At 36.9% G+C, this 57,671-nt stretch carries 56 protein-coding genes and 5 pseudogenes (2 of these 61 only partly in view); 46 read left to right on the forward strand and 15 right to left on the reverse strand.

The features are described from left to right. The 11 genes from cobU to LPC09_RS11575 all read left to right on the forward strand — a co-directional run. On the forward strand, window positions 1–152 hold the 3' end of the coding sequence (gene cobU, locus LPC09_RS11525; RefSeq protein ID WP_098796943.1) for a bifunctional adenosylcobinamide kinase/adenosylcobinamide-phosphate guanylyltransferase. 382 nt of this gene lie to the left of the window's left edge; the window shows 152 of its 534 coding nt (coding positions 383–534); its start codon lies beyond the left edge, outside the window; it ends in the stop codon at window positions 150–152. Further along, a complete protein-coding gene (gene cobS / locus LPC09_RS11530; RefSeq protein WP_231309544.1) occupies window positions 149–892 on the forward strand; it encodes an adenosylcobinamide-GDP ribazoletransferase in 744 nt (247 codons plus the stop codon). The genes cobU and cobS overlap by 4 nt, the downstream gene beginning before the upstream one ends. A gap of 7 nt (window positions 893–899) precedes the next feature. Next, on the forward strand, window positions 900–1,505 hold the full coding sequence (locus LPC09_RS11535) for a histidine phosphatase family protein (RefSeq protein ID WP_231309748.1): 606 nt from the start codon (window positions 900–902) through the stop codon (window positions 1,503–1,505). Window positions 1,506–1,515: 10 nt separating this feature from the next. After that, on the forward strand, window positions 1,516–2,235 hold the full coding sequence (locus LPC09_RS11540) for an adenosylcobinamide amidohydrolase (RefSeq protein ID WP_231309545.1): 720 nt from the start codon (window positions 1,516–1,518) through the stop codon (window positions 2,233–2,235). Beyond that, window positions 2,229–3,197: an adenosylcobinamide-phosphate synthase CbiB gene (cbiB, locus tag LPC09_RS11545; protein WP_121661714.1), complete on the forward strand. Its 969-nt coding sequence runs from the start codon at window positions 2,229–2,231 to the stop codon at window positions 3,195–3,197. The genes LPC09_RS11540 and cbiB overlap by 7 nt, the downstream gene beginning before the upstream one ends. Window positions 3,198–3,223: 26 nt before the next feature. Next, on the forward strand, window positions 3,224–4,111 hold the full coding sequence (locus LPC09_RS11550) for a GHMP family kinase ATP-binding protein (protein WP_231309546.1): 888 nt from the start codon (window positions 3,224–3,226) through the stop codon (window positions 4,109–4,111). Between the two features lie 7 nt (window positions 4,112–4,118). Continuing rightward, complete coding sequence (gene bluB / locus LPC09_RS11555; protein WP_098796938.1) at window positions 4,119–4,766, forward strand: 5,6-dimethylbenzimidazole synthase; 648 nt, start codon at window positions 4,119–4,121, stop codon at window positions 4,764–4,766. Between the two features lie 143 nt (window positions 4,767–4,909). Next, window positions 4,910–5,668, forward strand: coding sequence for an energy-coupling factor ABC transporter permease (locus LPC09_RS11560; RefSeq protein ID WP_231309547.1), 759 nt, complete (start codon window positions 4,910–4,912; stop codon window positions 5,666–5,668). Between the two features lie 2 nt (window positions 5,669–5,670). Further along, on the forward strand, window positions 5,671–5,949 hold the full coding sequence (locus LPC09_RS11565) for an energy-coupling factor ABC transporter substrate-binding protein (protein WP_098796936.1): 279 nt from the start codon (window positions 5,671–5,673) through the stop codon (window positions 5,947–5,949). Window positions 5,950–5,959: 10 nt separating this feature from the next. Further along, complete coding sequence (gene cbiQ, locus LPC09_RS11570; protein WP_098796935.1) at window positions 5,960–6,736, forward strand: cobalt ECF transporter T component CbiQ; 777 nt, start codon at window positions 5,960–5,962, stop codon at window positions 6,734–6,736. A 28-nt stretch (window positions 6,737–6,764) separates the two neighbouring features. Beyond that, window positions 6,765–7,622 carry an energy-coupling factor ABC transporter ATP-binding protein gene (locus tag LPC09_RS11575; protein ID WP_098796934.1) on the forward strand — a complete coding sequence of 286 codons (858 nt, stop codon included), beginning with the start codon at window positions 6,765–6,767 and terminating at the stop codon, window positions 7,620–7,622. A gap of 13 nt (window positions 7,623–7,635) precedes the next feature. Here LPC09_RS11575 and LPC09_RS11580 read toward each other — a convergent pair whose 3' ends face one another. Further along, window positions 7,636–7,824, reverse strand: coding sequence for a hypothetical protein (locus LPC09_RS11580; RefSeq protein WP_098796933.1), 189 nt, complete (start codon window positions 7,822–7,824; stop codon window positions 7,636–7,638). 357 nt (window positions 7,825–8,181) lie between these two features. Between LPC09_RS11580 and LPC09_RS11585 the strand changes: the two genes are divergently transcribed. The 8 genes from LPC09_RS11585 to LPC09_RS11620 all read left to right on the forward strand — a co-directional run bounded on the left by LPC09_RS11585 (window position 8,182) and on the right by LPC09_RS11620 (window position 15,143). Further along, the gene (locus LPC09_RS11585) at window positions 8,182–9,753 is read left to right on the forward strand and encodes a spore germination protein (RefSeq protein ID WP_442920023.1); all 1,572 of its coding nucleotides are present in this window, start codon (window positions 8,182–8,184) and stop codon (window positions 9,751–9,753) included. Beyond that, on the forward strand, window positions 9,750–10,820 hold the full coding sequence (locus LPC09_RS11590; protein WP_098796932.1) for a GerAB/ArcD/ProY family transporter: 1,071 nt from the start codon (window positions 9,750–9,752) through the stop codon (window positions 10,818–10,820). Before LPC09_RS11585 ends, LPC09_RS11590 begins: the two co-directional genes overlap by 4 nt. A gap of 24 nt (window positions 10,821–10,844) precedes the next feature. After that, window positions 10,845–11,996 (forward strand): Ger(x)C family spore germination protein, encoded by a 1,152-nt coding sequence (locus tag LPC09_RS11595; RefSeq protein WP_098796931.1) that lies wholly within the window; start codon window positions 10,845–10,847, stop codon window positions 11,994–11,996. A 10-nt stretch (window positions 11,997–12,006) separates the two neighbouring features. Then, window positions 12,007–12,159: a hypothetical protein gene (locus tag LPC09_RS11600; protein ID WP_176551043.1), complete on the forward strand. Its 153-nt coding sequence runs from the start codon at window positions 12,007–12,009 to the stop codon at window positions 12,157–12,159. 148 nt (window positions 12,160–12,307) lie between these two features. After that, complete coding sequence (locus tag LPC09_RS11605) at window positions 12,308–12,592, forward strand: DUF3219 family protein (protein WP_098796930.1); 285 nt, start codon at window positions 12,308–12,310, stop codon at window positions 12,590–12,592. 2 nt (window positions 12,593–12,594) lie between these two features. Next, window positions 12,595–13,584, forward strand: a complete 990-nt coding sequence (locus LPC09_RS11610; RefSeq protein WP_098796929.1) for an LLM class flavin-dependent oxidoreductase — start codon at window positions 12,595–12,597, stop codon at window positions 13,582–13,584. A gap of 149 nt (window positions 13,585–13,733) precedes the next feature. Then, complete coding sequence (locus LPC09_RS11615) at window positions 13,734–14,843, forward strand: acyltransferase family protein (RefSeq protein ID WP_098796928.1); 1,110 nt, start codon at window positions 13,734–13,736, stop codon at window positions 14,841–14,843. A 72-nt stretch (window positions 14,844–14,915) separates the two neighbouring features. Continuing rightward, window positions 14,916–15,143 (forward strand): hypothetical protein, encoded by a 228-nt coding sequence (locus LPC09_RS11620; RefSeq protein ID WP_098796927.1) that lies wholly within the window; start codon window positions 14,916–14,918, stop codon window positions 15,141–15,143. A gap of 598 nt (window positions 15,144–15,741) precedes the next feature. Here the strand turns inward: LPC09_RS11620 and LPC09_RS11625 are convergent. The 3 genes from LPC09_RS11625 to LPC09_RS11635 form a co-directional block, all read right to left on the reverse strand. Beyond that, window positions 15,742–16,314 carry an NUDIX domain-containing protein gene (locus LPC09_RS11625; protein WP_331275799.1) on the reverse strand — a complete coding sequence of 191 codons (573 nt, stop codon included), beginning with the start codon at window positions 16,312–16,314 and terminating at the stop codon, window positions 15,742–15,744. A 110-nt stretch (window positions 16,315–16,424) separates the two neighbouring features. Then, complete coding sequence (locus LPC09_RS11630; RefSeq protein WP_098796925.1) at window positions 16,425–17,678, reverse strand: L-lactate MFS transporter; 1,254 nt, start codon at window positions 17,676–17,678, stop codon at window positions 16,425–16,427. Window positions 17,679–18,025: 347 nt separating this feature from the next. After that, window positions 18,026–18,718: a DsbA family oxidoreductase gene (locus tag LPC09_RS11635; RefSeq protein ID WP_098796924.1), complete on the reverse strand. Its 693-nt coding sequence runs from the start codon at window positions 18,716–18,718 to the stop codon at window positions 18,026–18,028. Between the two features lie 166 nt (window positions 18,719–18,884). On the opposite strand from LPC09_RS11635, the gene LPC09_RS11640 reads away from it, so the two are divergent. Both LPC09_RS11640 and LPC09_RS11645 read left to right on the forward strand, forming a co-directional pair. Continuing rightward, a complete protein-coding gene (locus tag LPC09_RS11640; RefSeq protein WP_231309549.1) occupies window positions 18,885–22,052 on the forward strand; it encodes a DEAD/DEAH box helicase in 3,168 nt (1,055 codons plus the stop codon). A 217-nt stretch (window positions 22,053–22,269) separates the two neighbouring features. Continuing rightward, window positions 22,270–23,427: an alpha/beta hydrolase gene (locus LPC09_RS11645; protein WP_098796922.1), complete on the forward strand. Its 1,158-nt coding sequence runs from the start codon at window positions 22,270–22,272 to the stop codon at window positions 23,425–23,427. A gap of 37 nt (window positions 23,428–23,464) precedes the next feature. On the opposite strand, the gene LPC09_RS11650 is transcribed toward LPC09_RS11645, so the two are convergent. Further along, window positions 23,465–23,758 carry a Dabb family protein gene (locus tag LPC09_RS11650; RefSeq protein ID WP_098796921.1) on the reverse strand — a complete coding sequence of 98 codons (294 nt, stop codon included), beginning with the start codon at window positions 23,756–23,758 and terminating at the stop codon, window positions 23,465–23,467. Window positions 23,759–23,950: 192 nt separating this feature from the next. Between LPC09_RS11650 and LPC09_RS11655 the strand changes: the two genes are divergently transcribed. From LPC09_RS11655 to glpK, 8 genes and pseudogenes are all read left to right on the forward strand, one after another. Beyond that, window positions 23,951–25,990, forward strand: a complete 2,040-nt coding sequence (locus LPC09_RS11655; protein ID WP_231309550.1) for a sigma 54-interacting transcriptional regulator — start codon at window positions 23,951–23,953, stop codon at window positions 25,988–25,990. 116 nt (window positions 25,991–26,106) lie between these two features. Then, window positions 26,107–27,102 (forward strand): dihydroxyacetone kinase subunit DhaK, encoded by a 996-nt coding sequence (dhaK, locus tag LPC09_RS11660; RefSeq protein ID WP_098796919.1) that lies wholly within the window; start codon window positions 26,107–26,109, stop codon window positions 27,100–27,102. 37 nt (window positions 27,103–27,139) lie between these two features. Continuing rightward, window positions 27,140–27,772, forward strand: coding sequence for a dihydroxyacetone kinase subunit DhaL (dhaL, locus tag LPC09_RS11665; protein ID WP_098796918.1), 633 nt, complete (start codon window positions 27,140–27,142; stop codon window positions 27,770–27,772). After that, window positions 27,765–28,160, forward strand: a complete 396-nt coding sequence (gene dhaM / locus LPC09_RS11670) for a dihydroxyacetone kinase phosphoryl donor subunit DhaM (RefSeq protein WP_098796917.1) — start codon at window positions 27,765–27,767, stop codon at window positions 28,158–28,160. Before dhaL ends, dhaM begins: the two co-directional genes overlap by 8 nt. 26 nt (window positions 28,161–28,186) lie before the next feature. Further along, window positions 28,187–28,447, forward strand: coding sequence for an HPr family phosphocarrier protein (locus LPC09_RS11675; protein ID WP_098796916.1), 261 nt, complete (start codon window positions 28,187–28,189; stop codon window positions 28,445–28,447). Between the two features lie 75 nt (window positions 28,448–28,522). Then, a complete protein-coding gene (locus LPC09_RS11680; RefSeq protein ID WP_098796915.1) occupies window positions 28,523–29,095 on the forward strand; it encodes a glycerol-3-phosphate responsive antiterminator in 573 nt (190 codons plus the stop codon). Window positions 29,096–29,292: 197 nt separating this feature from the next. Then, window positions 29,293–30,119 (forward strand): annotated as a pseudogene (locus tag LPC09_RS11685) (MIP/aquaporin family protein). Between the two features lie 42 nt (window positions 30,120–30,161). Continuing rightward, window positions 30,162–31,070 (forward strand): annotated as a pseudogene (glpK, locus tag LPC09_RS11690) (glycerol kinase GlpK); the annotation flags it as partial. 95 nt (window positions 31,071–31,165) lie between these two features. Here the strand turns inward: glpK and LPC09_RS11695 are convergent. Both LPC09_RS11695 and LPC09_RS11700 read right to left on the reverse strand, forming a co-directional pair. After that, the gene (locus tag LPC09_RS11695) at window positions 31,166–34,117 is read right to left on the reverse strand and encodes a Tn3 family transposase (RefSeq protein WP_231309551.1); all 2,952 of its coding nucleotides are present in this window, start codon (window positions 34,115–34,117) and stop codon (window positions 31,166–31,168) included. Window positions 34,118–34,131: 14 nt separating this feature from the next. Further along, the gene (locus LPC09_RS11700) at window positions 34,132–34,689 is read right to left on the reverse strand and encodes a recombinase family protein (protein WP_029343401.1); all 558 of its coding nucleotides are present in this window, start codon (window positions 34,687–34,689) and stop codon (window positions 34,132–34,134) included. 1,032 nt (window positions 34,690–35,721) lie between these two features. Here LPC09_RS11700 and LPC09_RS11705 point away from each other — a divergent pair. The 15 genes and pseudogenes from LPC09_RS11705 to LPC09_RS11770 form a co-directional block, all read left to right on the forward strand. Further along, window positions 35,722–36,525, forward strand: a pseudogene (locus LPC09_RS11705) (reverse transcriptase domain-containing protein); the annotation flags it as partial. Between the two features lie 549 nt (window positions 36,526–37,074). Next, a complete protein-coding gene (ltrA, locus tag LPC09_RS11710; RefSeq protein WP_231309552.1) occupies window positions 37,075–38,319 on the forward strand; it encodes a group II intron reverse transcriptase/maturase in 1,245 nt (414 codons plus the stop codon). 72 nt (window positions 38,320–38,391) lie between these two features. Continuing rightward, window positions 38,392–39,366, forward strand: a complete 975-nt coding sequence (locus LPC09_RS11715) for an HNH endonuclease signature motif containing protein (protein ID WP_231309553.1) — start codon at window positions 38,392–38,394, stop codon at window positions 39,364–39,366. Between the two features lie 342 nt (window positions 39,367–39,708). Then, a complete protein-coding gene (locus LPC09_RS11720; RefSeq protein ID WP_001073002.1) occupies window positions 39,709–40,437 on the forward strand; it encodes an organomercurial lyase MerB3 in 729 nt (242 codons plus the stop codon). Between the two features lie 77 nt (window positions 40,438–40,514). Beyond that, window positions 40,515–40,913: a mercury resistance transcriptional regulator MerR1 gene (merR1, locus tag LPC09_RS11725; protein ID WP_000672080.1), complete on the forward strand. Its 399-nt coding sequence runs from the start codon at window positions 40,515–40,517 to the stop codon at window positions 40,911–40,913. Further along, the gene (gene merE / locus LPC09_RS11730) at window positions 40,910–41,197 is read left to right on the forward strand and encodes a mercury resistance MerE (RefSeq protein WP_254912385.1); all 288 of its coding nucleotides are present in this window, start codon (window positions 40,910–40,912) and stop codon (window positions 41,195–41,197) included. Before merR1 ends, merE begins: the two co-directional genes overlap by 4 nt. Further along, entirely contained in the window at window positions 41,194–41,490 is a 297-nt protein-coding gene (gene merT, locus LPC09_RS27605) for a mercuric transport protein MerT (RefSeq protein ID WP_000660891.1), read from the forward strand. The genes merE and merT overlap by 4 nt, the downstream gene beginning before the upstream one ends. A gap of 23 nt (window positions 41,491–41,513) precedes the next feature. After that, the gene (gene merP, locus LPC09_RS11735) at window positions 41,514–41,888 is read left to right on the forward strand and encodes a mercury resistance system substrate-binding protein MerP (RefSeq protein ID WP_000867937.1); all 375 of its coding nucleotides are present in this window, start codon (window positions 41,514–41,516) and stop codon (window positions 41,886–41,888) included. 18 nt (window positions 41,889–41,906) lie between these two features. Beyond that, window positions 41,907–43,802: a mercury(II) reductase gene (gene merA / locus LPC09_RS11740; RefSeq protein ID WP_032489320.1), complete on the forward strand. Its 1,896-nt coding sequence runs from the start codon at window positions 41,907–41,909 to the stop codon at window positions 43,800–43,802. Between the two features lie 900 nt (window positions 43,803–44,702). Beyond that, window positions 44,703–45,092, forward strand: a complete 390-nt coding sequence (gene merR2, locus LPC09_RS11745; protein ID WP_000389892.1) for a mercury resistance transcriptional regulator MerR2 — start codon at window positions 44,703–44,705, stop codon at window positions 45,090–45,092. After that, entirely contained in the window at window positions 45,089–45,718 is a 630-nt protein-coding gene (gene merB2 / locus LPC09_RS11750) for an organomercurial lyase MerB2 (protein WP_000792368.1), read from the forward strand. The genes merR2 and merB2 overlap by 4 nt, the downstream gene beginning before the upstream one ends. Window positions 45,719–45,867: 149 nt before the next feature. Beyond that, complete coding sequence (locus LPC09_RS11755; protein ID WP_000845541.1) at window positions 45,868–46,524, forward strand: organomercurial lyase MerB1; 657 nt, start codon at window positions 45,868–45,870, stop codon at window positions 46,522–46,524. A 326-nt stretch (window positions 46,525–46,850) separates the two neighbouring features. Next, entirely contained in the window at window positions 46,851–46,991 is a 141-nt protein-coding gene (locus LPC09_RS11760; RefSeq protein ID WP_162493026.1) for a hypothetical protein, read from the forward strand. Next, window positions 46,939–47,064: pseudogene (locus LPC09_RS11765) on the forward strand (Tn3 family transposase); the annotation flags it as partial. The gene LPC09_RS11760 and the pseudogene LPC09_RS11765, both read left to right, overlap by 53 nt. A gap of 96 nt (window positions 47,065–47,160) precedes the next feature. Continuing rightward, a pseudogene (locus tag LPC09_RS11770) lies at window positions 47,161–47,751 on the forward strand (FGGY-family carbohydrate kinase); the annotation flags it as partial. A gap of 92 nt (window positions 47,752–47,843) precedes the next feature. Here the strand turns inward: LPC09_RS11770 and LPC09_RS11775 are convergent. Continuing rightward, a complete protein-coding gene (locus LPC09_RS11775) occupies window positions 47,844–49,610 on the reverse strand; it encodes a sigma-54-dependent Fis family transcriptional regulator (protein ID WP_098796913.1) in 1,767 nt (588 codons plus the stop codon). Between the two features lie 246 nt (window positions 49,611–49,856). On the opposite strand from LPC09_RS11775, the gene fdhA reads away from it, so the two are divergent. Next, on the forward strand, window positions 49,857–51,074 hold the full coding sequence (fdhA, locus tag LPC09_RS11780) for a formaldehyde dehydrogenase, glutathione-independent (RefSeq protein WP_098796912.1): 1,218 nt from the start codon (window positions 49,857–49,859) through the stop codon (window positions 51,072–51,074). A gap of 106 nt (window positions 51,075–51,180) precedes the next feature. Here the strand turns inward: fdhA and LPC09_RS11785 are convergent, their stop codons facing one another. Then, window positions 51,181–51,396: a hypothetical protein gene (locus LPC09_RS11785; protein ID WP_098796911.1), complete on the reverse strand. Its 216-nt coding sequence runs from the start codon at window positions 51,394–51,396 to the stop codon at window positions 51,181–51,183. Between the two features lie 192 nt (window positions 51,397–51,588). Here LPC09_RS11785 and xerS point away from each other — a divergent pair, with 192 nt between their 5' ends. Continuing rightward, window positions 51,589–52,671: a tyrosine recombinase XerS gene (xerS, locus tag LPC09_RS11790; protein WP_098796910.1), complete on the forward strand. Its 1,083-nt coding sequence runs from the start codon at window positions 51,589–51,591 to the stop codon at window positions 52,669–52,671. A gap of 3 nt (window positions 52,672–52,674) precedes the next feature. On the opposite strand, the gene LPC09_RS11795 is transcribed toward xerS, so the two are convergent. The 6 genes from LPC09_RS11795 to mdcA form a co-directional block, all read right to left on the reverse strand. Continuing rightward, entirely contained in the window at window positions 52,675–52,845 is a 171-nt protein-coding gene (locus LPC09_RS11795; RefSeq protein ID WP_231309554.1) for a hypothetical protein, read from the reverse strand. 477 nt (window positions 52,846–53,322) lie between these two features. Then, window positions 53,323–53,940 (reverse strand): malonate decarboxylase holo-ACP synthase, encoded by a 618-nt coding sequence (locus tag LPC09_RS11800; RefSeq protein WP_231309555.1) that lies wholly within the window; start codon window positions 53,938–53,940, stop codon window positions 53,323–53,325. Continuing rightward, complete coding sequence (mdcD, locus tag LPC09_RS11805) at window positions 53,931–55,619, reverse strand: biotin-independent malonate decarboxylase subunit beta (protein ID WP_231309556.1); 1,689 nt, start codon at window positions 55,617–55,619, stop codon at window positions 53,931–53,933. Before mdcD ends, LPC09_RS11800 begins: the two co-directional genes overlap by 10 nt. Next, a complete protein-coding gene (locus LPC09_RS11810; protein ID WP_231309557.1) occupies window positions 55,597–55,908 on the reverse strand; it encodes a malonate decarboxylase subunit delta in 312 nt (103 codons plus the stop codon). Before LPC09_RS11810 ends, mdcD begins: the two co-directional genes overlap by 23 nt. A gap of 14 nt (window positions 55,909–55,922) precedes the next feature. Continuing rightward, complete coding sequence (locus tag LPC09_RS11815) at window positions 55,923–56,777, reverse strand: triphosphoribosyl-dephospho-CoA synthase (protein WP_231309558.1); 855 nt, start codon at window positions 56,775–56,777, stop codon at window positions 55,923–55,925. Window positions 56,778–56,793: 16 nt separating this feature from the next. Then, window positions 56,794–57,671 carry the 3' portion of a malonate decarboxylase subunit alpha gene (gene mdcA, locus LPC09_RS11820; protein WP_231309559.1) on the reverse strand. The gene runs 784 nt beyond the window's last position, so only the last 878 of its 1,662 coding nucleotides appear in the window; the start codon falls outside the window, past its right edge; the stop codon is at window positions 56,794–56,796.

A 57,671-nucleotide genomic window follows, 5' to 3' on the forward strand; every position in this document is an offset into this window, starting at 1 on the left:
TTGTTTCAAGTGAAGTAGGATTAGGAGGAGTGGCCTTGTATCGCTTAGGAAGGTTTTATCAAGATGTGCTCGGTAAAATGAATCAATTAACAGCCGAAGCAGCTGATGAAGTATTTGCCGTCATGTCAGGGTTGCCATTGCGCTTGAAATGATTAAGGCCTTTTTATCTGCTCTCTCATTTTTAACAAGAATACCAGCTCCATCTTCCCAATTATCGAGTAAAGATTGGCAAAAAAGTGTGATTTTTTATCCGCTGGTTGGACTTCTGATCGGTATGATTATCGCTTTAGGTTCCGTATTACTCGTCGAGGTTTTTCCACTCACAATTACAGCTTTTTTCCTCTTAGTGTTATGGGTCTGGATTACAGGAGGTCTTCATCTAGATGGGTGGATGGATTTGGCTGATGGCTTGGGAAGCAATCGTTCTCGTGAGCAAATGCTTGAGATTATGAAAGACAGTCGGGTCGGTGCAATGGGTGTGATTGCAGCTATTTTATTAATGATAGGAAAAGGAATGGCGATCTACGAATTGCTTTCTATGAATCTTACCTTCCTACTCATTTTTTCACCTTTGTTTGCTCGTTTTGTGCTCATTTTTTCTATAAAGGCTTTTCCTTATAAAAAGGAAGGTGGATTAGGTGAAGGTCTTCACCGTTATTTATCAATTCCTGTTATCGTCTTAAACCTGGCGTTTGTTTTAGCTATAACATTCTTTTTACTTAGCTTTCATGGTCTCATTTTAATTATCTTATCTGTTATTGTTAGTACGATTTTTGTTTTGTATGTTTTTAAAAAGCTTGGGATGTTAACGGGAGATTGCTACGGGGCCATCATCGAATGGAGTGAATGTGTATCATTATTCTTGGCGATTGCGATTTGGAGGTTGTTTTAAGGTGGAAATGATCCTTATTAGACATGGTGAAACAAACGAAAATGCAGCTGGACGCTATTTAGGTCACTATGATGCACCTTTAAACAATTTAGGTCAGCAACAAATTCAAAGCTTAGCAAATAATCTCCTCAATACGCTTAAAAAAGAAAGCATCTCAGCACTCTACACAAGTGACCTTTTGCGTGCAAAGGAGAGTGCGCAAATAATCGGTGAAATGCTTCAAATGAAACCAGCTACAGATGCTGCACTAAGAGAGCTTTCATTTGGTAAGTGGGAATGTAAAACCTATGACGAAATCATGTCTGAAGCACCTAGGCTTGTGACAAATTGGATCAATGATCCTTTTAAACTCGCTCCTCCTAATGGAGAAACGCTTAATGAGCTTGGGTATCGTGTTCATGTTTGGTTCAAACAAGTACTTTGTCAGCACACCCCTAACGACACCATTTTAATCGTTAGTCATCAAGGTCCTATCCGCTGGCTTTTAAGCCATTATTATTTAGGGAATTCAACAAAGTTTTGGGATGTAGAAGGAATAAAGCATGGTAGCGGGGTTTTACTGGAATTTGATCAACAAACAGAAAAAATACGATCAGTACAAAAAATAGGATGAAGTGAAAAACATGGTACAACCTTTTAAAAATCAACTACATTACCACTCAAAAGTGTGGCCTGAACTCTCATTAAAACGTAGAGATGATCATTTAATTTTTGAATCAACTCTTCCATTAGAATCTTTTAGCAGTGCCGTCTATGGTGGTGGATTTCAAATGGCTACTCATTATTTCAACTGGCAAGTACCTCTCCGATATGATTCAAAGAATCCAGTGAAACAAATTGAGGAAAAAGTTAATATTTGGGGATATCCCAAACAACAAACAATTGGTCTTCAAACTGCAGCAAAAATTGAATTAGGATCTGTTCAAGAAATACACGGAGATGAATTCAAAATGGTTGTTTGTGTCACAGCGGGTGTAGGAAACAAGGCGAGAGCTGGTAAAAAGCGAAAAACATACTCTGCCTATCAATATGGGACAATCAATACATTTATATTTATAGATGGAAGCTTAACTCATTCTGCTATGATCAATTGCATTATTACGGCAACTGAAGCAAAGGCTGCAGCTTTACAGGATTTACATATTGTTGATGAAGCTGGAGAGGATGCTACAGGTACCACAACTGATTCGGTCGTAATTGCTGCTACACAAGAACCTGCCTATCCTACCCATCAGTTTGCTGGAACAGCAACAACCATCGGCAATTCAATTGGATGTTTAGTTTACGATGCATTAACTGAAGTTGTAACAAATTGGAGAGAGGAAGAAAAGCTTCGATGTTAACTCATTCAATTATGCTTGTTTTCTCTTATCTTATTGATCGATTCGTTGGAGATCCAAGAAGCTTACCTCATCCTGTTATTTATATAGGAAAAGGTATTAGCTTACTAGAAAAACTCATTAGAAAATTCTTTCATGATGAAAGGAAACTAAAGGTTGTTGGGTTACTTTTTCCGATTGTTATTGTTGGATTAACCTACTTACTGACTGTGATCATTCTTATCATTGCTCATCAAATCAATAATTGGCTTGCAATATGTATAGAGATTTGGCTTATTTCCACAACAATTGCGACAAAAGGTTTAGCAGACGCTGGAAGAGAAGTTTACAAGCCTTTACAAGAAAAAGATCTTCCTAAAGCAAGAAAAAGCCTAGGCATGATTGTTGGAAGGGACACCGATTTCCTTGATGAAAACGAGATTAGCAGGGGAACAATTGAAACGGTTGCTGAAAATATTGTAGATGCAATTATCTCACCGCTTTTTTTTGCATTAATCGGCGGTGCTCCTTTAGCTATGGCATATCGAGCCGTTAATACACTAGATTCAATGGTAGGCTATAAAAATGAGAAATATCAAAATTTAGGATGGGCCTCAGCTCGATTAGATGATATTTGCAACTATATTCCGGCTCGAATAACAGCTGTCCTTATTCTAGCTGCTTGCTGGATTGTACGTCTTGATATTCGCGCGGCATGGAGTAGCATCAAAAATGATGCAAAACTACATCCTAGTCCGAATAGTGGAATACCAGAAGCAGCAGTCGCCGGAGCATTGGGTATTCAACTGGGAGGGACGAATTATTACAATGGAATGGTCTCTCATCGAGCCAAAATGGGTGTACCCAAAAGAAATATTGAAGCAAATGATATTCTTCACACGATAAAGATTATGCATATCTCTTCGATGATAGGCTTAATTATTTTCTTCATTTTGTCGATTTTTATGACTGCGTACGTATACTAGATTAAGAGGAAACAGGGGTTATCAACATGCGAATTGGTTATGGCATAGGTAATGGTACATTTGGAGAGCTAGTACAGGGAGTATACAACAAGCAGCCCTTTTTAATTACAATGCCGATTCCGGTACTAACGAGCAAAGCCGTATTTATTCCAAATGAAACAAAAACCATTATTGGTCATTCCTCCTATTCAAAAGCTGTTTTGGCCTGTAATAAGTTAATTTCCTTGTTTAATAGAAATGTCGGAGGAACGATATATCTTGCTTCAAACATTCCTAGAGGAAAAGGGATGGCAAGTAGTTCAGCAGATCTTGTTGCTGCGATGAAAGCAGTCGCAGAAGGGTGTTTTCTTGATGTAAATAATGAAATTCTCTCTACGATCGCAACAGAAATTGAACCAACTGACGGAGTGATGTATGAGAATGTTGTGGCTTATAACTACAAAAACGGTAGCCTAATGGCATCGTTCGGTAACTTACCTCCATTTGATTTAATAGGAATTGATATTGGTGGGTATATCGACACGATTCAATTCAACCAACAGCGTAAAACCTACTCACGACATGATCTGAAAGCTTTTCATCATGCCTTCCATTTAATAAAAACAGGAATTCAATCTCAGAATTTAAGCTCCATTTGTCAGGCATCAACAATAAGCGCAAAGATAAATGAAAAAATTCTCCCTAAAAAGTACTTTGATGAAATGGAAAAACTAGCAGCTTCCTGCCAAGGTGGTGTCGTTGTTGCACACAGCGGGACAATGATTGGTATCCTGTTAGATCACGATCATCCAAACAGAAACGATTGTTTGCTTCGCTTTAAAAAGCTCGTTGACCATACTAAAGCAGTTCCGTTCTATTACAGTCATAAAAAGCTTGCTGTAAGGGACAAAAATCTCCATTTTAATGTGAGGTGATTCAATTATGTTTTCTAAAGAAGAAAAAGAGGCTATTTATAAGGTAATTGAAACAAGAAGAGATGTTCGCAGCTTTAATAAAGGTGCTGTTCCAATGGATGCTGTTGCTCGAATATTAGAAGCCGCCCACCATGCACCTTCTGTTGGTTTTATGCAGCCATGGAATTTTATCTTAGTGGAATCAGATGAAATCAAGCAGAAATTAGCTTGGGCAGCAGATAAGGAAAGACGAGCGCTCGCTATTCATTATGAAGAAGATGAGCGGGCCTCCAAATTTCTTTCTCTTAAAATTGAAGGATTAAAAGAAGCTCCATTAACAATTTGTGTAACATGTGATCCAACAAGAGGTGGCTCACATGTTTTAGGTCGTAACTCGATTCCTGAAACAGATATGATGTCAACAGCATGTGCGATTCAAAATATGTGGCTGGCTTCTTGTGTGGAAGGATTAGCAATGGGCTGGGTTAGCTTTTATAAAAAAGCTGATGTGCGCGATATATTAAGTATTCCACCACATATTGATCCGGTTGCATTGATTTCGATTGGCTATACAGACGATTATCCGAAGGCACCAATTTTAGAATCGGCAAAATGGGAAAAAAGACGATCGCTAGAAAAACTAATATATAAAGAAACATGGGGTAGTAGTTCGTAAAATATTCAAAGCAGGTGCTTTACTCGTTACTTGAAAAGTAAAGCTTAAATGGTAACCAAGACCTTTGGTTGAGCCAGCCTGTTTAGTTTTAATAGATGCAAATGATGGACAACCATTCATTTTTTCTGTAGGAGGAAATTGGAATGAAAAGAAACTATAATTGGGCACTTTTAATAGCTGTCTTAGGATTAACAAGTTATTTTTGGGTAAATTCATACAAAAGTGCCTATGCAATGCATATAATGGAAGGATTTTTACCAATTGGATGGGCTGTTTTTTGGTGGGCACTTACACTGCCGTTTATCATTTTTGGCTTAAAAAGTATTCAAAAAAATGTGAGTGAACATCCTGAATTGAAAACAATGCTAGGTGTTTCCGGGGCATTCGCCTTTGTTTTATCAGCCCTAAAGATTCCGTCCGTAACGGGCAGTACTTCTCACCCAACTGGAGTTGGTTTAGGTAGTATTTTATTTGGACCAACAGCAATGAGTGTGATCGGTACGATTGTGTTGCTATTTCAATCATTATTATTAGCACATGGTGGGTTAACAACATTAGGAGCAAACGCATTTTCGATGGCAGTTGTTGGGCCATTTATCGCATATGGTATCTATAAATTAGGAAGAAAAATGAAGCTGTCCTTTGCTGTATCTGTTTTTCTTGCTGCAATGCTAGGTGATTTAGGTACATACATTGTCACATCTGTTCAATTGTCACTAGCGTTTCCTGCCGAGGTGGGTGGATTTTTCGCTTCTTTTATTAAGTTTGCTGGTATTTTTGGTATTACACAAATTCCACTAGCAATAAGTGAAGGGTTATTAACAGTTATCGTGATGAATTTGTTAATAAAATACAATATGACTGAATTAACGCACTTACCTACTGTTAAGGAGGCAAGCTAAAGATGAAAAACTTATTGTTATTTTTACTTGTTATTTTATTAGCTATTTTCCCTTTGTTTTTACAAAAAGATGCGGAGTTTGGCGGAGCAGATGGCCAAGCAGAAGAAATGATTGGGGAATTGGCTCCATCGTATGAGCCTTGGTTTTCATCGATTTGGGAACCTCCAAGTGGTGAAATTGAAAGCTTGCTTTTCTCTTTACAAGCCGCAGCAGGTGCTATTTTTATCGGTTATGTGATCGGCTTTGGACGAGCTAGAAAAAAATACTCGTCAAAAGAATAAAGGAGCTTGAATGTTAAAAATTGATCAGTACGCCTATATAAATGGTCTGAAACACGTTCACCCAGCTGAGAAAGTAGCGTTTGCGTTTGTTTTTTTGCTTTTTACGATTATCACGAAAAATAAAAGCATAGCCTGTCTCACATTCTTTATCATGAGCATCAGTGTTGTTCTTGCAGCTAAAATACCGTTATCTCAATATATAAAGCTTTTATTATTACCATCTATATTTTTGCTAACAAGTATGATGACGATTGTGATTTCAGTTACTCCAATAAGCAGTATGGCAGATCCGCTTTGGCAAATAGAAATAGGATCTTGGTCGATCTATACTAGTTTAGCGAATTTGAAACAAGCCTTTGATCTTGGTACAACCGTGATAGCTAGTATAAGCTGCTTATACTTTCTTATTCTAACTACCTCCATCAACCAGATTCTGTGGGTATTAAAACAATTAAGGCTTCCAATCTTATTCATTGAACTAGTTGGAATGACGTACAGATTTATCTTCGTGCTTTTAGATAAAACGCATGAAATTTTTCTTGCGCAGTCAAGTAGGCTAGGCTATCAAAATCATAAGGACTGGATCACATCAGTAGCACAATTAATTGTTAGTCTTTTCATAAAATCCTCTCAATCTGCAAAAGAATTGCAAACAGCGATTGAAAGTCGTGGTGGTGAAGAGGGATTATATGATATTGAAATAGGAATAGCTATTAACCGGTCTCGATGTGCCGGGATTTTGGTGGTAGTGGTGGGGCTTCTCACCTTTTCCATTTTAACAAGATAAATCTTAGTTCGCAGAAATGAGGTGCCCTATGCTATTACCACTCGTTACATTAGAACATGTTTCATATCAATATGGGGACGGAACTATGGCTTTAAACGATATCACCTTTTCAATTGAGCAAGGTAAGAAAATTGCTTTAATAGGAAATAACGGGGCAGGTAAATCCACTCTATTTCTACTCCTCAATGGTATTATTAAGCCTTCAAAAGGTTTCATTACCTATAAAGGGAAAAAAATCAACTATAATCGAAAAGAAATCAAACAACTTCGTCAACGTGTAGGCATTGTCTTTCAAAATCCTGATTCCCAGCTTTTTTCATCAAGTGTATATGAAGACATTATGTTTGGTCCGAAAAATTTAGGATTACCACTTGATCTTGTAAAGCAAAAGGTGCAAGAAGTGATGCTACTAACAGAAACAGAATCATTAAAAGACAAACCACCACATTTTCTCAGCATTGGTCAAAAGAAGCGAGTTTCAATTGCTGGTGTGATAGCAATGGAGCCAGAGCTTATGATCTTAGATGAACCAACAGCTGGACTGGATCCTTATTACTCCAGAAAGATTATGGAATTACTTGGAACCCTCCATAACCGGGATCGAACAATTATCCTGTCTACACATAATGTAGATCTTGCTTATGAATGGGCGGATGAGGTCATTGTGTTACATGATGGGGAGATTCTTTCTCAAGGAGAACCAAATGATGTGTTTCAACAAATTAACGTTCTTCAGAAAAGTCACTTAGAAAAGCCATGGATGATGGAGGTTTATGAAAAACTGATTGAATCAACTGGTTTAACATCATCAACATATCCTTCAACTAAAACAGAATTATTTGACTTGATGAGTAAATTGTTAGCTGATAAAACCCCCTCCAAATAAAGAGGGGGTACATTTATTTCTTTCCGAAAACAAATAAAATGCCATGAAAGATTAAAACAAATGAGAAAAATAAAACAGTAAGTTCGCCTAAAAAGATAACCAAATGACTAAGTGGAGTTAAAGGTTCACTTAAAGGTACATTAATTAAAGCAAAACCTGCAATTATACATGCTAAAAATAAAAAAGGATGTCGATCAAACACCTAAAGCACTCCTTTTTGTTATTTGTATATAAAAAGATATAATCATTCATTACTTTTCTATATCATATTTTTAATCTTGCAGATTGTTCATAAATATTTTGGGGTGAAGTCATATTCCGAGAATGAATATTAAGTAACAATTTTTGTCATTAGTGCATGGTTTTTATTAAACCTTTTAACGCAATATAATAACTTTAAAAAAAGAGCTGCATAACAGCTTTTTTTATTTTTTCGAAGTAATGATATTGTACTTCGTTATAGTTTTTAAAATATTTTGTAACTAATCTCCACATGAATAGTCTCTTTTCAGTTGGTTATAAATAATCAGATAGAAACCACTTTCTGACTTAAAAAGAGGTGTTTTACTTGTTTGGTTTTTTAAGGAGAAAAGCTCAGTTCCAACAGCAGGAATACTTTAAAGAAAAGAAGGATACTGGTGGCCCTAAGCCGGAATTGGTTTCAGATATGGAGAAAAACATCAAACAAATTCAAGATTTGATGGATTCTCCAAACGATTTAATCGTTAGAAGGTTATCATTCGGGAACAAAGGGCTTTGTCTCATTTACTTTGATGGTCTTGCTGACAAAGAAACGATCAATCATTATATTATTAGTACTATACAATCCGAGCTTAAAGAAGATAAGATTGATCACTATTCAACTGAGAAGCTACTAGAAAAATTTGAAAACGAGATAGTAGCTATTCCTGAAGTAAAGATAACAAACACGCTAGATGATGTGAGTTTAGCGATTCTTTCAGGTGATACGGCTTTAATGATTGATTCAGAAGATAAAGTTTTGCTGATCGGAACAAAAGGTTGGGAAAGCCGTAGCATTTCAGAGCCTGTTACAGAAGCATTAGTACGTGGACCAAGAGATGGGTTTACAGAAAATATTCAAACAAATATTGTTCATTTAAGAAGAAGGATAAAAGATCCTAATTTACATTTTGAATCATTTAAAGTAGGAAGACGTTCTAAAAAGGACCTTATTATTTCGTATGTAGCAGGAATTGTTCATCCTAAAATCGTGAAAGAAATAAGAAGGCGTGTTCAATCAATTGATATGGATGATGTTCTTGAATCCGGTTATGTTGAACAATGGATTGAGGATGATTTTTTATCTCCCTTTCCTCAAATTCAAAATACGGAAAGACCTGATAAAGTTGCCGCTGCAATTCTACAAGGAAAGGTGGCTATTTTTTTAGATGGAACACCATTTGTCCTTATAGCGCCAATAACGTTTGCGGAAACCCTTCAATCACCAGAGGATTATTATGAACGCTGGTATATTGGCTCATTAATAAGAGGATTAAGATATTTATGTGCGTTTATTGCTTTATTTTTACCAAGCTTATACGTTGCTTTAGTTTCATTCCACCCCGGAATGATTCCATCAAAACTTGCCTTTTCCATTTCTTCAACTAGAGATGGAGTGCCATTTCCGTCTTTGATAGAGGCACTTTTTATGGAAATAACAATGGAAATCTTACGTGAGGCTGGTATCCGGCTTCCAAAGCCAATTGGACAAACAGTAGGTATTGTTGGTGGTTTAGTTATTGGTGAAGCTGCCGTTAGTGCCGGTATTGTAAGCCCGATTATGGTAATTGTGGTAGCAGTTACAGCTATCTCTACCTTTGCCATTCCATTTTATTCCTTTGCTATTACAATTAGGATGCTTCGCTTTTTCTTCTTAATTGTAGCTGGCTTTTTTGGGTTCTATGGGATCATTTTGGCTTATATCATGATCAACATCCATATGGCTAACTTAAAATCAGTGGGTGTCCCATATACAACACCTTTTGCACCAACATTCTACAGTGATTGGAAAGATCTCGTGTTTCGGGCACCTCTTACTTTTTTCCAGAAACGACAACATTATTTGGAACCAGAAGACGAGAGTCGTATGAAAAAGGAGGAAGGCCAATGAAAACAGTAGAATATGCTGACCAAGAAATAGAAGGGAAGGAATTGGCTTTTATCATTTCCTCAATGATGATTGGAATTGGAGTCCTGACCTTGCCTCGTCTCGTAGCAACTCACACAAAAGGATTGGACGGTACGATTTCTATCATATTAAGTGGAAGTTTCTTTCTATTTTTCGGGTGGCTCTTGGCTAAAAGTATTTCAAAGTTTCCAAAAAAAACGTTTTTTGAGTATACATCGGATATGATGTCGAAACCGGTTGCGTTGGGATTAACCTCTATACTGGCACTCGCATTTCTATTTACTTGTTCATTAGAAACAAGAGTGATTGCCAATATTTCAAAGCTTTATATGTTTGATCAAACACCAATTGACGCTATAGCACTCACATTTCTGTTAGTTGTCGTTTATTGTGTATCAGGCTCAAGAATTGCTTTATTAAGACTTAATTTAATGTTTTTACCAATCGTACTTGCGGTCACATTGATTGTGCAGCTTTCGAATATTTCATTGTTTAAGTTAGCTAATATTCAACCAGCTTTTACAACTTCATTCAATGGGTATTGGCAAGGTGCACAAGAAACGACTTTTTCTTTTGTTGGATACACCGTTATCCTTGTCTATATTTCCCTTTTAAAGTCACCAAAAGACGCACCAAAAATGACGATGGTTGGAATAGGAATTCCGATTCTACTTTATCTGGTGATCTATGCTATTGCAATAGGGGTTTTTGGAAACTTAGCTACATCTGAAATCATCTATCCGACAATAGAGATTGCTAAGGAGATTGAAGCACCTGGAGGATTTATTGAAAGATTTGAGTCCATTTTTTTTACTGTTTGGATTATGACAGTATTTAACACCTGTTCAATGGCTTTTGATATTAGCATACATTTGCTACATTCTATTACAAAGTTAAAAAGGAAAACGATTATTCTTATCCTATCACCGCTAATTTATTTTATTGCGGTAACACCGGAGAATGCATATCAAATTCAGCTGCTAGGAAAAATACTTGCTGGTATTGGCTTTTTCTATGGAGTTATTTTCCAGTTTTATTTTTTTTCCTAACAAAAATAAGAAAGGTTATTCAACATGCATAAATGTAAGATACTTATCGTTTTCCTTATTTTATTCCTTTGTAGTGGATGTTGGGATGCAATTGAGATAGAGCAGCGTGGTTTTGTTATTGGTGCAGGAATCGATTTAGATGAAGAAAATAGCAAAATGCCTCTCAAATTAACTCAACAATTTGTCGTTCCATCTGCAATAGGTATGAATGCAGATAGTGATCCTGCTTTTCAAAATATTGTTTCATCAGGAAATACCATGTTTGAAACAGTTAGACGAGTGGCTGCTAGAACAAGTCGATCTCCTTTCTATGAGCACATTAAGCTCATTGTTTTTTCGGAACAGGTAGCAAAATCAGATTATTTTCCTGATGTTCTGGACTATTTTCTCCGGTATCCAGAAATGCGAAGAGGGACTCAAGTGATGATTACACCAGAGAATGCGCTAGATATTCTTGAAGTGAGACCTGCTAATGAAAAGTTACCAACCATGTATATTCAATCCATTTCAAAAAACAATTATAAAAATGCAAGAATGATCCCACCAACAAGAATTGGTGATTTACATGAAAAATTACTTGATCGTGAAAGCTTCATGGTACAGATGATTCAAAAAATAAATGAAGAAGAAGTAAAGATACTAGGTCATGCTGTATTCAACGGAAGTTCAGATAAACTGGTTGGTTTTATTGGGGAAGAAGCTACGGAAGGTGTAAATTTTATAACAGGGGAGATAGAAGGCGGACTTTTAGAAGCAAAAGTAGATGATGAGGTTGTTGTTTATGAAATGGAAGAAGTTCAATCTGATATAACGCCTACATTTAATAGCCCCGATGATATTACCTTTAAGGTAAATATTAAAACATCAGGTTCAATTCCAGAAACTTATAAAACGTTTGATTTATTAAATGATGAGGAATTAGACCATACAGAACAAGCAATCGAAAAAAGAATAGATGAATTTACTGATATAGCCATTAAAAAAGTTCAACAAGAACTGCAAACTGATATTTTTAAATTCGGGGAAACTTTGAGTGTAAAGTATCCGGATGAATGGGAGAAAATGAAGGATAAATGGGATTATGGAGAAAATTGTTTTAAAGAAGCCAAAATTGATGTGACTGTTAACTCAGTAATTAGTAAAAGTGGAGCAATAAATCGATCAACATTACAATGATGGAGGTAAAATGGGAGATTTTTTTCAGCTTTTAATACCCACTGTCAGTGAATTGTTTTGCATGTTTTTAGCGTTTTTTATACCTTTTGTTCTTTATCGGATCAGCGGAAAGCTTTATGAGGTTGGCAATCCAAATTGGAAGAATAAAGAAGAAAATGAATAAGGGTGAAAACCTTGTAAAAGTATTTTTTACAAGGTTTTCTTTGTTGAATTAGTTTCTGAGGGTTCTTCTAATGAAGCTATTTAAGTCATTATATTTTTCATCTTTGGTTTTTCATTATATGATGGAAATGAGATAGGAGGCAAAACGAATGGTTAAAGAAATTTATCTTAACAACAAGTTACTTAAAATAACTAGTTACAATGAAGAAATAACACAAAATTTACTTAGCGTTTCTATCGAATTTTTCGTAACTAGTGAAGAATATCATGAAATCACAACAATACTTTATGAAAACAATTTTCTTGTGAAAGTTCCTGAGAAAGAGCATTCTTTTCAGGCAATCATAACTAACTATTCAACTTCATTAACAAATCTTTATGAAAAAGGGCAAGTTGCGACTTTTTCATTACGTTTACTTGAGGTAAAGGGGTAATGATGAAGTTAAGCATATTAGATCAATCACCTATTTCATCAAATCAAACTGCGCAAGAGGCGTTAAACGAATCATTAAAGCTCGCGCAAGTTGGGGAAGAATTAGGGTATACACGTTATTGGATTGCTGAGCATCATGATTTACCAGGGCTTGCTTGTTCAGTACCAGAAGTGATGTTAAGTTACATTGGGGCAGGCACAAGCAAAATAAAAATTGGTTCGGGAGCTGTTTTATTACCTTATTACAGACCATATAAAGTGGCTGAAACCTACAACATGCTATCAACATTGTTTCCAAATCGAATAGATATCGGTATAGGACGAGCACCAGGTGGTCCAGCCGAAGCAACAAATGCATTATCTGATACCTTTTTAAAGCAAGTGTGGGACATGCCGAAAGCTGTTGAAGAACTTCTTCATTTTATTCAACGAGATTTTCCTCAAGATCATCCCTATTCTAAAATCTCTGCCGCTCCAGTCCCAGACATTGCTCCTGAAGTGTGGCTTCTTGGTACAAGTAAGAAAAGTGCCTTACTAGCTGCAGAAAATGGACTGAGTTACGCATTTGGGCAATTCATGAGTGAGAATGACGGGAAAGAAATGATTACACAATATCTAGATGCGTTTAAATCAAAGGAATCAGAAAAACATCCCTATGTCATCTTAACTGTATCAGTGATTTGTGCGGAAACAACTGAGCGAGCTGAAGATATCGCCCTAAGTTCATTCATATGGGGAATACAGCAAGGAAAAGGTGAAGGCCAACAGGGAATACCCTCTATTGAGGAAGCGAAAAAATATAAACTAACCGAAAATGAAAAACAGTCTCTTGAAAAGAGAAAGCAAAAATCAATTATCGGGAATCCTATAACCGTTAAACAACAACTAGCTGAATTAAAAAAGTATTATCATGCAGATGAAATCATGATTGTGACGATCACTCATTCCCCAGAAGATCGTTTACAATCATACCGTTTAATCGCTAATAGCTAATTTAACTTTTTTGGAAAAGTGCGTTTCAATAAGCGTGCTTTTTTTGTTTTGGTAGAAACTTTTTTTAACTAAATACAGTCTTATCTTTGAGGAATATTTTATATAAAATAGAAAAGACTGGGAACGATAAAAAAGAAAGCAGGTATTATATGGGGAAAAGATTATATTATTTAGATTATTTAAGAGTTATTTTAACAATCGTTGTTATTGTTCATCATACTGCGATTGCATATGGAGCAGGTGGGGATTGGATTTATAAAGTTGTTGATGATGATGAGTTAACAATTTCTATGATTGTATTAACCCTTTTCACAGCTGTGAATCAAGCTTATTTTATGGGGTTTTTCTTCTTCATTTCGGGTTATTTTACACCTGGTTCATATGACCGAAAAGGAGCTTCCTCTTTTTTAAAGGAACGCTTTATGCGTCTTGGCATTCCATTGCTTTTTTATGTGTTTATATTAGGTCCTGTTATTACCTATTATACTCATTTCCATGAAACGATGTCTCTATCAACCTACTATATGAAAGAAGTATTTACCTTCCACACGATACATTTTGGACCACTATGGTTCGTGGAAACTCTCATTTATTTTACTATTTTATATGTTATTATTCGTAAGTTAATGAAGCAAAAGACTGTGTTGAAAATACATCCACCAACGTCATTACGTTTATTCGTTACAGCTATCCTGCTAGGGATAACAGCATTTCTTGTTAGACTAGTTTATCCTGTTGGTGAGAGTTTTTTAGGATTACAATTTGGTTATTTCCCTTCCTATATTTTGTTGTTTATTGTGGGGATTATCGCTAAGCGCCATAACTGGTTAGAGTTAATAAATAAGAAAGTTGTGAAAAGATGGCAGTTGATCTCTATTATAACGATTCCAGTGTTACCAATTGCTTTAATTGCAAGTGGTGCTTTGGATGGTGGTCTAGAGTTTGAAGGCGGTATTAATGTTCAAGCGCTTGTTTATGCATTGTGGGAACCTTTTGTTGCAATTGGTTTTATTTTAGGATTTCTAGCTTATTTTAAAGAACATGTTAACAAACCAAGTTCTTTTAAAAATAACTTAGCACAAGCAGCATATACCGTTTATATTATTCATCCAGCAATCATTGTTGGACTGAGTTTATTATTTCATGGAATCTTTTATCCAATGATTGAATGGATCATTGTGAGCTGTTTAGCCATCATTCTTTGCTTTTTTATTAGTAGCCTTATTATTAAAATTCCCGGTATGAAAAAGATTTTATAGGGCATTCTTTGTGAATAATAGTTAAGATCTAGTCAAATCTATAAATATGATCATAAAAAAGGAGTTTATAATATGAAGGAATTTGAAATTGAGCATATGGTTATTGATGATGGATTTGACGGAGAAGAATGTGTAACAGCTGATTTTACACATAGCAATAAAGAATACAGTATTACTTTTAAGAAATCAGACCTTGAACTAATCAATGCATGGGTATTTGAAAATGAAACATCATTACCGGCAAACTTATCAGATAATTTGATTGAATCATTGAGAGATGAGGTAAGAAAACAAATATAGTTGGGTTCAGTAGAATTAGCGGGCTTCGTAAATGGTCATTATTTTTTGATTTCAGCTGCTATATTATCGGTTTATACCTTATATTGGATCTAACGAATGGTTTTATCCTACTTATCAATGCCAAAGCATACGCATCTCTTATTTGCGTATGCTATTTTTACGTTTTAACTAAAAAATGATACATAAATGGGAGAAATTACAATATTTAGCGCTAATACAATGAGTTTTTACCTAATTCTGGATCTAACGAATGGTTTTATCCTACTTATCAATGCCAAAGCATACGCATCTCTTATTTGCGTATGCATTTTTTACTTTGTAACTAAAAAAGAATGCACAAATGGAAACTATTACAAAATTAAGACGCTATTACTATAATTTTCACCTAATTCTGGATCTAGCGAATGATTTTACCCTTCTTACCTTTACCAAGGCATACGCATTCCATTTTCGAATGCTAATTTCACTTGATAACAAAAAAACGATACCGTGAAATTTTGATAACATTAAGTTTAAACAGAAAACAACCTGCATTTAGCCATATATTTATAAAAAATTGCAATAGAAAAGCACATCTATTCTTAAATAAAATGCTAATTTAATTAGAACTATTAATTTTATACAAAATATGATCTTTCATCTTTGGCTCTACATCTTTAAAGAGACCTGTTTTTTCTTCTTCATAAGCTACGTTTATTAACCACTTAGTAAAGGGCGCAACATTCATTGTTTCAATTTCATCTAAACTGTAAAAGCCTGCTTCATCGGATTCAATTCCATCAGGAGTTGGGGTTCCTTCTATATAGTCCATTGCAAATGCTATATATATATTATGAATTTGACGGGGAAGATCCCGAATTGCAACGATTCTGTTTGCCTTTGCTTTTATTCCAGCTTCTTCTTCAACTTCCCGCTCAACTGTTTCTTCAATAGATTCTAGCTGCTCAATATACCCACCAGGATTTGTCCAATATCCTTTCCCAGGGTCATGGGCTCGTTTGACAAGCAGAAACTTCCCGTCTTTCATAACTAATCCACCAACGCCAATGCTGTAATTCCCCCAAAACACATAATCACAGCTTATACATGCTTTTCTTTCAACTCCATCGATCGAACGCATCTCCAGAGGTGACCCACATTTCATACAATAGTTGACTGACACTGTAACCATCCTTATCTAAAATTAGAATCTTATTGAAATATTCTACATTGGATGATGTACTTCCTTTTATAAAAAGGCAAAAAAGGAGCAGGTATTTAAAACCTAGCTCCTTTCGAATTTTATGCGACTTGTTTCTTCTGGGCTTCTTTCACCTTCTTTATATCTAAGCGAAGAAGAAGGGAAACGATAAAGGCAAGAAGAATGAGAGCTGAAAAAACATAGAACACAGGAATATAGCTATTTGTTGTTTCTCTTATACCTGAAACAAGCATAGGTCCGAATACACCACCTAATGACCATGTTGTTAATAAGTATCCATGAATGGCACCAAGTTGTTTTGTTCCAAATAAGTCACCAATAAAGGCAGGCAGGTTAGAGAAGCCGCCTCCATAACAACTAACAACTAACAATATTAAAGCTTGAAATATTAACGCATTTGTAATTGTAGGAAGGAGGGTAAAAGCAACAATCTGAATGACAAAGAAAATGACGAAAACAATAGGTCGACCTAAGAAGTCGGATGCAGCAGCCCAACCAAGTCTGCCTCCACCGTTAAAGATTCCCATAATTCCTACCATCGCCGCTGCTGCTCCTGCTGAAAGGCCGACTACTTCCTGCGCCATTGGTGAGGCGACAGAAATCATCATAATGCCCGCACTTGTGTTAATTAACATCATAATCCAAAGCATCCAAAAGCGTTTCGTTTTAACCGCTTCTTTCGCGGTTAATTGTTGAAGATCTTCTTTTATTTCTTTTTTACCTGACGCAACATCTTTTCTCATTCCTTCAGGCATCCAGCCTTCAGGAGGTGGAGCGATGTAAGAAGCACCAATTACCATTAAAACAAAATAACAAACACCGAGTACATAAAATGTAGAAGGGATACCTATTGATACAATAAGATCTGCAGCTACAGGAGCTGTGATTAAAGCGCCAGAACCAAACCCAAGTACAGCCATTCCTGTAGCTAAACCTCTTCGATCTGGAAACCATTTTACTAAGGTAGAAACAGGAGAGATATAGCCAATACCTAAGCCTAAGCCGCTAGCAACTCCATAAGTTAATAAGAAAAGTGGTAAAGATTCATTGCTCACGGCAAATCCTGAACCAATTTGTCCTAAACCAAATAACACGGCTGCAACGATCGCGGATTTACGTGGACCATTTTTTTCTACAAAACTACCAAATAAAGCAGCAGAGGATCCAGCAAGTGCCATCATAATTGTAAAGGCAATAGCAGCTTCAGTTGCTGACCAGCCTAATGTTTCGCTTAACGGATTTTTATAGACACTATAAGCATAAGCTGCTCCAATAGAAATATGAATAGCGATAGCAGAGAGGGCGATTAACCATCTATTTTTTGTTGTCTTCATGTACATTTCTCCTTTACGAGTAAGATAGTTGCGGCGAAAACATAAAAACATAGATGTGAAAACAAAGGTAAGGAGCTCGACATAAACGTCGAATTTTGTAAGCGATTACAATTTCAGCTATCAAAAGAATTAAGAAATAAAACAGGGTACTAATGATTCCTTTCAACTATCATAACAAAATTTTTCTATTCTTCCAATCTTTAGATAGGTTATCACCTATTATACAATATTATGAAAATATTTAAACTGTTATAACACAAAAAAATATTCGGAATTTGTCACTTCCTGCGCTTGCCTAGGAAATAAAAATGTGTATTCTGATAAATCAGAATACACATTTTATCTTTCTAAACCTCACAAGACTCATCTGTGCAAGTAGCACCATTATCATCATTCATACGAATAAATGGCCCATCTTGCTCATTAATTTGATTGATTGCACTAATAAAGGTTTCTGTTGGTTGTGCACCGCTAATAGCATATTTTCGGTTAATCAGGAAAAAAGGAACACCTTGAATTCCTAGTTCTTGTGCCTCTTGTTCATCACTACGTACAGCATCAGTCATTTCATCGCTATCGAGTAATTTTGTTACTTTTTCACGATTCAATCCAACTTCAACTGCTAAATCCGTCAAAGTAGTATGATCACCAATATGCTTAGATTCTGTAAAGAAAGCATGTAGAATTCTCTCAGACATTTCATTCATAAAACCCTGTGTTTTTGCGTACATCGTTAAACGATGTGCATCAAATGTATTTGTTAACTTCATCGTATCAAAATTATAATCTAATCCAGACTCCTTTGCCATTTCTTCCATGTTTTTGCAGTTAAGCTTTGCTTGCTCAAGGCTCATTCCATATTTTTTTGCTAGTTTTTCATAAATACTATCAGAAATGTCTCGTTCTGCAGTAGGATCTAGTTCAAAACAGCGATAAACGACTTCAGCCTTATGTTCGACCTGTTTTAATGCTTCTTCCAGTCGTCTTTTCCCAATATAGCAAAACGGACATGCATAATCTGTCCACATTTCAATCAACATGTGAAATCCCTCCAGTTGTATTCGTTTTTAGTATACTAATTCAATCTTTAAATAAAAAATAAAATGCTTCAGCTGTTGAGGATGTTTTTAGAATTACCCAACTCTACGAAAAACATGGTAAACTGTAAGTCGAATTTATTTTACTCTCTAGGAAGGAGCCGGACATATGAAGGCAAAAATAACTCATCAATTAATTAAGGATATGTGTGGCGTTACGTCCTTCAAGAGGGGTAATGCATTTTTTCTTGCAAATAAAGTGAAAATTGAGGATTATGACGAGCATACATGTCAGGCTATTGTCGAAGGAACAGAAAATTTCAATGTTACAATCTCAGAAATGGACAAGGGAGGCATTCAATCAACATGCTCTTGCCCAAAGCTAGCTTCATTCGATAAAGACTGTCAGCATATCGCTGCGGTTTTATTATACCTTTACGATCAACAGAGAAACGGAAATTCATTACAAAAACCTGATGATACGATGACAAAAGATTTATTTTCTCTTTTTAGCCATCAGCCGATCCGTTCAAGCAGTCATCAGCGACATTTTGAAAATAGACAGGTCATCGAAGCGGAATTTATATGTAAGCCTGTTACAGACGAAAATGGAGTAAACTTGCTCGGTATTGAAGTGAAATTAAACTCATTTTCAGTAGAAAATCTCTTTGGATTTTTAGAACATTTACAAGCAGGAAAATCAATTCAACTAGCAAATTCCTTTCTATTTGATGCAACTTATCATTGTTTTCAACAAGAAGATGATGAAGTTTTTCAACAAATGATTGGAGTTATGTTAGATAAAAAAGCTGATAAAACAATCGTATCACAATCAAGTATGTTGCTTATTCCACCCACTTCATGGGAAAAAATGCTAACGTCGTTACTAGCAGCACCTCAAGTCAAGTTATTGTATAAAGAGACGATGTTTAATAGGATAAATGTAACGAAAGAATCGCTTCCTTTACAATTCAACTTTGATAAAACTAGCGGTTATGAGTTAGGTATTAAAGGTCTTGATAAGATTGTGATTTTTCATTCCTATCAAACCGTTTTATATAATGGTAAGTTCATTCAATTAGAAAATGACGATTTTAAGCGTTTATTCGAGCTAAATCAAATGTTGAAGAAAACACGAACTTCTTCCATACTGATTCAACACGAACAGGTTGGTTTTTTTCTAGAAAAAGTAGTACCTGGTTTAAAAAGACTAGGGAAAGTGAATATAGCCGAAGCCATTAGCCGTCAATTAGTCAAAACCCCATTAATAGCCAAGCTTTATTTGGATCGAATTAAAAACCGTTTATTAGCAGGCCTTGAGTTTCACTATGAAAATATGATGATAAATCCTTTAGAAGGCCGGGAGCTTCCGAAAGAATCCATTCTTTTGAGAGATATAGAGAAAGAAGAGGAAATCCTAGGTTTAATGGAAGAAAGCTCTTTCTCCAAAACTGATGGAGGCTATTATTTGCATAACGAAGAGCTAGAATATGATTTTCTCTATTATCAAATGCCTAAGCTACAAAAGCTTTGTCAAACTTATGCAACAACAGCTGTTAGGATGCGGATTTTTAGAGAAAATGTAAAGCCGCAGATTCGAATTAAAGTAAAAAAGGAACGAACAAACTGGCTTGAATTTAAGTTCGAAATGGACTTCATCGCTGAAAAAGAAATAAAAGAGGTTTTAGTAGCTCTAGAGGAAAAACGAAAGTACTACAGGTTACGTGATGGCTCATTACTTTCATTAGAAACGAAAGAGTTTGAGGAAATTCAACGTTTTCTTCATACTCCTCTCGTACAGGATAAAGATTTGTCTAATGGATTAGATCTACCTATTGAAAAAAGTCTTCAGCTTCTTGATGTTGTCGAGGGCAGCGAGTCTTTTTATGTAGAAGAGTCATTTAGACAGTTTCTTAATACAATCCGTCACCCTGGCAGTCTAGACTTTCCAATTCCAGATACCTTAGATTTTATTTTAAAAGATTATCAAAAGATCGGTTTTAAATGGATGAAAACTCTTGCTACTTTCGGATTTGGTGGCATTTTAGCAGATGATATGGGGCTAGGCAAAACATTGCAAAGCATCACGTTTATTCTTTCAGAGCTTCAAACCATTCGTCAGGAAAAACGTCCGGTGCTAATTGTTTGTCCTTCCTCACTAACCTATAATTGGTTAAGCGAATTTATAAAATTCACACCAAGTATTAAGACGCTTATTATGGATGGTGCAAAATCAGAACGTACTAAACGGCAAAATGAGGCATGTGATACAGATGTGATCATTACATCTTATCCACTATTACGTAAGGATATTAAATGGTATGAAAAACAATCATTTCATTCGATCTTTTTCGATGAAGCTCAAGCCTTTAAAAATCCATTAACTCAAACTGCCCGGGCCGTTAAAAAGTTGCAGGCGAATCATCGGTTTGCATTAACAGGAACTCCCGTCGAAAATTCACTAGAAGAGCTGTGGTCGATTTTTCACGTTGTGTTTCCTGAATTATTTCTAGGGTTAAAAGAATATAGTCAGCTTTCGAAAGCAACAATTTCTCGGCGAATTCAGCCATTTCTGCTTAGAAGAATGAAAGAAGACGTGTTATCGGAGTTTCCTGAAAAAGTAGAGTTAACGGATTCAGTTGATTTACTTCCTGAACAGAAGAAGCTCTACGCAGCCTATTTAGCGAAACTAAGACATGATACACTTAAACATCTTGATAAAGAAACAATGAGGAAAAATCGAATTAGAATATTAGCTGGTTTAACTCGTTTACGCCAAATTTGCTGTCACCCTCGTTTATTTGTTGATGGCTATAAGGGGAGTTCAGCTAAGTTCGAGCAGCTTATGCAAATTATTGAGGAATCCAAACTTTCTGGTAGAAGGGTATTAATTTTTTCTCAATTCACTAGAATGCTTGATCTGATTGGTAAAGAACTAACAATAAGAGGATTACCATACTTTTACCTTGATGGACAAACTCCCTCTGAAGATAGAGTGGAGATCTGCAACCGTTATAATGACGGTGAACGAGATTATTTTCTTATTTCATTAAAAGCAGGAGGAACAGGCTTAAATTTAATGAGTGCTGACACTGTTATTTTGTATGATACATGGTGGAATCCAGCAGTTGAGGAGCAAGCTGCTGACCGTGCCCACCGAATCGGCCAAAAAAACTCCGTCCAAGTCATTAAGCTCATAGCAAAAGGAACAATCGAAGAAAAAATCAATGAACTACAAGACAAAAAACGCGACCTGGTTGAAGAAATCATTAAATCTGACGGTCAGAAGGGAACGATGCTGACGGAGGAGGATATCAGGGAGATATTGATGTTGTGAGGGGGCTGTGTTTTTTGGTGCCTGTCACTACCCGATATTTGTCAAGATTTGTCGATGTGAAAAATCCGCACTGACCAAAAAAGGGCTGTCCATCTCAAGCGGCCTTTTTTTGCTTGCTTAATATTCCTTAAATTGGTTTACTCTTTTCGTCCTTCTATCAATTATACTAATATATAAGATTATGTTAGTAAGGAGGGTACGCTACAAAAGCATCATCATGAAAAAACGTCTAAGAAAATTCTTTCTATCATTTGTAGTGTTCCTTCTATTATATTGTATAGCAATTATAGGAGCTGTTGAGTATTGGAGTCATACAGAAGCAGGGAAGGTACCTGTAAAAACAGCGGTTCTTCTTCATGCGGTTGATCAAAGACTAGTCACATCAGATATGAAAGCACCTAAAATCTTCTCAAGCTCTGGAAGTCCAAGCTATACTCGTACAACAACATCCATCCCTATGACAGATGGGGAGGAGATTCCGATAAGAATCTACCAACCTAAAAAAGAAGGACCTCATCCCATTATTATTTACTACCATGGCGGTGCTTTTTTAGAAGGGTACGGAAATATTAACACACACGATAATATTGTCCGTGCTCTCGCTGCGAAAACACAAAACGTTGTTATTTCAGTCGGATACAGATTAGCCCCAGCTCATCCTTTCCCAACCGCCACGGAGGATAGTTATGAAGCATTACTATGGGCTGTTAAACACGCAAGCTCTTTTAACGGAGATCCTAGTAAAATTGCAGTTGCAGGTGACAGTGCTGGAGGAAATCTAGCAACTGTTGTGACGATGATGGCACGTGATCGAAATGGTCCATCTATTACCTCACAAGCCCTTTTTTATCCGTTAACCACATTTCAAGATGTTACTTTTTCATCAAGAAGTTTATATGATAGCGGCTACTATTTAATTTCAAGGAGTGTAATGGAAAAGGCGCGGAAAAACTATACACCAGAGGAAAAGATGTGGTCCAACCCATACACATCACCTCTTGATGCTCAAAATCTTCATGCTCTTCCTCCTGCGTTAATTATTACAGCCGAATTTGATCCGCTTAGAGATGAAGGAGAAGCGTACGGGAAAGTGTTAGCAGAAAGTGGAACACCAGTCAATGCTGTTAGGTATAATGGTGTGATGCATGGATTTGTTTCTTTTTACGAGGTTATGAATCGCGGGAAAGATGCGCTCAATGAAGCGTCAGCTTATTTAACGGAATCGTTTCAGCAGCAACCTGAGTATCAAGCGTACCAGCTAGATATCTATGACAACCAACCAGCATTAGAAAGCTTACAGGACAGAGGAGAGGCCTATGCAATCGGAGGATATTTACTCGGAAAACAGGCTATTTCCAAGATTTCTTCCTGGTAAGAAAAAATGACACACCGTTAAAAGTGTGTCATTTTTATTAGATTTCAAAATCAACGACAATAAGTTCAGTTAAACCAATCTCCTTTAGAAACGCAACAGCTTCCTGATGCTTTTCATGTGGTCCATATTGTTCAAGAGCTTGCTTATCCTCAAAACGTACAGTTAAACCTAATTCAAACCCCTGACTTCTGTCTGAAAAATTTATCCCAGCTTGAATATCAACAATCCCGCTAATCTCATTCTTAAGCGATGTTAATTTTTGAATCGCTTCATTTTGTTGTTCAACTGTTGTTGAATCATTAAATTTGAAGATAACGATATGTTCTACCATGATAACTCCTCCAAGAACTATTCTTTTTTCGTACGAATATATTATTGCACAATTTGAAAGATATGGACAAATAATATACAAGAGAAGAAAGAACATTTCATTATATTTATAAAGGAATAATTGGAAAAACATAGAAATGAATATATAGTAACATATTAAACTAGTCAAAGCGAAAGACTGGAGGGTGATACGATGTATACGTTATCACTTAGGGTTCAAAAAAAGAATGGATTACATATCCGCCTTGCTGCTACATTTATTATTACTCTACAATCACTTTTAAAGGATAAAGAAGCAATTAAAAACAGCTATGTGATTTATAAGGATAAAAAAGTTCAAGCGAACAATCTACTTTCCTTAGTTTCTTTAAAAATTGAGCAAGGTGAAGAGTTTTCGTTGACATTTCCCAATGAAATACCATCACATGTAGCAAAACAAATCGTTGAGCTGTTTGAGGAAAAGGATGTTGAGAATATAAAAGAAATTGAAGCTGATCTTATCATGATGGAAAACTCTTATATTCTTCAAGAAGCCTTCACAAAGCTTCCAAATGGGGTGGTTGTAGTTGATCGTGACAATGTGATTACATATGTAAATGATGCTGCTGTAAAACTACTCGAAAAAACTCCAAATGAGCTCTATAACCATAAGGCTAATGTTGTTATTCCTCAATCAAGATTACATGCCATCATGAAAACTGGTCAACCAGAATTCGCACAAAAGCAAAAAATAAATCATTATACGATACTGACCAATCGATCTCCTCTAATTTTTCAGGATAAAGTCATTGGTGCTGTGGCCGTTTTTCAGGATATTTCGAACTTAGAAAAAATAACAAAAGAACTAAATGAAGTTCAGGAGTTACAGCAAAGACTAGATCTTGTCTTACAATCCGTTTCAGATTTAATTGCCCTAACAAATGAAAAAGGGGAATTTATCTTTATTAACGATGAAATGCATTCAATGCTGATCAAGAATAAAAAAATGAAAAAAATTCAATCGATTATCGGTGACAACCTTTGGAAGTCACATCAAAAATGCCCTGAACCTTTTATGAAAATTATCCAAGTGAATCAACAATTAACATATATTACAAAAATAAACCCAATTATATTTGATGAAATCTTTCGCGGTACAGTTGTTACATTAAGCCCATTGGATGAAATAAAGATTCTCTTACAAAAACTAGAGCTAATGGAGGAAAGAACGAAGTATTTAGAGAGAGAATTATCTAAACATCAAAAACTGAATTCTGCATTTAATAAAATCATTGGAAATAGTGAGGTTCTACTAGAATCCTTATCTATGGCTAATAAGGTTTCAAAAACAGATTCAACTGTGCTGATAACAGGTGAAAGCGGTACAGGAAAAGAACTTGTTGCAAGAGCCATCCATGAAACAAGTGATCGTAGTGAGCGATCATATATCCGGGTCAATTGCTCTGCCATTTCACCGAATTTAATAGAAAGTGAGCTTTTTGGCCATGAAAAAGGTGCTTTTACAGGTGCTTACAAGGTACATCGAGGAAAATTTGAACTAGCTGATAACGGAACTATTTTTCTCGATGAAATAGGTGACTTAAACTTGGATTTACAAGTAAAGCTGTTAAGAGTTCTGCAAGAAAAGGAAGTCGACCGTGTAGGTGGCTTTGAGCCGGTTACAATCAATGTTAGGGTTATTGCCGCTACGAACAGAGACCTAGCGAAAATGATAGAAGAAGGGAAATTCCGTGAAGATTTATATTATCGATTAAATGTTATTCCCATTCATTTACCACCGCTACGATCAAGAAAAGAGGACATCCCTCTCTTAATTGAGCATTTTCGTGAACATTTTAATCAACACTTGGGAAAAAATATCAACGGATTTGAACATGGTTTAATTGAGATATTATCGAACTATCATTGGCCAGGAAACATTCGCGAACTCGAAAACATCATTGAAAGGCTTTTTAATCTAACAGATGATTATTCCTTGAAAATTAGAGATTTGCCTCATTATATTTATAAAGAAGAGAGATCTTCAGCTTCTCAAAAACTAGACCTTTTACCAGTAAGTAACATTCTTACTCTCGAGGAATATGAAAGGCAAATATTCACTCATGCATGTCAATATTACCCTAGCTATAATCAGCTTTCTCATGCATTAGGAATTACACACAAAACAGCAGCAAAAAAAATAAGGAAATATGGTTTAGAGCACTTACTTGGTAAAAAATATCAAAATACTTGATACTTTTTACCAATTTCCCCCTATAAACATTTTAAAACGCTTATTTGTAAGCGTTTTATTTATTGGCATGGAACTTGCAATTAGGTTAACTGAGAATCAATAAAGGAGGAATACACGTGAAAAAATTAATTAATGATGCCAATACAGTTGTTCAAGAAATGCTGGAGGGGATGGTTGCTGCACATCCTAATAAACTTAAGTTAATACAGGATACTACAGTCCTTGTAAGAGCAGACGCTCCTGTTGAAGGAAAAGTAGGCTTAGTAAGCGGAGGTGGAAGTGGACATGAACCTTCACATGCAGGTTACGTAGGAGTTGGAATGCTTGATGCTGCAGTTTCTGGTGAAGTATTTACTTCTCCAACACCTGATCAAGTTTTTGAAGCGATTAAAGCTGTTGATAGCGGTTCTGGAGTGTTATTGATTATTAAAAACTATACAGGTGATGTAATGAACTTTGAAATGGCTGCTGAATTAGCAGAGGCAGAGGGAATAAACGTTGCAAAAGTTGTAGTGAATGATGATGTTGCTGTTGAAAACAGTACATATACAACAGGGAGACGTGGTATTGCTGGTACTGTTCTTGTTCATAAGATCGCAGGTGCTGCCGCAGAGAGAGGTGCAACGCTAGAAGAGGTAGAGGCTATTGCAAATAAAGTGATTCATAACGTTCGATCAATGGGTATGGCCTTAACGCCCTGCACCATCCCGGCTGTTGGTAAGCCAGGCTTCTCTCTTTTAGAAAATGAAATTGAAATTGGGATGGGAATCCATGGTGAACCAGGTATTGAAAAAACCTCTATTCAAACAGCAAATACAATTGCTGAAACTCTTCTAACAAAAGTTCTGGATGATTTAGACATAAAACAAAATGATAAAGTAGCTGTTCTCATTAATGGTCTTGGTGCAACACCTTTGATGGAGCTTTATATTGTTAACAAAAAGGTAGCAAGTATCCTAGACGAACAACATGTGGAGATTTATGACACTTTTGTTGGCGAATTTATGACAGCATTAGAAATGGCTGGTTGTTCCATATCTGTTCTTAAACTTGATCAACAATTAATGGAGTTACTTGATACTCATGCAGATACATTGGCTTTTAAACGCTAAGTATAGGTAATGATTAACTGAGAAAGGACGTAATAACATGGAATTCGATGTACCAAAAGCAAAGCACTGGATTAAAATTTTAAACTCAAAAATACAAGATCAAAAACACGATTTAACTGATTTAGATTTAGCAATCGGTGACGGTGATCATGGGGTAAATATGGCAAGAGGCTTTCAAGAGGTTATGAATAAAATCGAAAATAAGGAATACCCGGACCTTTCTACTTTATTTAAAGAGATTGGGATGACAATTATCTCGAAAGTTGGTGGTGCTTCTGGTCCTCTTTATGGAACAGCTTTTATAAAAGCCTCTCCTATTTTTCAAAATAAGGAGTCTATTACTATATCTGAATTAGCCCAAGCATTTAATGCTTCCTTGGAAGGACTAAAACTCAGAGGTCGTGCTCAAATAGGAGATAAAACAATGATTGACGTCTGGGAGCCTGTCGTTACATTTATGATCGAACAAGGAGATAGCTTACGCCCAAATGAACTTGCTCAGCTTGCAGAAAAAACGAAGGAAGGAACGATAAACTTAGAAGCAAAAAAAGGTCGTGCTGCTTATCTTGGTAAACGATCTATTGGACATATTGATCCAGGTGCTGCGTCCTCCTGCTATCTATTTGAAGCATTAGCGAACGTATTAGAAGGAGAAGATTGTGATGAGTAAAGTAAGTTTATTATTAATCTCGCATAGTTATCATCTCGTTACTGGATTAAGAGAATTGCTGCAGCAAGTTCAACCAGACGTTTCTATTGCAATTTCTGGGGGAGCTGATGGAGGAATTGGAACAAATGCGTTTGATATTAAGGAAGCAATAGAGTCTATCTATACTGAAAAAGGAATTGTGATTCTCTTTGATTTAGGAAGTGCTTTAATAAACGCAGAACTAGCGTTAGAGTTGCTCGATAAAAATCAATCTAAGATTCGGCTAGCTGACGCACCGCTCGTTGAAGGAGGATTCGCAGCAGTTGTAGAGGCCGGTATTGGAGGCTCTCTTCAGGAGGTGCTTGAAGCAGCAGAGGGGGCAAAACAATTGCAAAAAATCACAAGATAAGAAAGGGTCAGGAGTGAGCGCAAGATATGATTGAAAAAGAAATAAAAATAAAAATTGAAAATGGTCTTCATGCAAGGCCCTCGGCAGAATTAATAAAATTAATGAATCCTTTTAAAAGCACTGTTTATTTCAACATAGATACAAAGAAGGTAAATGCCAAAAGCATTTTGAGTCTTATGGGCGTATCTATCCAAAATAATCAATCAATTCTTGTAATGATAGATGGCGATGACGAAGAGGAAGCATTACTAGCTCTTGAAGCATTTTTAACTGATGAAAAAAGCTAGAATTGTAGCTGTTATGTTCATAAGAAATATCTAACAAACATTTTTCTTTGAAATATAACAATAAGGATGTTGGATATGACATTAGACAATCAAATCATTTTGCCTGCTTTACGAAACATGAAGGATTTTGAGAAATTATTAGATAGTCCCTATGAATATATTGTCTTGCTTGATCTGCACATTGGAAATTTGAAGAACATAACGACAAAGGCTAAACAACATAAGAAAAAGGTCCTTCTACATGCTGACTTAATACATGGCTTAAAAGCGGACGATTATGGCATTGACTACCTATGTCATCAAGTTCAACCTGAAGGGATTATTTCAACAAGAGCAAACGTAATTTCAAAAGCTAAAGAAAAAGGTTTACTTGCTATTCAACGTCTATTTTTATTGGATAGTAGTGCACTAAATAAAGGCTGTGCTTTAATTGAAAAAACAAAACCAGATTATATTGAACTATTACCTGGGATTATCCCTGAGATTATACAAGAAGTTCATTTAAAAGTGAAAATACCCATTTTTGCTGGAGGATTTATCCGAACAACACAAGATGTAGAAAGCGCACTTCATGCTGGTGTAAAAGCAGTAACAACATCAAATAAACAACTATGGAATCACTTTTCTCCAATAGATGGAAGAAATTGAAAATAATACAAATAGTTGTTGACAGCGCTTTCAAAATCGATTAACTTATAATTAAGTTTATATCTTGTGACGGAGAATCGGAGATCCACAGCAATCCCTTATCTTTAGGGGGTGTTTGCTGTGGATTTTTCTGTGTTCTTTTACCAAGTAGCTCTATCACAAAAGGTAAACTACTTACGTAATAAGGGGGAAATATTATGACAGCTTTTTTAGGGGAACTCATTGGTACAATGATTTTAATTATTTTCGGGGGAGGAGTAGTTGGAGGAGTTGTACTAAAAATTCAAAAGCCGAAAACTCAGGATGGATTGTTATTACATTCGGTTGGGCTATGGCTGTAACATTTGGTGTTTATGCTGTTGGTCAGATAAGTGGAGCACATCTTAATCCAGCAGTTACATTAGGATTAGCATCGATTGGAGATTTTCCATGGAGTGATGTACCTTCTTATATTTTTGCTCAGATGATCGGTGGATTTCTTGGTGGAGTTATTGTCTTTTTTCACTACCTCCCACATTGGAAAGCAACAGAAGACAAGGGTGCTAAGTTGGCTGTATTTTCAACAGACCCAGCCATTAAGTCTACTCCAGCAAATCTCTTAAGTGAAATAATTGGTACATTTGTTTTAGTACTTGGTTTACTTACAATTGGCTCTAATTCATTTACTGAAGGTCTTAACCCGTTAATTGTTGGTTTCTTAATATTAGCAATCGGTCTTTCACTTGGGGGAACAACAGGTTATGCAATCAACCCAGCACGTGATTTGGGGCCAAGAATTGCCCACTTCTTGTTACCGATTGCAGGCAAGGGAAGTTCAAACTGGAGTTATGCTTGGATCCCAGTTGTTGGACCAATCATCGGGGGAGTTTATGGGGCGCTTTTTTATAAGCAAGTTTTCTTAAGTGAAGGAAGTGCTGCATTTTGGATATGTACGGTTGTAGTGGCCATTATTGCTCTTTCAGCATTCGCAAAAAGCAGAGGTCAAGATGCTAATGTTTCTTCTCATACAAAAGCATCCGTTTAATTTAAAAAATAAAGATCATTCACAAAAGGGAGAGAAATCATAATGGAAAAATATATCTTATCACTTGACCAAGGAACAACAAGCTCACGAGCAATACTTTTTAACAAACAAGGGGAAATCATTCATATATCTCAAAAAGAATTCACTCAGCACTTTCCAAAGCCAGGCTGGGTTGAGCATGACGCTAATGAGATTTGGGGATCAATTTTATCCGTTATTGCTCAAGTTTTATCTGAAACGAATGTGAAGCCGGAACAGATCGCGGGAATAGGGATTACAAACCAACGTGAAACTGCAGTTGTATGGGATAAAACAACAGGACTTCCTATATACAATGCAATTGTTTGGCAATCACGACAAACGGCAGGGATTTGTGAGGAATTAAAATCACAGGGATATAATGACTTATTTAGAGATAAAACAGGTCTATTAATCGATGCTTATTTTTCAGGCACGAAGGTTAAATGGATTTTAGATTCTGTAGACGGGGCTAGAGAAAAAGCAGCCAACGGAGATTTGATGTTCGGTACAATTGATACATGGCTCATCTGGAAGCTTACTGGCGGAGCAGCATTCGTGACTGACTACACAAATGCTTCAAGAACGTTAATGTATAATATCCATGAATTGAAATGGGATGATGAACTATTAGATATTTTAACTGTTCCAAAGTCAATGCTTCCAGAAGTACGCCCTTCTTCAGAAATCTATGGATATACGGTTGATTATCATTTCTTCGGTCAAAATGTTCCAATCGCAGGTGTTGCCGGGGACCAACAAGCAGCGTTATTTGGTCAGGCATGCTATCAAGAGGGAATGGCCAAAAATACTTATGGCACTGGATGCTTTATGCTTATGAACACGGGAGAAAAAGCTGTAAAATCAGAGCATGGCCTTTTAACGACAATTGCATGGGGGTTGGATGGAAAAGTAGAATATGCTTTAGAAGGGGTCCTACCAACAAAACGCGGAAAACATACGCTAAGCAAATTTCGACATAAAGAAAGCCGATTTTTCCTACGCTAAGGAATCATCGGCTTTTAGTATTATTGAATAAGAGGGCGTAGTGAATGTAGACTTGCTACTTTACTTGCATCAAAGTTGTATTCACCAAGAAAATTAATGTGTTCCCATCCTAACGGAGAAACATGTTTAAGTAAATCTTCTCTCAAATTCCCCTTTTCCTTCAATAATTTTGTTGCTTCTGTAAGATAAACGGTATTCCATACGCTAATAGCATTTATTAGAATATTTAAAGCACTTGCACGTTGTAGTTGGTCTTGTATTCCTCGTTCTCGTAACTCACCTCGTTTTCCAAAGAATAAGGCTCTTGCTAACCCATTCATGGCTTCCCCTTTATTTAGTCCTCGCTGAATTCGACGGCGTAGTGTTTCGTTAGATATGTAATCCAAAATAAAAATGGTCTTTTCGATTCTCCCCATTTCTCGCAAAGTAGTTGCAAGTTTATTTTGTCTCGCATATGACCCTAATTTCCCCATAATAAGTGAACCAGACACTTTTCCTTCTCGAATAGAATGAGCTACACGTAATACGTCATCAAAATTCTCTTGAATAATTTTAGTATTAATACGACCACGGAGTATATTTTCTAGTTTTGGGAATTCATTCGGCGTTTGGATGGTGAATAGCTTAGAGTCAGCTAAATCACGTAGCCTTGGTGCAAAACGAAATCCTAGTAAATGACTCAATCCAAATACTGAGTCGGCGTAGCCAGCTGTATCTGTAAAATGCTCTTCAATATTTAAATCTGTCTCATGATGAAGTAATCCATCGATAACGTGTACAGCATCACGAGCATTGGTATTAATGACTTTCGTATAAAAACTTGAAAATTGATCACTGGTAAATCGATAAATGGTTGCCCCTTTTCCAGACCCATAGTGTGGATTGGCATCGGCATGTAACGATGAAACACCAACCTGTACGCGCATTCCATCAGAGGAAGAGGTACTTCCATCTCCCCAATAGGAAGCTAGTTTAAGCTTATGTTGAAAAATTACTAATGTCGCTTGTGCACGACTTATAGCATCATCGAATAAACGCCATTGCGCTGCATTAGCCATTTGATGATAGGTAACTCCTGGTGTCGCTTCTGCCATTTTAGTAAGACCTATGTTAGTTCCCATCGCCATGAGAGCAGCCATGAGAACTACTTTTTCCTCTCCCTTTGGTGGGCGATTGGTTGAGGCATGTATCAACATTTCATCAAATCCTGTCCAGTGTGCTACCTCCATTAAAAGATCAGTGAGCTTTATTCTTGGCAACATATTATATAAAGACAGGCTAAAAGCTCTCGCTTCTTCGGGTGTATTCTTCTCCAAACGGTCCACTCGGATCTTAGCCTTTTCGATATTTACTCCTTCTAGAGAATCAAGATTATTTGAAACCCATGTAAGGCGTTGAGCTAGTGACTTTCTTCTTTCCTCAATATATTCATCTGCCGATGAACGAACGGCTAGTTTAGTTTCCGTAAGACGAGTTGTTGTCCAATCTTTTTTAGGAACAAGATACTCTTCAAAATCTTTATGAAGTCTACTACCGACTACGGATATGTCGCCTGAACGAATATGATTTTTCAACTCTGTTAGTGCAGCCATCTCATAATAGTGCCGGTTAATTATTCCATCATCACCATAAACATGCTTCTTCCAACGTTTAGGAATAAAATCTACCGGGGCATCATTTGGAATTTTTCTTTTACCAGATTCATTTATTTCATTTAGCGTTTTTAGGGCTTGCAATAATGGCTCTGTACCTTGTGTAGAACGAAATTCAAGAGATTTAAGAAAAGTAGGAGTATATTTTCTTAGATAAGAAAACCGATTTTCTAACAAATCTAGATAATCGTAATCCATCGGTCGGGCTAATTTTTGGGCTTCTTCAACGGAAGAAACAATTTTATCCCACGGCATAATCATTTCAATAGCATTAAATGGATCAAGCCCTTCATTTCGTGCTTGAATAAGTGCAGCACCAATATCTGCAAAATGCACGACTTTTTCATTCACTGCTTTTCCATTTTCTTTTTGCATTTCCTCTTGTGTTTTACGACCCTTTGATTGTAAAATCATCATTTGTCTATCATGAATTTCAATTGCTTGGTCAATTAGATCTTGGCTTAGTGTTACTAGATAGGCAACAAGAATTGCATATTTCTTCATTTCTTTAAATCTTCGAAATGAGTGGGGTTCATACCGTGCTCCAATACGAGATAATTGAAGTAACCGATTGGGATGGATTTGTTCTGTATTTATTTCTAATTTTAATTCTCGAATATATTCTAAGCGCTTTATGACTTTTAAAAAGGCTTCAGGTGAAGATTGGCCGGGAAGCTCCCTCAGCCATGCTAAAGGGGTTTTTCTATTGTCTACAAATGGATCTATAAGTTTATCTAACTTTTGTTTTTGCCATTTGGAAAGAGTACAAGTTAATGATTTAAAAATCCTTTCCTCTGCTCGTTGACGAGTTTCCCAAACAAGCCTTTCTATAGTAGTCATGCCAGGGAGAATAATTTTCTGATTACGTAGTTCTTCTTGTGCTGTACGAAGAAGATACATTGAATTTCCATTTTGAAGGGCATGATTCAAAAGAAACTGAGCTGCCTTGCGATAGTTCCCTAAGGAAAAATTTTGATAACCATAAACTTGACGGATTTCTTCCATATGCTCATGTTTAGTTGGCTCTCGTTGGGCATATAAAGAAAATGAATTAGGATTAACATCTATTTGGCTAGCTATGTATTCGATTATGTAATCTGGAATAGGTCCAACATCTGAAAGGGACCATCCAGGATAGCGTAGAACACATAATTGAACAGCAAAGCCTAATCGATTATGATCTCTTCTGTGTCGTTTAATAATTTCAAGGTCATATTGTGAAAAAGTATAATAAGTTTCTAGTTCACTTTCGCTCATATCAGCTGGAATTCGTACAAATTCCGTTCTTTGATCTTCTGTTAGTAATTCTTTCCCTCTCATGCTACAACTCCTTGCTAGATATCTTTTTTCTTTTCTAGATAACGATATAAGGTTGTCGCTCCAATGCCTGTTGCCGTCTTAATTTGAGATAAAGAGTAATCTTTGCTTTCATACATTTTTATAGCAAGTTCTATTTTCTTTAAATCAACCTTCGGTCTGCCTCCGTTTCTTCCCCTAGCTCTAGCAGCCGTCAATCCATCCTTCGTTCGTTCACTAATAATATCTCGTTCTAATTCTGCTATGCTGGCTAACATTCTGAAAAAGAACCGTCCCATAGCAGTTGTGGTATCGATCTTGTCTTGTATGGAAACAAAATGAATTTCCTTTGATTCGAAATATTCCATAAGCTCAATTAAATGTTTGGTACTACGACTGATACGATCTAATTTATAAACAATGACCGTGTCATCTTTACGTAAAACTTTAAGTAGTTCATCTAATTGAGGTCGATTTTTCATTTTTCCTGATTCTTTTTCTTCAAAAATCTGATCCACTCCGTAGTGAGCTAATGCATCGAGTTGTAATGATAATGATTGATCTTGTGTACTTACGCGTGCATATCCAAATTTCAACACAAATCTCCCCTTTTCTAATATGTTAACTATACCAAAAAGGGGTTTTAAATAGATATATTGGTCTTTTGATTTTGGTTATATTTTTGGTTATGTATTTAAGTAGTTTTTAAGGTTTTTAGAGAAGTTCTCTATTCATAACCAAAAACGGTCGTTTATGGTGATTTGTCCATGAACTAATGAATTAAATGGCTTTTTTAATTTTGTTCAATAATCGGGCCAGATTGTGGGTGCGAAATGTTCTTGACTCAAATGAAATGTGGACACACAATTTCGGTAAAGGTCAGGCAGTTTTAGAGTTCTGAAACTGAAGGGTTATGTCGAGGAGTCGAATGAGGAGGTAACGCTCCGAAAGGCTCCCCCTGCGTCGAATAGCACACTGTTTAGTAAGAAAAAGTGTGTTATAAGCTCGGCTAATAGGCGTGAGAATTTACCGTAACAGTATAGCTGACGAAAGCCTACCCGATGGGGTGGTGTAAATCATGGTGCTTGGGTTGAACAGATATGGTGAGAATGCGACGAAATAAAATAAGAAAGTATATTGCTGACGAACTTCTGAATGTACGGGTCTAGACTGGCATTATACAGAAATGTATTTACTACTAAATGTAGGGTTAGCTGTGGGTGAGTAAGAATCCATAATATAAAAATCCATCTTGTGTTACAGGCACATGCGATTGCTAACAGGCTCATAGGAAGCACCTAAGTTTGTTCCATAATAGACATAATTCAACGTTGTAAGCTGATAACGTGGAGAGCTTACTCTCTATGAAGCGTTGAAAAGGAAACTAGTCGTGAGATTAGCGACCATATAACTTTTCTTTATATCAGTGAAAGTAGTGGCACAGTACCATTGAAACGTGTAATGAACGTTGAGGGATAGCCACCAGACTAATAAAAGATTCATTCAGCCATGCAAGGCAGTTCTTCAACGATTAATAAGGTTCTTGTAAGACTAATAGAGGTTCAGCTCCTAAAGGAGTCACCAACTTGTTAAAACGAAAGAAACTGAGACACAATGAGTATTATGATATGCAGTACAATTTTGATTCTTTATATGCTCAAAGTGCCAATGGACAGAATTTTTATGGATTACTAGACTTAATGCAATCCGATGATAATATACGGTTAGCTTATCGGAATATTAAACGAAACACTGGCAGTAAAACTGCTGGAGATGACGGATTAACGATTGAAGATATAAACCGATTATCTGTATCTGAGGTTGTATCGACGATACAAAGAATGTTTGAATACTATACACCCCAAGCCGTCCGGAGAGTATTCATTCCTAAGGCAAATGGGAAAACTCGGCCCTTAGGGATTCCGACTATCTGGGATAGATTGTTCCAACAGTGTATCTTGCAAGTACTTGAGCCGATTTGTGAAGCGAAATTCTATAAACATAGTTATGGTTTTAGGCCAAACCGCAATACACATCATGCGAAAGCTAGGTTTGAAACGCTCATTAATCGCGCATGCCTATATCACTGTGTTGACGTTGATATAAAAGGATTTTTTGACAATGTAAATCATGCCAAATTAATAAAACAAATGTGGTCTTTAGGCATTCGAGACAAGGCATTGCTTTCCATTATTTCACGTCTTTTAAAGGCTGAAATTATTGGGGAAGGTTTCCCAAAGAAAGGTACACCCCAAGGGGGGATCTTATCACCACTTTTATCTAATATCGTATTAAATGAACTAGACTGGTGGGTTAGTAATCAATGGGAAAGCTTTGAAACACATAAGTTATATAAATCAAATCTTGGCAGATATAATGCGTTGAAACAATCTAATTTAAAACATTGCTACATCGTGAGATATGCAGATGACTGTGTGCCACGAAAGCAACCAAAATGTGCTTAAGCACAATAGGAAGCTATGCTGCACTTAAGATGAGAGTGGGCCTCTCGCAATCGCTATACAGGTAGAGATTGCAAACCACCTTATGGTGCTATAGTCAAAAGCTATGGTATTGAGCGTTAAGGAAAAGGCAGAGCAAGACTTTGTCAGGTACATATTAAGGAGACGAAAATCATTGAACCGCTGAGGAAGTATCGAAAGCATAGGGTTGTCATCAAAACTGAGGGGGAGTCGTTAACTCAGGATAAGTTCGGAGGAAACCTGTTTACTGTCCGTTCGGTGACCGGTATAAAGGCGGCGTGAACTTAATATAGGCTTGAGTGTGGAACGTGGGAACCTACGACATGGATGTTAAGGGAGAAATTCAAGTGGAAGACCCACAAGAATTAGAGTACCAATGCTATGTATAGGGGCGGAATAACTCGTAGTAGCAAAGAAACCTCCTAACGGAGGTAGAGCAAAGGGGTTATGTTATTCAGTTTTATGAGCAAGTCAACCATCATAAAATGGGAGGAACTTATGAATAAAACAAAGCCATATGCAATATCAAAAAGGGTGATTTATGAAGCCTTTCTAAGAGTAAAAGCAAATAAAGGATCAGCAGGAATTGATGAGGAATCAATAGAAGAATTCGAACTGAACCTAAAGGATAATCTCTATAAACTGTGGAACAGAATGTCTTCAGGAAGTTACTTTCCACCAGCTGTTAAAGCTGTAGATATACCAAAGAAAGCTGGTGGCACAAGGACACTAGGAATTCCAACTGTTACAGATAGAATTGCACAAATGGTTGTAAAACTGTATTTTGAACCTTCGGTGGAACCTTACTTTCATGAGGATTCTTATGGTTACAGACCTAGAAAAAGTGCAATTCAAGCATTAGAGATAACTCGCAAAAGGTGTTGGAGATACAACTGGGTTCTAGAATTTGATATTAAAGGCTTATTCGACAACATTGATCATGTATTACTAATGAAAGCAGTGGAAAAGCACACAAATATCAAATGGATAAAGCTATATATTGAAAGATGGCTTAGGGCTCCTTTTCAAACTAAAGAAGGTATAAAAGAACGTATCTCTGGTACACCGCAAGGTGGAGTCATAAGTCCAGTTCTTGCGAACCTATTTCTACACTACACATTTGATAAATGGATGACCATTAACCATCCCAATAATCCATTTGCTAGATATGCAGATGATGCAGTTATCCATTGCAATTCAGAAGCTGAAGCAGTTAGATTGCTTGAATCATTAAACAATAGGATGAAGGAATGTAAGCTTGAGCTACATCCATCCAAAACAAGAATTATATATTGTAAAGATGAGGATAGAAAAGAAAATCATGAAAATATTTCGTTTGATTTTCTAGGCTATACGTTCAGACCAAGACGTTCTAAGAATAGATGGGGAAAGCACTTTATCAACTTTACACCTGCGATTAGTAACAAATCAAAGAGAACAATTCGACAAGAAGTAAGGAACTGGAAATTACAGTTGAAAGCAGAAAAGGACCTTGAGGACCTATCCAAAATGTTTAACTCAAAGATAATAGGCTGGATAAATTTCTATGGAAAGTTCTACAAATCAGAAATGTACACAACATTAAGGCATATCAACAAAGCCTTAATAATGTGGGCAAGGAAGAAATACAAAAGGTTGGCTCGTCACAAGAAAAGAGCTGAATATTTCTTAGGTAGAATTGCAAATCAGAACCCAAAGTTCTTTAAACATTGGGAATTAGGTATTAAGCCTACGGCTGAATAATGGGAGCCGGATGAGCTGAGAGGTTCACGTCCGGTTCTGAGAGGGACTACTGGGGAGGTTCCAGTGGTCTACTTGCCTAAAATTCTTTGTCGCACTCGTTCACAAGCAATTAAAATGTATTATGCAGTGAATGATTTTCTTCATACAAGGCTTCGCCTTGAAATTAGCGAACAAAAATCAAAGGTGGTCAACCTAAAGAAAAACTCATCAGAGTTTTTAGGTTTTCGTTTCAAAGCCCATCTGAAAAAGACAAAGAAAAGGACTCTTTATGTCGCTCGCTCACACATGACAAAGAATGCGCTCAAAAATGCACAGATAAAAGTAAAACAAACAATCAAAGAGATTCAGAAACACCAATCGGTTGAGAATGTTTGGCACTTTAATACAGTTATAATGGGAATCCAAAATTATTATTCAGCAGCCTCACACATCACTGATGATTTAACTGAGCTGAACTATCGTCTTCATAAAGCGTTATTTAATCGTTTAAAAGAATTGAGAAAAGAAGCTACGTTTCAGGACTTTCCAAAATCCTTACAGAAACGGTACAAGGGATATGAGTGTAAGTACTTCAAAATAAAAGAAATGGTACTTATCCCAATTCATGCCCAACGTTGTAAGATAAATCTGAACTTCTCTCAAATTATTTGTAACTACACTACCGTAGGTAGGGACAAAATTCATCAAAACTTGCGAGCAATCAATAAACAAACGCTTACTCGTGTGATGAAACAGTTCATACCGAGCCGTTCCATCGAATACAACGATAACCGGATAAGTAGATTTATTGCACAATATGGGAAATGTGCTGTTACAGGGGTTGAATTAGGACTGGATGAATGGCATTGTCACCATAAGACACCGTACCATCTCACCAAAGATGATTCATACGGAAACTTAATGATATTGCATAAATCTGTCCATCTCCTTATACATTTGAGAGATTTAGAGAAAATACAAGTGCTTTTAAACTCACTCAAGTTAAATGAAAAGCAACTTACAGAAGTCAATAAATTGCGTAAGCAATGTCTGAACGAAGCTATCTGATTCTCCACAAAAACTTTGCATAATCATAAAAATCTTGAATGAATTGAATTAGTTGGAACGCCGTATGCTGGGAAACTCGCCTGTACGGTGTGAAGTGGGGGAAAAGCTGGAGATAACTTCAAAAGCTTACCTATCACTATAACAACACTTTTAAAGAAAATTGGATATCTATGTTAAATTTCAGAATAGATGGTAAGGTTATACTTAACTAATGGGATAGTTTAGTTTTAGAAGATAAAATAATAAATCATACTTGACCCTGTACTATGGTACAGGGTTTATTCTGTACTAGGAAGAAAAATTCCTGTAAATAATTGCAGATCAAATAGAGGAGGCAGCAACATGAATCAAAATCATTTGAATACTTCGTTAAAGGACAAGGTGTTACAATCACTTGGTTTGCCAGAAGAAGGATTTGAGGGAAAAATCCGTTTATTGTCTCCTTCAGAAAATAGTATCCGTTTAGACATTCTTCTTTTCATGGCTGAGGGAAAAATCGTCAACATCAATGATTTAACTGCAACAGAGGAACAAATTGATGTCCAATCTGCTCTTCAACGTTTAAGGGAATTGGATTTAATTCACTGGGACCAAAACTCTGGGGATGTGAACGTGGCGTATCCTTTTTCAGGAGTTCCGACTCCACACCGTGTTACATTGGCTGGAATGTTGCCAGCTTATTCCATGTGTGCGATTGATGCCCTTGGCATTCCATCGATGTTTACAGATGCCGTTATTGAATCGGAATGTGCATTTTGCGGTGAAAAGATTACCATCGATGTGAAAAACAACATGCCCGTTGCCAATCCTGATACCGTGGTTGTAGGCTTGGGAACAACGGATGCTGCCGATACCAACGCATGCTGCGATTCTTCTTGCGAATCGAATGAGCCAACGTCCATTTCTACCAGCTGTTGCCCAGCCATTCAATTTTATTGTTCTGAGGAACATTGGCAAAAAGCGAATGAAAAGAATTCAACAACGGCGAAGGACAAGCTGACTCTTGCGGAAGCCTTTGAGGTTGGGGCTGCTGTTTTTGGCGGCACGTTATCTGGCTCTAAGGGTAAGTAAAATCTCATGAATGAAGTAAACTATATATTTACCCTGTACTAAGGTACGTGGTTTATGCTGTAAGTGAGGTGAGACGTATGAAATTTCGTATCGGAGAACTGGCTGACAAGTGCGGTGTTAACAAGGAGACCATTCGATATTATGAGCGTTTAGGCTTAATTCCAGAGCCTGAACGTACGGAAAAAGGATACCGAATGTATTCCCAACAAACGGTCGATCGATTGCATTTCATAAAACGAATGCAGGAATTAGGATTTACCTTAAATGAAATTGATAAATTGCTAGGGGTTGTCGATCGCGATGAAGCGAAGTGTCGTGATATGTATGATTTCACTATTTTGAAGATAGAGGACATTCAACGTAAAATTGAAGATCTTAAAAGGATTGAACGAATGCTGATGGATCTTAAAGAAAGATGTCCCGAAAACAAAGATATTTACGAATGCCCCATTATTGAAACACTGATGAAGAAATAAGAGGTGAAACAGAAATGAAAAACATAATAAAAAGTTCAGGTTGGTTTCTTGTCGCACTCATCACATGCCCGTGTCATCTGTTTTTACTACTTCCGTTGATTGCAGGAACAGCACTGGGATCATACTTCACGGAATTTAAAAATGTTATTTTCATCATGATGGGTCTGTTATTCGTTTTCGCTCTTTTCAAGGGCTGGAGAAAACTTGATCCAGAAACAAAAGAGGAAACAAAGAAAGATACAACCACACATGATTGTTGCAGCATGGAGAAGTTCAAGTCATGAAAGAAAAAGTTTCACAAGTAGCCACTGTATTTTCAGCTTTTGTTATGGCGGGTTGTTGCCTGGGTCCACTAATCTTGATTCCCCTTGGACTCACTGGGTTTGCAGGCGCAATCGCATTCTACTCGTTGAAGTATCGGTTATTGTTCAGCATCGTTACCATTGTCCTTCTTGCGTACTCCTTTTATATGGTTTATGGAAGAAAGGGTAAAAGGAAAAGTTCTGTCATTGGCTTATGGATTACAACGTTCCTTGTTTTTACCATGTTTCTTTTCTTATTTTCAGTTGAAAGTTGACTATAAAAAATGGGGTGTATTATGTGAAAGTACAAATAATCAGGATTATGATGTTGCTATCCCTTATGCTAGTGGTTAGTGCATGCAGTAACGAACAAGAAGTCCAAAAAACTGAAGTATCTAAGAGTGAAGTGAAAACAACTGCTATGAATTCAGAGAAGGATGTAAAAGCTATTACTGAAGCTGAGAAGACGGGGACATTCATGGTTATAGCAGGGATGGATTGCTGCCCGCCATCAGTTGTGGAAGATGCCATTGCACAGGTTGAAGGTGCTGGCAAAACAGCCATTAAAGTTAATGGAAGCACCGCGGAAGTAACGGTTTCTTTTGATGATACGAAAACCAATTTAGATGCAATTAAGACGGAGGTTTCAGACTTGGGTCTCCCCGTCGAATAAAAGGAGGATATTTTTACCATGAAAAAATATCGAGTGAACGTGCAAGGAATGACATGTTCGGGTTGTGAACAGCATGTAGCTGTCGCTCTTGAAAACATGGGTGCAAAAGCGATTGAAGTAGATTTTCGCCGTGGAGAAGCTGTATTTGAGCTTCCTGATGACGTGAAAGTTGAAGACGCGAAAAATGCGATTGCTGACGCAAACTATCACCCGGGCGAAGCAGAAGAATTTCAATCGGAACAAAAGACGAATTTATTGAAAAAATATCGGCTAAACGTTGAAGGAATGACCTGCACTGGTTGTGAAGAACATATTGCGGTTGCTCTTGAAAATGCAGGTGCAAAAGGGATTGAAGTAGACTTTCGTCGCGGAGAAGCACTGTTTGAACTACCGTATGATGTAGACATTGATATCGCGAAAACAGCGATTACTGACGCACAATATCAACCGGGCGAAGCAGAAGAAATACAAGTGCAATCGGAAAAAAGGACAGATGTAAGTTTAAATGATGAAGGTAACTATGATTATGATTACATCATCATCGGTTCTGGTGGAGCTGCCTTTTCATCTGCCATTGAAGCCGTTGCTTTGAACGCAAAAGTGGCTATGATTGAGCGTGGAACGGTGGGTGGAACTTGCGTTAATGTCGGATGCGTTCCTTCTAAGACCTTATTAAGAGCAGGGGAAATCAATCATCTAGCAAAAAATAATCCATTTGTGGGATTACACACTTCGGCTTCAAATGTTGATTTAGCGCCATTAGTAAAACAAAAGAATGATTTAGTAACCGAGATGCGAAATGAAAAATATGTGAATTTAATTGATGATTATGGTTTTGAATTAATAAAAGGTGAAGCAAAATTCGTAAATGAAAATACAGTTGAAGTAAATGGCAATCAAATCACAGCCAAAAGATTTTTAATAGCTACAGGTGCTTCTTCAACTGCACCTAATATTCCCGGATTAGATGAAGTAGATTATTTAACAAGCACTAGCTTATTGGAATTAAAGAAGGTTCCAAATCGTCTTACCGTAATTGGTTCAGGATATATCGGCATGGAATTAGGACAACTATTTCATAACCTCGGGTCAGAAGTCACTTTGATTCAAAGAAGCGAGCGTCTATTAAAAGAATACGATCCTGAAATTTCAGAAGCCATTACTAAGGCCTTAACAGAACAGGGAATTAATTTAGTAACAGGTGCAACCTATGAACGAGTTGAGCAAGATGGAGACATTAAAAAAGTTCATGTTGAGATAAATGGTAAAAAGCGAATTATTGAAGCAGAACAATTGCTAATTGCCACTGGAAGAAAACCAAATACAGAATCATTAAACTTACATGCAGCAGGCGTTGAAGTTGGTTCCCGTGGTGAAATTGTCATTGATGATTATCTTAAAACGACCAATTCCCGAATTTATTCAGCTGGAGATGTCACTCTCGGTCCCCAATTTGTTTATGTAGCTGCTTATGAAGGTGGACTTGCTGCTCGTAATGCAATCGGAGGACTAAATCAAAAGGTCAATTTAGAAGTGGTTCCAGGCGTTACGTTTACTTCTCCATCGATTGCAACGGTTGGTTTAACGGAGCAACAGGCAAAAGAAAAAGGATATGAAGTGAAAACATCGGTATTGCCGTTGGATGCTGTTCCAAGAGCGCTCGTTAATCGGGAAACAACAGGTGTTTTCAAATTAGTGGCAGACGCGAAAACATTGAAAGTGTTAGGGGCGCATGTAGTGGCAGAAAACGCAGGAGACGTAATTTATGCAGCAACATTAGCTGTGAAATTCGGTTTAACTGTTGGAGATCTGAGAGAAACGATGGCTCCATATCTAACAATGGCAGAAGGATTGAAGCTGGCTGTCCTAACTTTTGATAAAGATGTTTCGAAATTATCTTGCTGTGCTGGATAAGTTAGAAAAAAGATTCCTGATTATTGCTCAGGAATCTTTTTTCTGTTTTATGAATAAGGTTTTCCGTACTTTGCCAAATTAACTTTAAACTGTTTAAGGAAATGAAATATTTATATAGCATATTTGTTTTACACGGTTTATTATGTCAACAATCTGTGCACTTTGGTTAAGTCTTCTTGCTATTGAAATCTATAAAACTTACTTAATAAAAAGGATTGAGTTTCTCTACAAATTATCGAGGAATGACTAATGGTGGCAGAGGAATAAATCCCTTTTTAACAGCCATTGAGTCAGTGGCTAGGTGCAACGATTTGCACGATGATAATTACGAATAAATGCATCACTTACGTCTGCTCGATGGCTCGAAATTGCCCCAGTATTCCAAAGTCCATAAATCCCTGTACGGCGAAATAATGTCCAATGAGTATCTTCTGGTCATCTATAAACAGGCGTTTGAATATCTCCTAGTTCCTTAACTGTTTTTGATTCCGAAATAGCATTATATGGAGCTGGAACAGTGTAACCAAGACGAATTAAAATTTGATATAACTCTGTTAGATTGGGTTCGCATACATCCCGACGATAGATTTCCATAAGTTGTTTTAATTGAAGATTCTTTAAAATCTGAATGTATAAATTACATTACCCCAAGCAAACCCATTCGCGAAGGTAGCCTTGGGTTACCATATAATACTCGCTAGTATCAAGGAAACGGTTTTCATGTCGAGTTTATTATAGAAATGTTGCAATAACACCATTTTAAAGATGATGTTACTTCTATCTCCTGATTAAACTTTGTATTTAAATTATAAAATTGCACTTGACCTTCCCCTAAGGTGAACGTTGTAAACTCTAGTTAATTCAGTGATGGTCTTCCAGTTAACGAAAAGGGGGGAGATAATGGAGGATTTAACGATTGGTCAACTAGCCCAACAAACAGGAGTCAGTCGAAAAGCCATTCGACTGTATGAAGAAAAGGAATTGATACTGCCTTCTATAAAGCGTAGCGAAGGTAATTACCGCGTTTATAACCAAGAGCATGTGTTTTGTATCAATGGTATTAAACAACTCCGATCATTAGGCGTATCACTGGAGGAAATGAAAGATTTAATAGTGATTTTCGAAAAAAATACGGTGGAGATAGAACCGCATCTACAACATTTGTTAAAAGATAAACTGACCAAGATAGACGAACAAATCAACGAACTACAAAAGTTGCGTAAACACATTGAATCGTACCTTGATTCCCCGAAAGAGGCATTCAATCAAATGGAGGGATTTAAACAATGAAGAATAAAACAGAACTCAAAAAATTTTATGAACTATTGTTAGCTAAGCTGCCTAAAGAATCAGTGCCTATTCTTCGGACAATTTTTTTCTCCATTCGTGATGGGCAGGCAGTTACAGAAAGTTCTTTAATAAATCAAACGGGAATTAATACAAAAACAGTTCAGTCAGTAGTGAAGATATTAGCCCAACGGCAGATGATCGTTCGGGAGGCGGATCAAAAAATAGTAGGGGCATTGGGCTTATCGATTATACCGACTACTAACCAGATTCATTTAGGAGGACGAACTTTATTTGCCTGGTGTGCAATATCGACATTGGAGCTGTCAACTGCTCTGGTTGCTGATGTCGATATACATTCCCGTTGTGCGTACACAGGTGAACCGATTGAGGTAACTGTCCGAAATGGAAAATTAGCAAAAACAACTCCTGATTCAACAGTAATCTGGACAGTGCCGTTTGATTCTGAGGCTCCATGGGCCGGAGGAACATGTAAACAAATTCACTATTTTAGCTCAGTTGAGCATGCAAACAAGTGGAAAGAAGAACATCCAAAATTGCAAGGGGAAATTATGACTTTGGAACAAGCTCTCTCTTTTGGAAACGAATTGAAAAAATTTTTATCATAGGGTAGAGCCCATGAAGTTTCAAAAATCAGACAAGCTATGAAAAGGATGCTTTTATCGGTCAATTAGTCCAACAAATGGAGTTTTTAGGTAATGAAAAGTAATATCGAAAATAATAATAGGAACAAAAAATAACAAAGGAGGAAAAAGACATGAAAACTGAAATTCAGGAAATCGTAACCCGACTTGACCAACAGTCGAACAAGGGAGAGGGAGGAGAATCCATGAAGTGGCTGTTTCGCCCGTTGTTACAAATGCTAGCAGGGGGGGAGTCTGTCACCATTGAAGATATGGCGACAACGACCGGAAAACCTGTTGAAGAGGTGAAGAAAGTTCTCCAGTCTCTGCCAAGCGTGGAAATCGACGAACAAGGCCGTGTCGTTGGTTTAGGTCTTACCCTTATCCCTACCCCTCACCACTTTACGGTTGATGGGAAGCAACTATATGCCTGGTGCGCCCTTGACACACTTATATTTCCAGCACTCATCGGTCGTTCGGTCAACATCGAGTCACCCTGTCACAGCACCGGAGAACCTATACGGTTGAATGTGGAACCGGACCACATTGTAAGCGTGGAACCTTCCACTGCCGTTGTCTCAATCGTGACGCCAGATGATATGTCCTCGATTCGTACGGCATTCTGCAACGAAGTCCATTTCTTCAGCTCACCGAATGCAGCCGAAGACTGGCTTGACCAACATCCAGGGGGAAAAGTGTTATCTGTAGAAGATGCCTTTGAACTGGGTCGCCTAATGGGGACGCGTTACGAGGAATCTAGACCTGCCAATGGGTCATGCTGTGACATTTAGTCGCAAGTAACCACGATACCAGAAGGAGCCACAGGTCTGAAAGATGAAACCCAGGGCCAGCTCAGGACAGGTTTCCCTCTTTTATACCTGATTTCTTATATCTCTGACCGCTAACTACGCGAAGTATGCAAAGGTGGTAAAACCTACAAAAATACCCGGTATTTCTGTACTAAGGAGCCGATCCGTATATGCCATGGTACCGGAGTATTTATTCGATGCTACGATTGAAGGCTTTAAAGACGGAAAAACAGTACAAAAATACAGTTAAAATCCATAAATCATGGAGGTATTGAATAAAAAAATTCATCATTCTAGGAGGGAAAAATATGCAAACATTAATCTGTCCTGCTTGCGGATGTTCCCTCGTACGACTAGGGATTGAAAAAGATAGGGCAGCTGTGTACAAATATAAGTTTACGAGAAGACCTGCTAAAACATATTTCTCCATTGGGATGGGAACATATTAATTTTCTTGGCGAATACACATTTGATATGAAGAAAGTAGCAAGTTTATATTCACTACGCCCTCTTATTCAATAATACTAAAGGCCGATGATTCCTTAGGTAGGGAAAATCGGCTTTTTTCCTCCCAAAATTCTCTTAGCGTATGTTTTCCGCGTTTTGTTGGTAAGACCCCTAGAAGGAAGTATATTCGTTGCTGGTTCAGCGATTCAATGGTTACGAGATGGACTTAGAATGTTCAAAGATGCATCCGATAGTGAAGGATATGCTGAAAAGGTAGACTCAACTGACGGTGTTTATGTTGTGCCTGCATTCGTAGGTCTGGGAACTCCTTACTGGGATAGTGACGTCAGAGGAGCGGTGTTTGGTTTAACACGAGGAACACAAAAGGAGCATTTTGTTCGAGCAACATTAGAATCGTTAGCCTATCAAACAAAGGATGTTCTTACAGCCATGGAAGCGGATTCAGGGATTTCCTTAAAAGGACTTCGTGTTGATGGTGGTGCTGTTAAAAATAATTTCTTAATGCAATTCCAAAGTGATATTCTCGGGGTTTCAGTGGAAAGACCTGTTATAGAAGAAACGACAGCATTAGGTGCTGCTTATTTAGCCGGGCTTGCTGTAGGTTATTGGAAAGACCGCGAAGAAATTTCGAAGCAATGGAACATTAACCGCACTTATGAACCTAATATGTTAGATGAACAAAGAGATACTCTATACAACGGCTGGAAAAAAGCGGTGAATGCAACAATGGCATTTAAATAATTAAGAAGAAAAAGAAGACCATACTATCGTCTGAAACTTTGTGACGTTAGTATGGTTTTTCTTTATTAAAAACTTGATTGTTCTAATCTTTTTTATTGTTGTAAATGATATTTTTTAATTTTAAGATAAAGTGTATTACGGCTTATTTTTAAGATAGAAGCAGCACGAGTAATGTTCCAGCTTACATAATCTAAGGTTCTTTTGATCACTTCTTTTTCTGAATGAACTAAAGAGGTCAGGGTTGCTTCGTCTTCAGAAAACGCTTCAGTAGATCGTTCATATTCCGTTTCAAAATCCAGGTCCTTTGCAAGTATTTCATTCCCTTCGACTAAAAAAGAAGCTTGCATAAGAACACTATTAAGCTCTCTAACATTTCCGGGCCAATGATAAGAAAGTAGCTTTTCTTTTGCCTCACGTGAAAGATGAAGAGAAGGAGATTCTAAATTTTTTATTAAATAGTTGGATAGTTCAATAATATCTGATCGCTCTCTTAAAGGAGGGATTGTCATAACGATTCCTTTAAGTCTATAATATAAGTCTTCTCTAAATCGTCCAGCTTCAATTTCTTTCCGAAGATTTTTATGTGTGGCAGCTATTACTCTTGTATTAATGGGGATAGATTTTATCCCGCCTACACGTGTTACCGCTTTTTCTTGAAGAACTCTTAACAAAACAGCTTGTGCTTTCAGTGGCATATCACCGATTTCATCAAGAAAGATTGTCCCATCATTTGCAGCTTCAAATTTCCCAATAACACCATCACGATTAGCTCCAGTAAAAGCTCCTTTTTCATATCCAAATAATTCACTCTCAATAAGGTTTTCGGGAATTGCACTACAATTAACAGCAATAAAGGGCTTATCTTCTCGTAGCCCTGAAGTATGTAAGGATTGTGCAATTAGTTCTTTTCCTGTCCCACTTTCACCATAAATGATAATAGGAAAATCTGTTAACGCAGCTTTTTTTACCTTTTTTCTAACTTCATTCATTTTAGGACATGATCCAATAATATCTGTTATTGCGTATAATTTCTTATCTTTAGGATTTCTCTTAGATTGTTTATTAAAAGCCATAACTAGCCTTGATTGTTTTTGTGATGGATCTGAGATAACTTTTGTCATATATCCTGTTGTATGTTGAAACTCTTTGCCAATGCAGTCTTCCCCTAGAAGCTGTCGTGCTGACTGATTTGCTCGGATAATTCTTTTATCATCATCCAGAGATAGAAGAGGGACTGTTGACAAGCTAGAAATCGCTTCAAGTTCTTTTATTGTTATGACTTTTTCATGTGAAGCTTGATCAAAAAGTAAGCCATTTTGAATGGAATTTGCCATGATATTGGTTAAGGATATGATAAATGGGTGGAATAATTCCTTTCTAGCACTAATATTAACGGCTCCAATTAGCTCTCCAGCTGGGGAGTAAATAGGGCTTGCTGCACATGTAAGAAATTGATTTTTTACATAGAAGTGATGATCAGCATGGGTAATAATGGGTACTTTTGCAAAGATAGCGAGTCCCATAGCGTTTGTTCCTTTGTTTTCTTCGGACCAATTTGACCCTATTGATAAATAGTCTGTAGAACCTGAACCATCCAGTTGTCCTACTTTATGAATAATGGTCCCGTTTCGATCAACAATGACCACAACTAATTTTGAACAATAGCTAGAGGGTAGTGAGTTAATAACAGTTGCTGCATGTTTAATTAATAACTCATTTTCTTTCATAAGTTTACGCAAGGCGTTACCGGTTAAAATTGAGTTTTCTATAGGGTCTGTTTGGGAAAGACCAATCTCTTGACAACGTTTCCAAGATTGATTAATTACATCGCTCTGTTCATAAAGAATCTCCGTAAACATGTTATGACGATTACCTCCTCTACACTTTAAGGCAATTTGTTCTTTGAATATATTATACTATTTTTTCTATAATTAGGAAAATTTTAGGTTGAGTTTGTCTTAAATTAGGACACAGTTTGTGCTATTTTTGAACACGCTTTCAGATGAGGGATTAAAGGATAAATAAAAACTAGCTTTCAGTGTTGGCATAAAAATTGCAAATATATAAGTGTAAGAAATTGAATGACAAGAGGGGATGAGTTAAAGATGAAGGGAAATAGAGCGGTAGCGTATATGGGACCTGGAAAAGTGGAGGTTCAGGACATTGGATATCCTGACTTAGTGTTAAGAGATGGCCCTGGTGTAAATCCACTGAACGTTGGTCGAAAGTGTAATCATGGAGTTATTTTAAAGGTTGTCACAACAAATATTTGTGGTAGTGATCAGCATATGGTAAGGGGAAGAACGACTGCACCTTCGGGTTTAATTCTTGGACATGAGATTACTGGGGAAGTCATTGAAGTAGGAAGAGATGTTGAGTTTATAAAAAAGGGAGACCTTGTATCCGTTCCATTTAATATTGCTTGTGGCCGTTGTCGAAGCTGTAAGGAACGTGATACGCATATTTGTGAAAATGTAAACCCTGACCGTCCTGGCTCAGCATATGGATATGTTGATATGGGTGGATGGGTCGGTGGTCAATCGGAATATGTAATGGTACCATACGCTGATTTTCAGCTTTTGAAGTTTCCAGATAAAGACCAAGCAATGGAAAAAATAAAAGACTTAACCATGCTCTCAGATATATTTCCAACAGGCTATCACGGGGCAGTAAGTGCAGGAGTTAAGCCAGGCTCAACTGTTTATATAGCTGGCGCTGGTCCAGTTGGTCTTGCAGCAGCACACTCTGCTCAATTACTAGGTGCGGCAGTTGTTATTGTTGGTGATTTAAATGGTGAGAGACTTGCTCAAGCTAAAAGCTTTGGATGTGAAACAGTAAACCTTCGAGAGCATCCAGACTTAGGAGAACAAATAGAACAAATCTTAGGTACACCAGAAGTAGACTGTGCAGTGGATTGTGTTGGTTTTGAAGCCTCAGCACACGGAGCAAATGGTGTTGAAGCACCTGCAACTGTTTTAAACTCAATTATGACTGTTACACGGGCAGGGGGGAGACTTGGTATTCCGGGACTTTATGTAACAGGTGATCCTGGCGCAATTGATGAGGATGCAAAAATTGGAACATTAAAGGTGCGACTTGGATTAGGATGGGCGAAAGCACACACATTCGTAACAGGACAAACACCTGTCATGCAATATCATAGAGAATTAATGACAGCTATTTTGAGTGGTAGAGCACAAATTGCAAAAGCAGTTAACGCCACTGTTATCTCACTTGATGAAGCTCCAAGAGGATATCAGGAATTTGACAAAGGTGCTGCAAGAAAATATGTTATTGATCCACATGGACTAGTAAAAAATTAATTGATACTTAACGGCAAGAATAAAGAAACCTTATATAAAAAAGGCGGAGAACAACGAGGGTTGTTTCCGCTTTTTTAATGGAGCATATAGGAATCATCACCGTGTTTTATCGTTTTTTCTTCTTAGGATCATTTGCTGGGTTATTTTTTATCACTTTATCAAAAATGACATAAACATATACAACGTTATCGTCAGTAAATTTCACATTTGAAACTTTAGCTTTACGGCCCTTAATTTTAATGTTTTCATTTTCAGATGGAGGTTGTTCTAAGAGCTGAGTTAAGACAACGGTATTATTTTCTACAAATTGCACAACAGGCATAAATCATTTCTCCTTTCGAAATATAGATAGAAGAAGGAAGGAACTCATGTGTAGTATAGATACATATTTAGAAAACTTGATAATTAGACCATCTTTATACAAATTATATTATTACGTAAAATATAAATTTGACGTAATAATGTATATAATTTAAACTACTATTATAGAACTTTGGGTCTTGAGGTGAATTTTATGGCTACAGAATCACAGCAGCAACATTATCGTAAGCTGCAACTATTACTAAAAGAATTACCGTGGTATGTTGAAGAATATATCGATCATAAACGCAGAAAGCTTTCAGCAGCATCATTACTGAATTACTGTCATGATTATAAAATTTTCTTCAATTGGATCATCTCAGAGCAACTTTATAACGGAAATCTCAAGGATATTCCTTTGGATTTACTTGAAACATTAACTGTACAGCAAGTTGAAGGTTTTTTATATGCTTTGCAATACGAACTACATAACAAAGAAATTACTGTAAATCGAAAGTTATCAGCATTAAAGTCCCTTTTTAATTATTTACAAAACATTGCTGAAACGCGTGATTTAAAACCTTATATTCAGCGTAATGTGATGGCAAAAATTGAATTTAATGAGCTTAAGGATAGTATGGAGACGATTGCGAACAAAATGGAGGGAAAAATCCTCATTGGTGATGAGTATGAAAAGTTTCGTCGTTTTATCGCTCATGACTATGGTGAGGTTTGTAAAGAAAATAAGAAGCTTTTTAACTTTTATCGATTAAATCAAGAGCGTGATACCGCAATTGTCTCCCTTATTTTAGGATCTGGCCTACGTCTTTCTGAGGTAGTAAACCTTGATTTAGAAGACATTGATTTTACTAAGTTTTCTGCACGTGTAATACGTAAAGGAAATAAAGAACAATATGTATACTTTAGTAAAATTGCGATGGATGATCTTCAGGAGTATCTAAAAATAAGAGAAACTCGGTACCTTGTGGAGAAAAGCAACAAGGCTTTGTTTGTAGCAGCAGCAATGGGACCAAAAGGCAAATCCAGACGCCTGACAGCACGTTCAATAGAAAAACTTATTGAAAAATATGCTGCAGCGTTTGGAAAGCCATCCCTATCGGTTCATAAGTTAAGACATTCATTTGCTACGAGGTATCATTCTGAGATTAATGACGTACCTAAACTTAGAAGACAATTAGGCCATTCCTCTATTCAAACGACCATGATCTACACACATATAAGAAATGATGATTTAAAAAGTGCTGTAGATCGTATGGATATGCCGAAAGAACAGTAAACGTTAAAGAGATTCCATTTCTTCTTCAAAATAAAACGTATTCGGATACTCTTTTAATGTATAAGAGTATCTTTTCATGTTAGCAACATAACTACAGTTAGTAATTGTAACAACTTCCTTTTTAGCTTTCAGAAATACTTTTTCATTGATCTTAAATTTGTTATTATTTTTCATTGTATACCAACTTTCTTTGGATGCGATAGTAGTATTATCTCATAAAAAGGAATGGATATTTCAATTTTTCAATATAGAAATTAATATTTCATCATTTTTTCTTAGAAAACAGGTCGAAATGAATGCATTTTAAATACAAAAATAGCCAGTGAATGAAGATTATCTGATAAGTGATAATGGTAGCACAAGGTGTTGGTTAAATCAAAGAGAGATAAGAGAAGGTATTAGCAATTATATATATATTTTTTTATTCTAGTTTACATAATATGTATTATGGGAAGTTAAATAAGATAATAAATTCTGTCTCATAAACCAAGATTACTCAGGAAAATGAGACAGAAAAAATTTTCATTTTTTATTATTACAAAATCTAAGCTATAAATCTATAGATCTAGTGTAAATTTTTTAATAATTAACAACATAATACTATCCGTTTAACGAATTCTATATGGATTTAGCGGCAAAAACATCGTAATTTTAATCCAAACATTCGATTTTCATTAATTTAGGACCGTTTATTGTTCGAATTAAAATGGGCTTTTCTCCATTTGTCGCATATTCCGTTAATGAAAAGCCTCCCTCTTTCATATCAACTTGAACATCTACTCGTATTTTTACCTCATTGTTTAATTCAGTCAGTATGCTGTTAGCTAGCTCTTTCGTTAATTCCTTTTTGAGACGTATGACAATATCAATGTCACTGGATTCTGTTGTTGCATCTTTTTTAGACGCTAGCTCAAACCCTACACTCCCGGTTGGTCCCCACACAAGGGAATATTTATTCATAATACGGTTGATTAACTCTAAATGCTTGAAAATGTCCTTGCTCTTTCCTACCCATTCCCTTTCCCTGCTTAACTGTTCTGGAGAAATTCTTCTTATTATACGCTCAACGGGTAAAAATGAAGCAAATCGTTCATTTCTTTGCTGACCTCGAACACCAACCGCTACAAGACCCTCACCAGCTTGTGCTCGCCTTACGACTACAAATGGCGCAGATGCTATCGCATTTTCAACCCATTCAGGTATTTCTGTAAAACTAACTAAATCTGTGATAGCTCTAATTTCTAATAAATCATGTGGAATTAATTCCATTGCTGCTCCAACTTTTGTCTAACCTTAATAGATGCTGCCCTTCCAGTAAGAGCAAATGAAGTTTTCAATCTTATACTTAAGTCATTTGAGTCTTCAACCAAAATGTCTTCTAGGGCTTTCTCAATTTCTTTACAGATTATTGTACGGTCTTCTAAACCCGGTGAGTCTGCTTCTACACCGTCTACTAGAGAAAATAAAGCTCCTAGCTTTTCAAATGACTGAATATCGTAAGCCATTGCTGGTACCTTCTTCGTTGCTTCTTCTAATTCTTCAAGGCTACGCTGTGTAACTCGAGCTGCCGATTGTTTTGACATGACGTGAATATTAACGCCTTCATCACGTAAAGCAATCAGTCTATTTGCTTGCATACCATGTGATAAGAAAGCTCCTGATATCGCTTTTCCTGGTATAAATGAAATGATTGGATGACCTGATAATCTAGCAGAGGCATAAGCATCAACTGCTGCTGCACAAGCTTGATGAATACCAAGAAGCTCTTCTCGATATCCATATGCCTGACTTGGTACATCAACAATTGCAACAATGGCACGTTTTTCTTTACCTTGATCCTCGTTTATTACATCATGTATTTGTTTTGCAATAGACCAACCTTCTAAAAGGCCTACTTCTCCATTTCTTGCACGTGGAAAACGACTATGTTGGTCAGGGACAACCGCTATAAATCGTACTTTTTTCTCACCAATCATTCCATCAGAGACTCGAACCGATGGGATATCACCTACTTCCGGGAATTCACCACGCAATAAATCAAACCATGTACTTCCTCTCCCGGTATCTTTACTACTATTAATTACGTCTTTATCTCCCTCTTCAACACAGTCTTCAGATTGTAACCATAAAGATCTTACCTTCTCAGGAGTTAATGGCTGAGTGGGGTCAACCAAATTTAAGAGAGTTTGGTACTGACTTATTCTTTCTGTCCTCGGAGCTTGAGCATGTATTTTATCATTGATAATTGACGTGATCGTTTCTTTTATTAGGCATTGATCATCTTTGACTAAAAAGTCTGCAAACCCGGAATTCATCCGTTGTTCCCCACCAATCGTTCCCCAAATTAGCTGTCGATCTTTTGAATCGAATTCTCTTATACCCGCTTCTTGCTCAATTACTTCAGGACCGTTTAATCCGAGTCTTCCTTCACGAGTCATTAAAATACTACTACAAAGCCCTGCCGTTATTGACATACCACCAAAGGCTCCAATCTTTCCAGGGATAACCCCAATAACCGGGACATAGTGCCGGAGTGCTACAATTGCAGCACATATTTCAGCGATGGATAATAAACCGTAATTTGCTTCTTGCAACCTAACTCCACCTGTGTCAAACACTAAAACCGGAATAACTTTTTTACCCTTTTCACAATCTTTTAATGCCAATTCTAAAGCCCCAGCTACTTTTGCGCCCGACACTTCACCAATTCCACCACCCTGGAATTTTCCTTCAATTGATATCACGATTGCTTGATGATTATGAATCGTCCCTTTTGCAACGACAACTCCATCATCGCTTTGTGGCACGATACCCTGTGGCTCCAGATGTGGTGACTCAAACTCATCACTTGGTCCAAGTAATTCTCTATGATTCTCCTGATCTAAAATGCCTAGAGCTCTTTCACGAGCATTGCTCTCTACAAAACTAGTTTTTATTGTATTTATCATGACAACTCACCTCCAATGCCTGCTCAAGACGAAGTTTTACTACCCCGGGTGTAGCACCAAAATCATTAATTTTTACTTCTGCGGAGATATCATGCTCTTGAAAAAAACGATGAATAACAGATTCCCATATAGTTTTATAGCCTCTAATACCTGTACGAATCGTGATGTTTGTTTTTGAATGGTTAGTTGGTTTTATTATGACCTCTAGATCACCTGATCCTACTACACCAACATGTGCAAAATGTTCAATTTGCTTTGATGCAGGAAAGGTGTATGAGATTTTTTCCAATATTAGCACCCCACTTATCTTATACAATGGTATTCTTTCAATTCTCTACCTTTATTCATCTGTTCTGTTTTATCTAAAAACAGTGTAGCTGCAAGAAGGTCTGCACTACCACCTGGAGAAATATTTCGTTTAATAAATTCCTGGTCCATTTTGTTTAAAGAATCAAAGTTGCCTGATTTTAAGAAAGAGCAAGCCTGTTCTTTAGCAAATTCTAGTCCTTGAATTCCTCCTCGGTGCAGAATACATGTGTCTTCCACAGTAGCAATTAAAGAAAGTAAAGAATTTAGTTTAGCCTGTTCATCGGTTAAACCGTTTTTTCTAGATTGGTATAACATTGGGAGTGAAAACTTTCTGATGTGAGGAAACCCTTCCTGTGCCTCCCCTTTTGCACCATTCACCCCATATTTAACCATAGCATGGCGTCCATTCGTAACCGTTTTAGGACAATATCGATCAGGGTAACTAGCTAACTTGCCAGCAGTTGAAAGACATTTCTCAATTGAAAATGTCCCTTTTCCCATAGAAACAGCCGATGTTAGTAATCCGATCGCCCAAATGGCTCCTTTATGTGTATTTATTCCATTTGTAACTTCAAACATTTGTTTCTCGCCAGCTCTGCCAATCTCTGCAATTTCTTCTCTTAAAGACTGGGAAGGCAAGCGACCATAACTTGTATAGGCAATTTTTTTAAACGTATCTTTAAGTGATTCAGCAGATGCCCTCATCAGGGAACATGTTAAATCGCTGTGTGATCCAGTGTTATTTTGATCAACAAGACCTGGTTTAGGTGTAAGTTCCAACTCTTCAATTAGTGATTGAACTGCTACCGATGCAATAGAAGCACTAAATACCTTACTTTCAATCTCCATTTTCACCCTCCATTCTTTACCAGCTTCTAAATTTCGCAGGAGGTTCATATAAGCCTTCAGACCAATCAACAAGTTCCTCGACATTTTTAGCTGCTAGTAATGATCGTTTAGCATCTGTTCTACGAATTTGTAAATCTTCTGGAAGAGCTAGTAATCCTCTATTACGGAATTCTTCTAGTTTCTTAGAATTCTGCTTTAAACCAACAGGTGTTACCCCGGCCACAGCTGAAAGTACCTCTCTTCTTTCTTGTACACTATCTGTTTTATACAAATAGGCAATTCCTTCCTCTGTCACTACATGTGTAACATCGTCTCCATAAATCATCACAGGTGCTATAGCTAGACCAGAATCTTTTTTTACATCAATTGCATCAAGAGACTCTACAAAAACAGGTTTGTTTCCTGCTTGAAATGTTTCTACTACCTGAACAACAAGTTTTTTTCCATAACCGAGCGGGTCATCTGATGTCATCATATTTAACCAGGCTGGTGTTGAATGTCTACGTCCACCTGGATTATGACCCATATTAGGTGCTCCACCATATCCAGCAAGTCTTCCACTTGTTACAGTTGAGGAGTTTCCATCACGATCTATTTGTAAAGTAGAACCAATAAATAGATCAACTGCGTATTGTCCCGCCATCTGGCATAGAGTGCGATTTGATCGTAAACTGCCATCTCGTCCTGTGAAAAACACATCGCGTCTAGAAGAGATATATTTTTCCATCCCTACTTCTCCACCAAAACAATGAACACTTTCTACCCATCCACTCTCAATTGCCGGAATTAATGTAGGATGTGGATTTAACGCCCAATGCTTGCAAATTTTACCTTTCAAACCAAGTGATTCCGCATATGTGGGTAGGAGGAGTTCTATTGCAGCTGTGTTGTACC

This window comes from Metabacillus sp. B2-18 (genome assembly GCF_021117275.1).
Classification (GTDB): Bacteria; Bacillota; Bacilli; order Bacillales; family Bacillaceae; genus Metabacillus.

Excerpts from the sequence above, each read along its gene's own strand:
- LPC09_RS11795 (WP_231309554.1), bottom strand. The coding sequence starts at position 52,845 with ATGAAAAATAATAACAAATTTAAGATCAATGAAAAAGTATTTCTGAAA.
- LPC09_RS11605 (WP_098796930.1), top strand. The coding sequence starts at position 12,308 with ATGGTTAAAGAAATTTATCTTAACAACAAGTTACTTAAAATAACTAGT.
- LPC09_RS11680 (WP_098796915.1), top strand. The coding sequence starts at position 28,523 with ATGACATTAGACAATCAAATCATTTTGCCTGCTTTACGAAACATGAAG.
- dhaM (WP_098796917.1), top strand. The coding sequence starts at position 27,765 with ATGAGTAAAGTAAGTTTATTATTAATCTCGCATAGTTATCATCTCGTT.
- merR2 (WP_000389892.1), top strand. The coding sequence starts at position 44,703 with ATGGAGGATTTAACGATTGGTCAACTAGCCCAACAAACAGGAGTCAGT.
- cbiQ (WP_098796935.1), top strand. The coding sequence starts at position 5,960 with ATGTTAAAAATTGATCAGTACGCCTATATAAATGGTCTGAAACACGTT.
- mdcD (WP_231309556.1), bottom strand. The coding sequence starts at position 55,619 with ATGATAAATACAATAAAAACTAGTTTTGTAGAGAGCAATGCTCGTGAA.
- LPC09_RS11610 (WP_098796929.1), top strand. The coding sequence starts at position 12,595 with ATGAAGTTAAGCATATTAGATCAATCACCTATTTCATCAAATCAAACT.
- LPC09_RS11575 (WP_098796934.1), top strand. The coding sequence starts at position 6,765 with ATGCTATTACCACTCGTTACATTAGAACATGTTTCATATCAATATGGG.
- merR1 (WP_000672080.1), top strand. The coding sequence starts at position 40,515 with ATGAAATTTCGTATCGGAGAACTGGCTGACAAGTGCGGTGTTAACAAG.
- LPC09_RS11785 (WP_098796911.1), bottom strand. The coding sequence starts at position 51,396 with ATGCCTGTTGTGCAATTTGTAGAAAATAATACCGTTGTCTTAACTCAG.
- LPC09_RS11535 (WP_231309748.1), top strand. The coding sequence starts at position 900 with ATGATCCTTATTAGACATGGTGAAACAAACGAAAATGCAGCTGGACGC.
- LPC09_RS11635 (WP_098796924.1), bottom strand. The coding sequence starts at position 18,718 with ATGTTGATTGAAATGTGGACAGATTATGCATGTCCGTTTTGCTATATT.
- LPC09_RS11620 (WP_098796927.1), top strand. The coding sequence starts at position 14,916 with ATGAAGGAATTTGAAATTGAGCATATGGTTATTGATGATGGATTTGAC.
- LPC09_RS11755 (WP_000845541.1), top strand. The coding sequence starts at position 45,868 with ATGAAAACTGAAATTCAGGAAATCGTAACCCGACTTGACCAACAGTCG.
- LPC09_RS11625 (WP_331275799.1), bottom strand. The coding sequence starts at position 16,314 with ATGGTTACAGTGTCAGTCAACTATTGTATGAAATGTGGGTCACCTCTG.
- merB2 (WP_000792368.1), top strand. The coding sequence starts at position 45,089 with ATGAAGAATAAAACAGAACTCAAAAAATTTTATGAACTATTGTTAGCT.
- bluB (WP_098796938.1), top strand. The coding sequence starts at position 4,119 with ATGTTTTCTAAAGAAGAAAAAGAGGCTATTTATAAGGTAATTGAAACA.
- LPC09_RS11720 (WP_001073002.1), top strand. The coding sequence starts at position 39,709 with ATGAATCAAAATCATTTGAATACTTCGTTAAAGGACAAGGTGTTACAA.
- LPC09_RS11695 (WP_231309551.1), bottom strand. The coding sequence starts at position 34,117 with ATGAGAGGGAAAGAATTACTAACAGAAGATCAAAGAACGGAATTTGTA.
- LPC09_RS11565 (WP_098796936.1), top strand. The coding sequence starts at position 5,671 with ATGAAAAACTTATTGTTATTTTTACTTGTTATTTTATTAGCTATTTTC.
- dhaL (WP_098796918.1), top strand. The coding sequence starts at position 27,140 with ATGGAATTCGATGTACCAAAAGCAAAGCACTGGATTAAAATTTTAAAC.
- LPC09_RS11595 (WP_098796931.1), top strand. The coding sequence starts at position 10,845 with ATGCATAAATGTAAGATACTTATCGTTTTCCTTATTTTATTCCTTTGT.
- LPC09_RS11590 (WP_098796932.1), top strand. The coding sequence starts at position 9,750 with ATGAAAACAGTAGAATATGCTGACCAAGAAATAGAAGGGAAGGAATTG.
- LPC09_RS11550 (WP_231309546.1), top strand. The coding sequence starts at position 3,224 with ATGCGAATTGGTTATGGCATAGGTAATGGTACATTTGGAGAGCTAGTA.
- LPC09_RS11615 (WP_098796928.1), top strand. The coding sequence starts at position 13,734 with ATGGGGAAAAGATTATATTATTTAGATTATTTAAGAGTTATTTTAACA.
- LPC09_RS11645 (WP_098796922.1), top strand. The coding sequence starts at position 22,270 with ATGAAAAAACGTCTAAGAAAATTCTTTCTATCATTTGTAGTGTTCCTT.
- merA (WP_032489320.1), top strand. The coding sequence starts at position 41,907 with ATGAAAAAATATCGAGTGAACGTGCAAGGAATGACATGTTCGGGTTGT.
- LPC09_RS11775 (WP_098796913.1), bottom strand. The coding sequence starts at position 49,610 with ATGTTTACGGAGATTCTTTATGAACAGAGCGATGTAATTAATCAATCT.
- LPC09_RS11800 (WP_231309555.1), bottom strand. The coding sequence starts at position 53,940 with ATGGAATTAATTCCACATGATTTATTAGAAATTAGAGCTATCACAGAT.
- LPC09_RS11560 (WP_231309547.1), top strand. The coding sequence starts at position 4,910 with ATGAAAAGAAACTATAATTGGGCACTTTTAATAGCTGTCTTAGGATTA.
- LPC09_RS11630 (WP_098796925.1), bottom strand. The coding sequence starts at position 17,678 with ATGAAGACAACAAAAAATAGATGGTTAATCGCCCTCTCTGCTATCGCT.
- fdhA (WP_098796912.1), top strand. The coding sequence starts at position 49,857 with ATGAAGGGAAATAGAGCGGTAGCGTATATGGGACCTGGAAAAGTGGAG.
- LPC09_RS11650 (WP_098796921.1), bottom strand. The coding sequence starts at position 23,758 with ATGGTAGAACATATCGTTATCTTCAAATTTAATGATTCAACAACAGTT.
- LPC09_RS11640 (WP_231309549.1), top strand. The coding sequence starts at position 18,885 with ATGAAGGCAAAAATAACTCATCAATTAATTAAGGATATGTGTGGCGTT.
- LPC09_RS11675 (WP_098796916.1), top strand. The coding sequence starts at position 28,187 with ATGATTGAAAAAGAAATAAAAATAAAAATTGAAAATGGTCTTCATGCA.
- ltrA (WP_231309552.1), top strand. The coding sequence starts at position 37,075 with ATGAATAAAACAAAGCCATATGCAATATCAAAAAGGGTGATTTATGAA.
- LPC09_RS11760 (WP_162493026.1), top strand. The coding sequence starts at position 46,851 with ATGCAAACATTAATCTGTCCTGCTTGCGGATGTTCCCTCGTACGACTA.
- LPC09_RS11655 (WP_231309550.1), top strand. The coding sequence starts at position 23,951 with ATGTATACGTTATCACTTAGGGTTCAAAAAAAGAATGGATTACATATC.
- cobS (WP_231309544.1), top strand. The coding sequence starts at position 149 with ATGATTAAGGCCTTTTTATCTGCTCTCTCATTTTTAACAAGAATACCA.
- LPC09_RS11540 (WP_231309545.1), top strand. The coding sequence starts at position 1,516 with ATGGTACAACCTTTTAAAAATCAACTACATTACCACTCAAAAGTGTGG.
- merT (WP_000660891.1), top strand. The coding sequence starts at position 41,194 with ATGAAAGAAAAAGTTTCACAAGTAGCCACTGTATTTTCAGCTTTTGTT.
- cbiB (WP_121661714.1), top strand. The coding sequence starts at position 2,229 with ATGTTAACTCATTCAATTATGCTTGTTTTCTCTTATCTTATTGATCGA.
- xerS (WP_098796910.1), top strand. The coding sequence starts at position 51,589 with ATGGCTACAGAATCACAGCAGCAACATTATCGTAAGCTGCAACTATTA.
- LPC09_RS11815 (WP_231309558.1), bottom strand. The coding sequence starts at position 56,777 with ATGGAGATTGAAAGTAAGGTATTTAGTGCTTCTATTGCATCGGTAGCA.
- LPC09_RS11600 (WP_176551043.1), top strand. The coding sequence starts at position 12,007 with ATGGGAGATTTTTTTCAGCTTTTAATACCCACTGTCAGTGAATTGTTT.